This window comes from Planococcus sp. BI3, assembly GCF_056680115.1.
In genome coordinates this window covers 2,158,663-2,216,333 of record NZ_CM155266.1, presented here as the reverse complement: position 1 = coordinate 2,216,333, position 57,671 = coordinate 2,158,663, and the positions used below count along the sequence as shown (strand labels likewise).

The 57,671-nt window shown below is 46.2% G+C and carries 54 protein-coding genes and 1 other annotated feature (2 of these 55 only partly in view); of the genes, 44 read left to right on the top strand and 10 right to left on the bottom strand.

The genetic code is table 11. The features are described from left to right. Positions 1 to 1,490, top strand: the 3' portion of a protein-coding gene (gene cydC, locus AC1MEO_RS11035; protein WP_480330348.1) for a thiol reductant ABC exporter subunit CydC. 217 nt of this gene lie to the left of the window's left edge; 1,490 of the gene's 1,707 nt are visible here — the last part of the coding sequence; its start codon lies beyond the left edge, outside the window; its stop codon occupies positions 1,488 to 1,490. Positions 1,491 to 1,837: 347 nt separating this feature from the next. Here cydC and AC1MEO_RS11030 read toward each other — a convergent pair whose 3' ends face one another. Continuing rightward, entirely contained in the window at positions 1,838 to 2,068 is a 231-nt protein-coding gene (locus tag AC1MEO_RS11030; protein ID WP_480330346.1) for a hypothetical protein, read from the bottom strand. A gap of 207 nt (positions 2,069 to 2,275) precedes the next feature. On the opposite strand from AC1MEO_RS11030, the gene desA reads away from it, so the two are divergent. The 3 genes from desA to AC1MEO_RS11015 all read left to right on the top strand — a co-directional run bounded on the left by desA (position 2,276) and on the right by AC1MEO_RS11015 (position 5,178). Further along, positions 2,276 to 3,295, top strand: a complete 1,020-nt coding sequence (desA, locus tag AC1MEO_RS11025) for a Delta(5) desaturase DesA (protein WP_480330344.1) — start codon at positions 2,276 to 2,278, stop codon at positions 3,293 to 3,295. A gap of 150 nt (positions 3,296 to 3,445) precedes the next feature. Continuing rightward, positions 3,446 to 4,582: a sensor histidine kinase gene (locus AC1MEO_RS11020; protein ID WP_480330342.1), complete on the top strand. Its 1,137-nt coding sequence runs from the start codon at positions 3,446 to 3,448 to the stop codon at positions 4,580 to 4,582. Then, positions 4,579 to 5,178 (top strand): response regulator, encoded by a 600-nt coding sequence (locus AC1MEO_RS11015; protein WP_480330340.1) that lies wholly within the window; start codon positions 4,579 to 4,581, stop codon positions 5,176 to 5,178. Before AC1MEO_RS11020 ends, AC1MEO_RS11015 begins: the two co-directional genes overlap by 4 nt. Before the next feature lie 42 nt (positions 5,179 to 5,220). On the opposite strand, the gene AC1MEO_RS11010 is transcribed toward AC1MEO_RS11015, so the two are convergent. Next, positions 5,221 to 5,583, bottom strand: coding sequence for a DUF2188 domain-containing protein (locus AC1MEO_RS11010; protein ID WP_480330338.1), 363 nt, complete (start codon positions 5,581 to 5,583; stop codon positions 5,221 to 5,223). 111 nt (positions 5,584 to 5,694) lie between these two features. Between AC1MEO_RS11010 and putP the strand changes: the two genes are divergently transcribed. After that, positions 5,695 to 7,215, top strand: coding sequence for a sodium/proline symporter PutP (putP, locus tag AC1MEO_RS11005; RefSeq protein ID WP_480330336.1), 1,521 nt, complete (start codon positions 5,695 to 5,697; stop codon positions 7,213 to 7,215). A 69-nt stretch (positions 7,216 to 7,284) separates the two neighbouring features. On the opposite strand, the gene AC1MEO_RS11000 is transcribed toward putP, so the two are convergent. Beyond that, the gene (locus AC1MEO_RS11000; RefSeq protein WP_480330334.1) at positions 7,285 to 8,835 is read right to left on the bottom strand and encodes a BCCT family transporter; all 1,551 of its coding nucleotides are present in this window, start codon (positions 8,833 to 8,835) and stop codon (positions 7,285 to 7,287) included. 197 nt (positions 8,836 to 9,032) lie between these two features. On the opposite strand from AC1MEO_RS11000, the gene AC1MEO_RS10995 reads away from it, so the two are divergent. Together AC1MEO_RS10995 and hflX are read left to right on the top strand one after the other, a co-directional pair. Further along, positions 9,033 to 9,746, top strand: coding sequence for a VOC family protein (locus AC1MEO_RS10995; protein ID WP_480330332.1), 714 nt, complete (start codon positions 9,033 to 9,035; stop codon positions 9,744 to 9,746). 77 nt (positions 9,747 to 9,823) lie between these two features. Next, entirely contained in the window at positions 9,824 to 11,095 is a 1,272-nt protein-coding gene (gene hflX, locus AC1MEO_RS10990) for a GTPase HflX (protein ID WP_480330330.1), read from the top strand. 658 nt (positions 11,096 to 11,753) lie between these two features. Here hflX and AC1MEO_RS10985 read toward each other — a convergent pair. Then, positions 11,754 to 13,472, bottom strand: a complete 1,719-nt coding sequence (locus tag AC1MEO_RS10985; RefSeq protein WP_480330328.1) for an ABC transporter ATP-binding protein — start codon at positions 13,470 to 13,472, stop codon at positions 11,754 to 11,756. Between the two features lie 213 nt (positions 13,473 to 13,685). On the opposite strand from AC1MEO_RS10985, the gene AC1MEO_RS10980 reads away from it, so the two are divergent. From AC1MEO_RS10980 to AC1MEO_RS10945, 8 genes are all read left to right on the top strand, one after another. After that, on the top strand, positions 13,686 to 14,549 hold the full coding sequence (locus AC1MEO_RS10980; protein WP_480330326.1) for a DUF6612 family protein: 864 nt from the start codon (positions 13,686 to 13,688) through the stop codon (positions 14,547 to 14,549). 268 nt (positions 14,550 to 14,817) lie between these two features. Further along, positions 14,818 to 15,768: an ABC transporter permease gene (locus AC1MEO_RS10975; RefSeq protein WP_480330324.1), complete on the top strand. Its 951-nt coding sequence runs from the start codon at positions 14,818 to 14,820 to the stop codon at positions 15,766 to 15,768. Then, positions 15,761 to 16,711, top strand: a complete 951-nt coding sequence (locus AC1MEO_RS10970; RefSeq protein WP_480330322.1) for an iron chelate uptake ABC transporter family permease subunit — start codon at positions 15,761 to 15,763, stop codon at positions 16,709 to 16,711. Before AC1MEO_RS10975 ends, AC1MEO_RS10970 begins: the two co-directional genes overlap by 8 nt. Further along, the gene (locus AC1MEO_RS10965) at positions 16,708 to 17,469 is read left to right on the top strand and encodes an iron ABC transporter ATP-binding protein (RefSeq protein ID WP_480330320.1); all 762 of its coding nucleotides are present in this window, start codon (positions 16,708 to 16,710) and stop codon (positions 17,467 to 17,469) included. Before AC1MEO_RS10970 ends, AC1MEO_RS10965 begins: the two co-directional genes overlap by 4 nt. Before the next feature lie 22 nt (positions 17,470 to 17,491). Then, positions 17,492 to 18,451, top strand: a complete 960-nt coding sequence (locus AC1MEO_RS10960) for a siderophore ABC transporter substrate-binding protein (RefSeq protein ID WP_480330318.1) — start codon at positions 17,492 to 17,494, stop codon at positions 18,449 to 18,451. A 202-nt stretch (positions 18,452 to 18,653) separates the two neighbouring features. Then, the gene (locus AC1MEO_RS10955; RefSeq protein ID WP_480330316.1) at positions 18,654 to 19,721 is read left to right on the top strand and encodes an ABC transporter permease; all 1,068 of its coding nucleotides are present in this window, start codon (positions 18,654 to 18,656) and stop codon (positions 19,719 to 19,721) included. A gap of 3 nt (positions 19,722 to 19,724) precedes the next feature. After that, positions 19,725 to 20,393: an ABC transporter ATP-binding protein gene (locus tag AC1MEO_RS10950; RefSeq protein WP_480330314.1), complete on the top strand. Its 669-nt coding sequence runs from the start codon at positions 19,725 to 19,727 to the stop codon at positions 20,391 to 20,393. 96 nt (positions 20,394 to 20,489) lie between these two features. Continuing rightward, complete coding sequence (locus AC1MEO_RS10945) at positions 20,490 to 21,128, top strand: phosphatase PAP2 family protein (protein ID WP_480330312.1); 639 nt, start codon at positions 20,490 to 20,492, stop codon at positions 21,126 to 21,128. 27 nt (positions 21,129 to 21,155) lie between these two features. Here AC1MEO_RS10945 and AC1MEO_RS10940 read toward each other — a convergent pair whose 3' ends face one another. Continuing rightward, complete coding sequence (locus AC1MEO_RS10940; protein WP_480330310.1) at positions 21,156 to 22,445, bottom strand: ammonium transporter; 1,290 nt, start codon at positions 22,443 to 22,445, stop codon at positions 21,156 to 21,158. 12 nt (positions 22,446 to 22,457) lie between these two features. Further along, a complete protein-coding gene (locus tag AC1MEO_RS10935) occupies positions 22,458 to 22,799 on the bottom strand; it encodes a P-II family nitrogen regulator (protein ID WP_480330308.1) in 342 nt (113 codons plus the stop codon). A 124-nt stretch (positions 22,800 to 22,923) separates the two neighbouring features. On the opposite strand from AC1MEO_RS10935, the gene AC1MEO_RS10930 reads away from it, so the two are divergent. From AC1MEO_RS10930 to AC1MEO_RS10835, 20 genes are all read left to right on the top strand, one after another. After that, the gene (locus tag AC1MEO_RS10930; protein ID WP_480330306.1) at positions 22,924 to 23,571 is read left to right on the top strand and encodes a uracil-DNA glycosylase; all 648 of its coding nucleotides are present in this window, start codon (positions 22,924 to 22,926) and stop codon (positions 23,569 to 23,571) included. 96 nt (positions 23,572 to 23,667) lie between these two features. After that, positions 23,668 to 24,477 (top strand): zinc transporter ZupT, encoded by an 810-nt coding sequence (zupT, locus tag AC1MEO_RS10925; RefSeq protein WP_480330304.1) that lies wholly within the window; start codon positions 23,668 to 23,670, stop codon positions 24,475 to 24,477. A 54-nt stretch (positions 24,478 to 24,531) separates the two neighbouring features. Beyond that, positions 24,532 to 25,479, top strand: coding sequence for a DUF4003 family protein (locus AC1MEO_RS10920; protein WP_480330302.1), 948 nt, complete (start codon positions 24,532 to 24,534; stop codon positions 25,477 to 25,479). Between the two features lie 149 nt (positions 25,480 to 25,628). Then, complete coding sequence (locus tag AC1MEO_RS10915; RefSeq protein WP_480330300.1) at positions 25,629 to 26,846, top strand: MFS transporter; 1,218 nt, start codon at positions 25,629 to 25,631, stop codon at positions 26,844 to 26,846. Between the two features lie 144 nt (positions 26,847 to 26,990). Continuing rightward, positions 26,991 to 27,839, top strand: coding sequence for a GNAT family N-acetyltransferase (locus AC1MEO_RS10910; protein WP_480330298.1), 849 nt, complete (start codon positions 26,991 to 26,993; stop codon positions 27,837 to 27,839). Between the two features lie 87 nt (positions 27,840 to 27,926). Continuing rightward, the gene (locus AC1MEO_RS10905) at positions 27,927 to 28,895 is read left to right on the top strand and encodes an ABC transporter ATP-binding protein (RefSeq protein WP_480330296.1); all 969 of its coding nucleotides are present in this window, start codon (positions 27,927 to 27,929) and stop codon (positions 28,893 to 28,895) included. Beyond that, positions 28,892 to 29,530 carry an ABC transporter permease gene (locus AC1MEO_RS10900; protein ID WP_480330294.1) on the top strand — a complete coding sequence of 213 codons (639 nt, stop codon included), beginning with the start codon at positions 28,892 to 28,894 and terminating at the stop codon, positions 29,528 to 29,530. Before AC1MEO_RS10905 ends, AC1MEO_RS10900 begins: the two co-directional genes overlap by 4 nt. Positions 29,531 to 29,542: 12 nt before the next feature. Then, positions 29,543 to 30,445: a glycine betaine ABC transporter substrate-binding protein gene (locus AC1MEO_RS10895; RefSeq protein WP_480330292.1), complete on the top strand. Its 903-nt coding sequence runs from the start codon at positions 29,543 to 29,545 to the stop codon at positions 30,443 to 30,445. Positions 30,446 to 30,698: 253 nt separating this feature from the next. Continuing rightward, positions 30,699 to 31,847: a thiolase family protein gene (locus tag AC1MEO_RS10890; protein WP_480330290.1), complete on the top strand. Its 1,149-nt coding sequence runs from the start codon at positions 30,699 to 30,701 to the stop codon at positions 31,845 to 31,847. A 28-nt stretch (positions 31,848 to 31,875) separates the two neighbouring features. After that, positions 31,876 to 32,646, top strand: coding sequence for a 3-hydroxyacyl-CoA dehydrogenase (locus tag AC1MEO_RS10885; protein WP_480330288.1), 771 nt, complete (start codon positions 31,876 to 31,878; stop codon positions 32,644 to 32,646). Positions 32,647 to 32,660: 14 nt separating this feature from the next. Beyond that, positions 32,661 to 33,809: an acyl-CoA dehydrogenase family protein gene (locus tag AC1MEO_RS10880; RefSeq protein WP_480330286.1), complete on the top strand. Its 1,149-nt coding sequence runs from the start codon at positions 32,661 to 32,663 to the stop codon at positions 33,807 to 33,809. Further along, a complete protein-coding gene (locus tag AC1MEO_RS10875) occupies positions 33,810 to 34,793 on the top strand; it encodes a CaiB/BaiF CoA transferase family protein (protein ID WP_480330284.1) in 984 nt (327 codons plus the stop codon). It abuts the gene before it with no gap. Continuing rightward, positions 34,790 to 36,406, top strand: coding sequence for a long-chain fatty acid--CoA ligase (locus tag AC1MEO_RS10870; RefSeq protein WP_480330282.1), 1,617 nt, complete (start codon positions 34,790 to 34,792; stop codon positions 36,404 to 36,406). The genes AC1MEO_RS10875 and AC1MEO_RS10870 overlap by 4 nt, the downstream gene beginning before the upstream one ends. A 752-nt stretch (positions 36,407 to 37,158) precedes the next feature. Continuing rightward, positions 37,159 to 37,394 (top strand) — a binding site (T-box leader). 62 nt (positions 37,395 to 37,456) lie between these two features. Continuing rightward, entirely contained in the window at positions 37,457 to 38,449 is a 993-nt protein-coding gene (gene trpD / locus AC1MEO_RS10865; protein ID WP_480330280.1) for an anthranilate phosphoribosyltransferase, read from the top strand. Next, entirely contained in the window at positions 38,446 to 39,219 is a 774-nt protein-coding gene (trpC, locus tag AC1MEO_RS10860) for an indole-3-glycerol phosphate synthase TrpC (protein ID WP_480330278.1), read from the top strand. The genes trpD and trpC overlap by 4 nt, the downstream gene beginning before the upstream one ends. After that, positions 39,216 to 41,012 carry a tryptophan synthase subunit beta gene (trpB, locus tag AC1MEO_RS10855; RefSeq protein WP_480330276.1) on the top strand — a complete coding sequence of 599 codons (1,797 nt, stop codon included), beginning with the start codon at positions 39,216 to 39,218 and terminating at the stop codon, positions 41,010 to 41,012. Before trpC ends, trpB begins: the two co-directional genes overlap by 4 nt. Beyond that, positions 41,009 to 41,779 carry a tryptophan synthase subunit alpha gene (gene trpA / locus AC1MEO_RS10850; protein WP_480330274.1) on the top strand — a complete coding sequence of 257 codons (771 nt, stop codon included), beginning with the start codon at positions 41,009 to 41,011 and terminating at the stop codon, positions 41,777 to 41,779. The genes trpB and trpA overlap by 4 nt, the downstream gene beginning before the upstream one ends. 20 nt (positions 41,780 to 41,799) lie before the next feature. Then, positions 41,800 to 42,390: a DNA-3-methyladenine glycosylase gene (locus tag AC1MEO_RS10845; protein ID WP_480330272.1), complete on the top strand. Its 591-nt coding sequence runs from the start codon at positions 41,800 to 41,802 to the stop codon at positions 42,388 to 42,390. A 69-nt stretch (positions 42,391 to 42,459) separates the two neighbouring features. Then, positions 42,460 to 42,981 (top strand): type 1 glutamine amidotransferase domain-containing protein, encoded by a 522-nt coding sequence (locus tag AC1MEO_RS10840; RefSeq protein WP_480330270.1) that lies wholly within the window; start codon positions 42,460 to 42,462, stop codon positions 42,979 to 42,981. A 202-nt stretch (positions 42,982 to 43,183) separates the two neighbouring features. Beyond that, positions 43,184 to 44,479: an arsenic transporter gene (locus tag AC1MEO_RS10835; protein ID WP_480330268.1), complete on the top strand. Its 1,296-nt coding sequence runs from the start codon at positions 43,184 to 43,186 to the stop codon at positions 44,477 to 44,479. Between the two features lie 82 nt (positions 44,480 to 44,561). Here the strand turns inward: AC1MEO_RS10835 and AC1MEO_RS10830 are convergent, their stop codons facing one another. After that, a complete protein-coding gene (locus tag AC1MEO_RS10830) occupies positions 44,562 to 45,371 on the bottom strand; it encodes an N-acetyltransferase family protein (protein ID WP_480330266.1) in 810 nt (269 codons plus the stop codon). Between the two features lie 209 nt (positions 45,372 to 45,580). Between AC1MEO_RS10830 and AC1MEO_RS10825 the strand changes: the two genes are divergently transcribed. The 4 genes from AC1MEO_RS10825 to AC1MEO_RS10810 all read left to right on the top strand — a co-directional run bounded on the left by AC1MEO_RS10825 (position 45,581) and on the right by AC1MEO_RS10810 (position 50,012). Then, positions 45,581 to 46,507 carry a manganese-dependent inorganic pyrophosphatase gene (locus tag AC1MEO_RS10825; RefSeq protein WP_480330264.1) on the top strand — a complete coding sequence of 309 codons (927 nt, stop codon included), beginning with the start codon at positions 45,581 to 45,583 and terminating at the stop codon, positions 46,505 to 46,507. Between the two features lie 262 nt (positions 46,508 to 46,769). Next, positions 46,770 to 47,480, top strand: coding sequence for a DsbA family oxidoreductase (locus AC1MEO_RS10820; RefSeq protein WP_480330262.1), 711 nt, complete (start codon positions 46,770 to 46,772; stop codon positions 47,478 to 47,480). A gap of 108 nt (positions 47,481 to 47,588) precedes the next feature. After that, complete coding sequence (locus tag AC1MEO_RS10815) at positions 47,589 to 48,227, top strand: FMN-dependent NADH-azoreductase (RefSeq protein ID WP_480330260.1); 639 nt, start codon at positions 47,589 to 47,591, stop codon at positions 48,225 to 48,227. A gap of 231 nt (positions 48,228 to 48,458) precedes the next feature. Beyond that, positions 48,459 to 50,012: an FAD-dependent oxidoreductase gene (locus AC1MEO_RS10810; RefSeq protein ID WP_480330258.1), complete on the top strand. Its 1,554-nt coding sequence runs from the start codon at positions 48,459 to 48,461 to the stop codon at positions 50,010 to 50,012. A 134-nt stretch (positions 50,013 to 50,146) separates the two neighbouring features. Here AC1MEO_RS10810 and AC1MEO_RS10805 read toward each other — a convergent pair whose 3' ends face one another. Next, entirely contained in the window at positions 50,147 to 50,668 is a 522-nt protein-coding gene (locus AC1MEO_RS10805; RefSeq protein ID WP_480330256.1) for a YceI family protein, read from the bottom strand. A gap of 202 nt (positions 50,669 to 50,870) precedes the next feature. Here AC1MEO_RS10805 and murB point away from each other — a divergent pair, with 202 nt between their 5' ends. The 4 genes from murB to AC1MEO_RS10785 all read left to right on the top strand — a co-directional run bounded on the left by murB (position 50,871) and on the right by AC1MEO_RS10785 (position 55,670). Then, on the top strand, positions 50,871 to 51,782 hold the full coding sequence (gene murB, locus AC1MEO_RS10800) for a UDP-N-acetylmuramate dehydrogenase (protein ID WP_480330254.1): 912 nt from the start codon (positions 50,871 to 50,873) through the stop codon (positions 51,780 to 51,782). 140 nt (positions 51,783 to 51,922) lie between these two features. Beyond that, on the top strand, positions 51,923 to 54,289 hold the full coding sequence (locus tag AC1MEO_RS10795; RefSeq protein WP_480330252.1) for a penicillin acylase family protein: 2,367 nt from the start codon (positions 51,923 to 51,925) through the stop codon (positions 54,287 to 54,289). 264 nt (positions 54,290 to 54,553) lie between these two features. Next, positions 54,554 to 54,802: a hypothetical protein gene (locus AC1MEO_RS10790; protein WP_480330250.1), complete on the top strand. Its 249-nt coding sequence runs from the start codon at positions 54,554 to 54,556 to the stop codon at positions 54,800 to 54,802. A 445-nt stretch (positions 54,803 to 55,247) separates the two neighbouring features. After that, positions 55,248 to 55,670 (top strand): hypothetical protein, encoded by a 423-nt coding sequence (locus AC1MEO_RS10785; protein WP_480330248.1) that lies wholly within the window; start codon positions 55,248 to 55,250, stop codon positions 55,668 to 55,670. A 43-nt stretch (positions 55,671 to 55,713) separates the two neighbouring features. Here AC1MEO_RS10785 and AC1MEO_RS10780 read toward each other — a convergent pair whose 3' ends face one another. Then, a complete protein-coding gene (locus AC1MEO_RS10780) occupies positions 55,714 to 56,334 on the bottom strand; it encodes a hypothetical protein (RefSeq protein WP_480330246.1) in 621 nt (206 codons plus the stop codon). Between the two features lie 284 nt (positions 56,335 to 56,618). Between AC1MEO_RS10780 and AC1MEO_RS10775 the strand changes: the two genes are divergently transcribed. Then, positions 56,619 to 57,038, top strand: coding sequence for a YxiG family protein (locus tag AC1MEO_RS10775; protein ID WP_480330244.1), 420 nt, complete (start codon positions 56,619 to 56,621; stop codon positions 57,036 to 57,038). Between the two features lie 279 nt (positions 57,039 to 57,317). On the opposite strand, the gene AC1MEO_RS10770 is transcribed toward AC1MEO_RS10775, so the two are convergent. Next, a protein-coding gene (locus AC1MEO_RS10770; protein ID WP_480330242.1) for a hypothetical protein crosses the window boundary here: on the bottom strand, positions 57,318 to 57,671 show its 3' portion. The gene runs 6 nt beyond the window's last position; 354 of the gene's 360 nt are visible here — the last part of the coding sequence; its start codon lies beyond the right edge, outside the window — the gene reads right to left on this strand; the stop codon is at positions 57,318 to 57,320.

Genomic DNA, 57,671 nt, shown 5'->3' with positions numbered 1-57,671 from the left:
GGTACGGAGAGCGTTTGTATTCCCACCGGGCAACGTTCACCATGCTGAGCCATTTAAGAGTGTCATTTTTTGAACGCCTTGCGCCACTGGCACCTGGAATATTCAGCAAGTACCGGAGTGGAGACTTGCTGTCACGAATTGTCGGTGACGTCGAAAGCCTCCAGAACTTTCTGTTGCGCGTTTTTTATCCGCCGGTGGTTTTGAGCATTGTCTTTTTAAGCACCATCTTCTTCAGCTCATTTTTCTCAATGGGAATCGCTGTTGTTATGCTGATAGGAATGTTGTTGACGGTTGTAGTAGTTCCTGCGCTTTTTTCTGTCAGAAAACGGCGTACAGACCGGCAAGTCAGAGTCCAACGGGGGAATTTGGCTGTGGAAGCCACTGAATTTCTCTATGGTTTTCGGGATCTGAAAATTCACCAGCAGCTGGAGGCAAAAGAGCAGCAACTGAAAAACGATGCTGGCCATTACAATGAAGGTCAGCGGAAAGAGGGGCTGGAGGAAAATCTTGCCCAGTCCATCAACTCATTTGTAGCCTTGCTGGTTTCATTTTTTGTATTAGGTGTTGGAGCGTACTTTGTTGCGGCAGGCGAACTTAACGGGCTGTATTTGGCTATGCTTGTCATGATTTCCATTGCGGCTTTTGAAAATGTAGCGCCAATGGCCGCATTTCCCGCCTATTTTGAAGAAAGCCGGAAAGCCGCGGTGCGGTTAGAAGAAATCGTCGCAGAGCCGGCACCACCACGGGAAATGGATAAGCTGCCGATTGGGCCGCTTGATATCAAGCTCACCGGAGCATCTTTCAGCTATCCGGGAGAAAAGAGTTCGGCAGTTGATGATGTTTCCATTCATTTAAAACCAGGTACAAAGACAGCGATTGTCGGGCCGAGCGGTTCTGGCAAGTCGACCCTTATGCAATTGCTGCTGAATGTCTTCCCGCTTGACCGGGGACAATTGTCGATCGGTGGAAAGCCTGCCGAAACGTTTGCACAAGAAACCATTTGGCAGGAAATGAATGTAGTGCTGCAGGAGAATCACTTTTTTTATGGGACGATCCGCAGCAATCTATTAATCGCTGACCCTTCAGCAAGCGATGAGCAAATGGAGCAGGCGTTGGCCAAAGTTCAGCTGGAGCTGTTTCCGCTGGAGATGAACGTGGAGGAAAAAGGACAGAATTTGTCCGGAGGCCAAAAGCAGCGGCTGGCAATCGCACGGGCTCTCTTAAAAGGCAAATCGCTATGGCTTCTAGACGAACCGGTCTCTTCAGTCGATAGCCTGACCGGCCATGCCATTTACCAGGAATTATTCCGCCAAGGTAAAGAAAATCTGTTCGTCATCATCAGCCATGACTTAGCGGGACTAGAAAAAATGGATCAAATCATCGTGATGGAAAACGGCCGCATCGTGGAAACCGGATCCTACGAAGAACTGATGAAGAAAAAATCATATTTCCACCAACTAAAGCAAATAGAAAATAGTGTATTTGCCTAGAAAAGCGGAAGCAGCCGTTTAGCCGCGACAAGCGCTGGAGACCTTTCCGGTAATGGCGTTCTTCAGCCATTGCTGGCAAGGTTGAAGCGACTCGAGCAGCTGGCTGCTGGAGTCTGGACAAAGAAAAGCGGAAGCGCCCGTGTAGCTCTGACGGGCATAAGACAGACCAGCGAAGTGGCGCTCTTTGCCACGGCGCTGGGTTGGCTTATGACCCAAAGAGCTGGGAGCTGGACAATAAAGAAAAGCGGAAGCGCCCGAAAAAAACGCAAGCACCCCAAAAAACACAGGAAGACCCGCCACACGACTTTGTGGCGGGTCTTTCTGTGCCTGCGGCATCCTCCATCGCCTTACTTCAGCAGCAGATGTTCATCTTTTTTTGCATCCTCCAATTTCATCTGTTCCAGTTCCAAACGCATTTTCTGTGTCTCGATGACAAAATTCTCGTGCTTTAGCTTTTCGAGCTCTAACTCCGTGCTTATCATCTTATGTTTAAGCTTGGTCTGGGTTTGGAGATGCGAAGTGATGATGCCTGCAAGTGGAATTGAAAAGATCATAATGACGGCGACAAGACCGGTCATACGCCTCACTCCGTTCTGATTTTTCTGATTAATTCCAGTATACACATATCGCTTGTAATTTTAAAGAAGTGGATTTTTTGAAATACATGACAAGTGTCATATAGAAAGATAGACGTTTATGTCTTAAAGCTTCGCAGTTTTCCCTTTATGATTAGGTTAATAAGTTACCCGGACTAAAAAAGTTCGCACAAGGAGGAAGACAAAAGCATGAGCAAAGAAAAAACAGCGCAGTTACGTAAATTTATCGCTCCTTTTGAAAAAGCCGATGTTAAATCAAGTGTAAGACAATTAGTGAATACAATTCCACCTTTTATTTTGGCATGGTTCCTGGCATACCAGGCACTTGATGTCTCGATCTGGTTAACCATCGCATTATCAGTCGTAGCGGCTGCATTCGTGATCCGCACATTCATTATCTTCCATGACTGTACGCACGGTTCATTTTTCAAAAACAAGAAAGCAAATGCAATTGTCGGTACGATTACAGGCATCATGACTCTTTTCGCTTTTGAGAAGTGGAAACGCGAGCACTCGATCCACCATGCTTCAAGTGGTAATCTTGATAAGCGCGGAGTTGGCGATATCTGGGTCATGACGATTGATGAATACGTAGAAGCATCGAAATGGGAACGTTTCAAATACCGCATGTACCGCAATCCATTGGTGATGTTCGGATTTGGCCCATTATTCCTGGTCTTGATTTCAAGCCGTTTCAACCGTAAAGATGCACGTAAAAAAGAGCGTAACAATACGTATTTAATCAATATTTCCCTTGTTGTCATCTACTCACTCCTAATCTGGGCAATCGGCTGGCAGGCATTCCTGATCGTTCAGGGAACTACCATGTTTGTAGCTGGAGCACTCGGCATCTGGTTATTCTATGTCCAACACACATTTGAAGATTCGTATTTCGAAGACGAAAATGAATGGGATTATGTAAAAGCAGCTGTCGAAGGAAGTTCGTATTACCAACTTCCAAAAGTATTGCAATGGGTAACCGGCAACATCGGTTTCCACCATGTGCATCACTTGAGCCCGCGTGTTCCAAACTACAATTTGGAAAAAGCGCATGTGTCTACGCCGCCGCTTCAACAGGCAACAACGATCAATATTAAATCGAGCCTTAAATCATTGAGCTACAAATTGTATGATGCACCGAATAAAACATTCGTTACATTTGGTGATATCAAACACTTGCTTGTCAATTCGAAGACGGCTGAACAATAAAGAGAAACTTCAATCAGTGGGGTTTTTCATCCCACTGTCCGTTAAAGCGGGATAATACACAAACGGAAAAGCCATTCTTAGCGGAATGGTTTTTTCTTTTGCTTATTTTTTGCTATGATTAGACCACATAGTAATAAAGAGGAGGCCCTTATGCAAAGCTGGTATCAAATATTTCCTAAAAACCCCTGGTTAAGTCTCTATGCCTGGGTTATCTTTTGTATTTTGCCGTTCTTCTTCATCTTTCGCTCTTCCTTGCTGCCTGAAATCTTTTTCGGCATTCTGATGCTATTGCTTTTCTTTATTGCTTATAGGCTTTCATTCAACTCAAAAACAGGCTTTGTCTATGTTTGGGTGAGTTTTGAAATGGCCATCAATATCGGGATGATTTTCCTGTTCGGCTATGTCTATCTCTCGATTTTCGTCGCTTTTTTCATTGGCAATCTACGCAATAAAGTCGGCTTCTTCATTATCTACGGCCTTCATATCGGAACTACGATCGCTGCAGTCGTCTTCGGCTTTTTTGAACACAGTGAGTTGTACATCTCTCAATTGCCGTTTATTGTGCTCAGTATACTAGGCGTCATCCTACTGCCTTTCAATACATACAACCGCAACAAGCGGGAAAAATTGGAAGGGCAGCTCCAAGATGCCAATAAACGGATTTCGCAATTGGTGGTCATTGAAGAACGCGAGCGGATTGCCCGTGATCTCCATGATACCTTGGGCCAAAAGCTCTCTTTGATCGGTTTGAAAAGTGATTTGGCCGGAAAGTTGATTTACCGGAATCCAGAATCCGCTTTAAATGAAATAAATGATGTCCGGCAGACAGCCCGTACCGCTTTAAAGGAAGTGCGGGAGCTGGTATCCAATATGCGCCGCACCAAGCTGGATGAGGAACTCCTGAGAATCCAGCAGATTTTGAATGCTGCAGAAATCGATTTTGTGTTCTATGGTTCACCGCAGCTGACCAACACCCCCCTATTGGTGGAGAATGTGTTGAGCATGTGCCTGAAAGAGGCCGTGACGAACGTTGTCAAACACAGCGGCGCTTCACGCTGCAGCGTCTTGATCAAACAAAATCCGGAAGAGATTCTTGTGCAGGTCCAGGATGATGGCAAGGGATTCCCGGAAGGAAATACATCTTTGCAGGGAAACGGGCTGGCAGGAATGCGGGAACGGCTCGAATTTGTAAATGGTTCAGTGGATATTAAGGAAATGGAAGGCACCACCTTGAATATCCGGGTGCCGAATGTGATTCTCTATAGTTCAAAGGAGGCAGTCGAATGATACGGATCGTATTAGCGGAAGACCAGCGGATGATGCTTGGAGCTTTGGGGTCGTTACTGGACTTGGAAGAGGACATGGAAGTGGTCGGAAAGGCAGCCAACGGGGAAGAAGCAATTGAGCTTGTTGAAAAACTGCAGCCTGATATTTGCATCATGGATATTGAGATGCCGTTGAAGAGTGGATTGGATGCAGCGGAAATCCTTAAGGATCAGCCGTGCAAGGTGATAATCCTGACAACTTTTGCCCGTTCAGGCTATTTTGAGCGTGCCAGAAAAGCGGGGGTCAGCGGCTATTTGCTGAAGGACAGCCCGAGTGAAGACCTGGCTACTTCCATTCGGACAATCAAGGATGGGCGCCGAATCTATGCGCCGGAACTAGTGGATTTAGCTTATGCTGATGAAAATCCTTTGACCGAACGGGAGAGCCAAGTGATGGAATTGATTGCTCAAGGACGAAGCACAAAGGAAATTGCCAAGGAATTGTTCATCACAACTGGCACAGTGCGGAATTACATTTCGACGATTCTGGATAAACTGGAAGTCGGGAACCGTATCGAAGCCATTTCTCGTTTCAAGGAAAAAGGCTGGTTCAAATAAAATGCCGCTGTCGGCTGACAGCGGTATTTTACTGTGCCCAAATCATTCGTAAAGCGTATCCGACAGGAATCCGTCTTCAGTGTAAATATGGAGTTCTCCGTGATTCTTGTTGACATAACGCTTGGCTTCTCCCATCAGGCTGTCTTTGGTATCTTCGATCAGGATCGCTCTTTTGCTGTCTTTTTTCTTTAATTGCCAGCCTTCGTCATGTTTTCTGATTTCATAGATTGGGCGTTCTTCACCACCTTCCACATTTTGTTTTGCCTGTTCTAAAGCGATCGGAATTGCTCGGCCTTCTTCATAGCCATCACGAAGCAGCGCGTTGGCAATTTCAATGGCTTTGTTGCGCACAGCACTGTCTAAATTTTTGAATGAATCCGGGTAATCATCTTTGCTCCATGGCATCATCATCGCCTCCTTGCCATTCTTTTCCCCGGTTCTATCGGCTGTAAAACCGAAAATGGGACTTTTAATATGTGTCAAGAATGTTACACTGTTAAACAAGGAGGGGATAAAATGACAGATACAACCTATCAAATCATCGCTTTAGCAATTTATCTTGCGGCCATGCTGTTCATTGGCTGGTATGCTTATCGGAAAACAGCAAACTTATCCGACTACATGCTTGGTGGAAGGGGGCTTGGACCAGCAGTCGCAGCACTCAGTGCCGGTGCATCGGATATGTCCGGATGGCTATTGCTCGGCTTGCCGGGGGCAATTTACCTTGGCGGATTAGTTGAAGTATGGATCGCAATCGGATTAACAATCGGTGCCTTTTTAAATTGGTTCTTTGTTGCACCCAGGTTGCGGATTTACTCATTTGTTACCAGTGACTCTATCACGATTCCGAGTTTCCTTGAAAATCGGTTGAAAGACAAATCACGGTTATTGAGAATTGTTGCCGGTATTATCATTTTGATCTTTTTCACATTCTATGTATCATCCGGTATGGTCGCTTCTGGTTTGTTCTTCCAGAGCTCATTCGGAATGGACTATCATCTAGGGCTTGTCTTGGGCTCGATAGTTGTCGTAGCCTATACCTTGTTCGGTGGATTCCTCGCCGTCAGCTATACGGACTTTGTCCAGGGCATCATGATGGTAGTGGCGTTGATCGCGGTTCCGGCAGTAGGGATTTTTGCTACAGGCGGATTTGGCGAAACAGCTGCCAGCATCCGTGAAGTCGACCCGAATATGTTGAGCCTGGTTTCTGGAGCATCGACAATCGGCGTCATTTCGGCGGTAGCTTGGGGCCTTGGTTACTTTGGCCAGCCGCACATCATCGTCCGTTTTATGGCAATCAAAACCTTAAAAGAAGTTCGTGTAGCCCGCCGCATCGGCATGGGCTGGATGATTTTCAGCCTTCTTGGTGCAACTGCGACAGCGCTTATCGGGATTGCTTACTTCCAGCAAAACCCTTCAGCAACGTTAGTGGATCCGGAATCGGTCTTTCTTGATTTGAGCCAGATCCTGTTCCATCCATTTATTGCTGGATTTGTATTGGCAGCTGTTTTAGCAGCTGTTATGAGTACGATTTCTTCTCAGCTTTTGGTGAGTTCATCTGCGTTGATTGAAGATCTATACAAAATCGCTTTCAAAAAAGAAGCATCGGCAAAAGGCTATGTAAACTTGGGCCGGATAGCTGTAGCATTGATTGCGGTTATTGCCGCTTACCTGGCATGGGAGCAGAACAACACCATTCTCGGTTTGGTCGCTTATGCATGGGCTGGATTTGGTGCCGCTTTTGGACCAATCATCCTGTTATCGTTATTCTGGCGCAAACTGACTTCAAAAGGTGCTTTAGCCGGAATGATCGTCGGTGCTGTGACAGTCATCGTATGGGATCTGATCGGTACTGCTGCAGACGAGCCTGGCGCTACTGAAACAACGAATTTCATCGGCAGTGTCTATGAAATCATTCCAGGATTCTTCCTGTGTCTGTTGGTTACTTGGCTTGTCAGCCTTGTTACATACAAACCAGATGCACAGATTGATAAAGAATTCGACGAAACAGTTCGCTTGATCAACGAAGATAAATAATTCTCCGAACAAAAAGGCGTACAGCCCTTTCCAAATGGAAGGGCTGTACGCCTTTTGCCGGTTATCCGATTATTTATCGTTCTGTTTTTTGTTTTCTTTTTCCATGAGCTTGAATCGCTTTAAATCGGATTCGCGAATAGGTGGTGTTTCTTTACGTATGATTTTAGTGAATGACCAAAGCATAATCATCAGCAATACCGTGAACGGCAAGGCGGATATCAAAGAAGCGGTTTGGAGTGCTCCCAGTCCACCGGCATACAGCAGGACTGCTGCAATTGCAGACATCAGCACCCCCCAAACAACTTTAAAGACTGTGGGTGGATTCAGGCTTCCGTAACTGGTCATCGACGCCAGAATATATGTAGCCGAGTCGGCAGAAGTCACGAGGAAGGTAAAGATCAGCAAGATTGCAAGAATAGACATGATGGGTGTGAACGGCAGCACTTCGAAAGTCTGGAACAATGCCGATGTCAGGTCGTTATCGACTGCTTCGGCAATTGCTGTTCCCTGGTTCAAATCGTACCAAAGTGCTGTGCCGCCGAAGACGGCGATCCAGACGCAGGCAATGGCCGGGGGAATGACAAGAACTCCCACGACAAATTCGCGGATGGTCCGCCCTTTGGACACGCGTGCAACAAACGCACCGACAAACGGAGACCAGGCAGTCGACCAGGCCCAATAGAAGATGGTCCAGCCCTGAACCCATTGGCCATCTTCATAAGGCTCAAGACGCAAACTGTAGGAGATGAATTTGGTGATGTAGTCACCGGTTGCTAAAGTGAAAGTCTCCATGATAAAGACGGTCGGCCCTGCAATAAAGACGAATACCATGAGGACCAAAGCCAAACCAAGGTTCAAGTTACTTAAGTATGCAATCCCTCTTTTTAGGCCGGTGGAAGAAGAGATGGTATAGGCGATGAACATGACAACGATAATCCCCAATTGTATCGGAAAGGCGTTTTCAATGCCGAATACCGCATTTAGCCCGCCGTTCATTTGAAGCACACCCAATCCGAGGGATGTGGCAATTCCCATGACTGTCGCAATGACGGCAAGGGAATCAATCGAGTGTTTGACTAAGGGTTTACTGCCAAGTACCGGCTCAAGGGCTGTAGAGACCAATCCCGGTTTTTCTTTGCGGAACTGGAGAAATCCGATGACAAGCCCGACAATGGCAAATACCGACCACTGGCTGATGCCCCAATGGAAAAATGAGTATCCCATGGCGACTCTTGCTGCTTCCGGCGTCTGTGCTTCATTGCCGAAAGGGGTGGTGAAAAAGTGGCTCATCGGTTCAGCTACGCCCCAGAACACAAGGCCAGCTCCGAAACCGGCAGAAAATAACATGCCGACCCATGTAAAGAATGGGAATTCCGGACGGTCATTGTCGGCGCCAAGACGGATGCTCCCATATTTGGATATTGCAATGACGATGAGGAAAAGTGTAATGATAAAGATGGCGAGCAAGTAGAACCAGCCGAAATTCAAGGTGGTGAAACTGAATAGACTTCCTGCTACTTCCCCGAATTGAATGGGTGTGACCGCGCCTAAAATAACAAGTACAAGAATGACGGCGGTGGATACTATAAATACGGGATTTAGAAACAGTTTTTTATCCATCGTGACCTCCTAGAAGATTTGATATAATTACCCTACCGAATATTCAGAAAAAAAACCACCCATTTTGGTAAAAAAATCAAATTTATTGTTAGAATAATCAGAAAATAGGGCAGGAGCTTTCTTTCCTCTGTAAAAAGGGAACACAGGAAACAATGGCGAACGATATAGCATGGCATAAAAAATAAGTGGGGTGCTTTATGAAGTTGGATCACATCGTTCATTTCGTCCGTCAAAGCCCGGTTGAGGCTTCGGCATACTGGAGCCGCAAAGGGTTTCATTCGGCTGTCGGAGGCCGGCACATAAAGTGGGGAACGCATAATGCGCTGCTGTATCTGAAAGATTGCTATATTGAATGGCTGGCAGTGGAAAAAGAAGAAATTGCACAGGGCGCTGAGCATCCGTTGACGCGATTGCTGCTGCATGACCAAGCAGGTTTTGGGACGATTTGTGTACGGACTACAACGATCGATAAGGTGAATGAAGACCTGCAAGAACGCGGAATTAAAACCTCTGGAGTACTGGATGCAGAACGCCGGACTGGAGCAGGACAACTGATTAAATGGAAAATGTTGTTCATCGAAGAAGTGGTATCAGCCCGGTTGCCTTCCCCATTTTTCATTGAATGGCAGGAAACCGATGAGCAGCGCTACGGGAAGTTGCGGGAGACTGGAGCTATTCAAGCGTCAAACGAACTATTGGCAATCGACCGTTGCGTTTTTGGCGTATGGAATCCGGAAGAAACGGCCAGTGCCTGGCGGAAGATTCTCGGCGGCAGCCTGGAATTGGATAATTGCCGCATCCAATTCAGAAAAACCGATCAGCCGCAGGAACGTTTGGAAGAAGTGCATTTTGCAGATGGCGACGACCCGGTGGAATTTGAGCAGGGGCGGTACTGGCTGCCCCGTCTGTAGTGGACAGTAGAGAAACTGTGGTAAAATGGAGAGATCGAATAGGAATTTTCCTTTCCTGAAATAGGAGGACAACATAAATGGATGAATTACACGAAAAAGCGGTCATTGTCGGTGTCCAGCTTCAAAAAGATCTGCACTTTGCATACGGAATGGAAGAACTGCATAACTTAGCGGAAGCCTGCAATGTGGAAGTGGTAGGGGAGATTACGCAAAATCTGGATCGCATCAACCCTTCCCATTATGTGGGAAGCGGAAAAGTAGAGGAAATCAAAGCTTTCTATGAAGAAGCGGATGCAAATCTGGTGATCTTCAATGATGAGTTGTCCCCCTCGCAGATTCGGAATCTGGAAGAAGACCTGGAATGTAAGGTGATTGACCGGACCATGCTGATTCTGGACATTTTTTCGCGGCGCGCAAAAACGCGTGAAGCACAGGTGCAGGTGGAATTGGCGCAGCTCCAATACATGCTGCCGCGTTTAATCGGCTTGCGTGCATCGCTTGGCCGCCAGGGAGGCAGCAGCAGCGGAGGCGTAGCCAACCGTGGTGCCGGAGAGACCAAGCTCGAGCTGGATCGCCGAAAAATCGAAGACCAGATTTCGAAGCTTCATAAAGAACTGGAGCACATCAAGGACCAGCGTGTCACGCAGCGCAAGCAGCGCACCAAAAAGGGCATGCCAGTCGTATCCTTGGTCGGCTACACGAACGCCGGGAAATCGACGGTGATGAATGGCTTGCTGGCGAAGACTGGCCAGAATGAAGAAAAACAGGTATTTGAAAAAGACATGCTGTTTGCTACATTAGAGACTTCTGTCCGCCAGATCCGTCTGGAAGACAATAAAAGCTTCCTGCTGACGGATACAGTCGGTTTTGTCAGCAAATTGCCGCATCACCTGGTAAAAGCTTTCCGCTCCACATTGGAAGAAGCCCGAAATGCCGATTTGCTGCTGCACGTCGTCGATGTTTCCAATGAAGAGTATCGCTATATGATGGAAGTGACCAATTTGACCTTGCAGGCTGTTGGAGTGGAAAATGTGCCGACCTTGTATGTCTACAATAAATCGGATTTGGCAGGAGTCCGCTATCCGGCCGTAAATGGTGATGGCTTATGGATTGCTGCAAAAGAAGGCAAGGGGCTCGATGAATTGCTGGAAGTCATCAAAAAACGGATTTTCGCCGATTATGTCACTTGCCGGATGGTCATCCCATTTGACCGCGGAGACATCGTCGCTTATCTGAACGAACAAGCCACTATTCTGGAAACGGAATACGAAGAAGAAGGCACCGTGTTGAAAGTGGAAATGAGCCATGCGGATTACGACCGCTACCAAGAGTTCGTCATCGGGAAATAGAAAGTCAAAAAGAGGCTGTCCCATAAGTCTCCAAAATAAAACCGCCGGAGAAAAATCAATGATTTTTCTCCGGCGGTTTTCGCTTTGTATGCGGTTTTCCTTGAAAGCAGTTTGCGGATGCCAGCTGTTTTCAGGAGATTATGTGGAGCTTTTTTGGATTTTATTTGAAAATAAGAATTGTTTTATTCCATTAATAGAGCTTACTTTCCAAGTTGGGTAGAATACAGTCCAACTATGAAAAATACGGTCCAAACGAATGAAATACGGTCCAAACTCGCCACAATACTGTCCGCGGGCTAAAATGCTTCCGGAATGTCGGAGTGGCCGTCTTTAAAACGGCCTTGATGGACCATTTTGGTGCCCGCTAAAAATTTCAAAGCGATCGACGGCGAAACGAGTCCAGCAACCTCCCTGAATTCCCGGTTGCTGATGGTCGTTTTAACCGATGTCCGGTATTGCAGCAATGCATTGAGATGAGTGAGCAGATCACACTAGCCGCAAGTTCCGAAGCGCCCTCTGCGCCGTCAGCAATTCAACTGAAGGATCAGGCATTCAGGACAGAGTCCACCTCTACTATAAAAAAATAGTAGGACAAACCAATGCCTTGGTTCGTCCTACTAATCTTAGTATCTTTTTGTTGGTGCGATTTCTTCGGTTCTTATTGCTGAAACTGGATGCGGTGAAGATTTGCGAAGATGCCGTCAGTTTCCAGCAATTCACTATAGCCGCCCTGCTCAGCAATCCCGTCTTCTGTCACGACGATCACGCGGTCAGCATCTCGGATTGTGGCGAGACGGTGGGCGATGATCAAAGTCGTGCGATCTTCTGCCAGTTCGGCTAATGCTTCTTGAATGACGCGCTCTGTTTGGGTATCGAGTGCCGAAGTGGCTTCATCCAATATCAGGATCGGTGGATTTTTCAGGAACATGCGGGCGATAGCCAGACGCTGTTTTTGGCCGCCGGACAGTTTCAATCCACGTTCTCCGATTTGTGTATCATAGCCCTGCGGCAATTTCCGGACGAAATCCTCTAAATGCGCTTTTTTGGCTGCTGCTAAAATTTCTTCTTCGCTGGCATGCCGTTTGCCGTAAGCAATGTTCTCGCGGATGGTTCCTGTAAATAGGAAGACATCCTGTTGGACGATGCCGATCTGGGAGCGCAACGAATGCATGGTCATGTCGCGGATATCCATGCCATCGATGGAAATGCTTCCCTGCTGAATGTCATAAAAGCGGGGGATCAACGAACAAATCGTCGTTTTTCCGGCGCCTGAAGGTCCCACAAACGCAACGGTTTCCCCGGCGCGCAATTTCAGGTTGATTCCTGATAAAACAGGTTTATTGTCATCATAGCCAAAATGGACATTGTTAAATGCAATATCTCCATTCAACTTTTCAACGGCTATGGCATCTTTGCGGTCATTGATGTCGGGTGCCTGTTCAATCAACTCGCGGAAACGGCCGAAACCAGCCATGCCTTTCGGATAAAGTTCGAGCAATGCACTGATCTTGTCGATCGGTTTGATCAAGACATTCAGGAATAGCACGAAACTGACAAGTTCCCCGTACGATAATTGGCCTTGGAAATTGAGCCATGCTCCATAAACCAGTACAACTAAAGTCAAAAGTCGTGTCATCATATAGATGCTTGAATGTGTAGCTGCCATGACTTTGTAAGCAACCATCTTCGCCAGGCGGAAACGGTCGTTATCTGATTTGAAGCGTTCGATTTCAAACTCTTCATTTGTAAAAGACTGTACGACGCGTGCGCCAGAGACGCTGTCTTCCACGCGGCCGTTGACGTCAGCGATTTTCCCGTACATGCTGCCCCAGGCATGGTTCATCTTGACGTTGCAGAATGTGATGAGCCAAACCAGGAACGGAATGACGATCAGCGTGACAAGGGCCAGTTTCGGATTGATCCAGAACATGATGCCGAAAGCCCCGAAAAACGTCATGATGGCGATGAAAAAATCTTCCGGCCCGTGGTGGGCAAGTTCGCCGATGTCGAACAAATCATTGGTGACACGGCTCATGATATGGCCGGTCTTGGTATTATCAAAAAAGCGGAAAGACTGTCTTTGGACGTGGGTGAACAGCTCTTCCCTCATATCTGTTTCGATATTGATGCCCAGCTTATGCCCCAAATAGCTGACGATATACTGTAAAAATGTACTCAAGAGGAAAACTGCCAGCAACAGAAAGCTGACCGTAGTGATGGTTCCCCAATTGCCGCTTGGCAGCAGATCATCTATAAACCATTGAACAGCTACCGGAAAGGCCAGTTCCAGGATGGCCACAAAGACGGCGCTGGAAAAATCAACGATAAACAGCCGTTTGTGCGGCTTATAGTACTTAAAAAATTGTTTTAATTTCAATAAATCCACCTCGTTTTTTTCTCACCATGAAAAGTATAATCGAAAGTGAAGAAATAAACGAATGGTATTTGGGTAAACAATGAATACGAAACCTTTTTCAAGGGTTTACGTAAATAGAAGAAGACCTGAAATGAATGGACTCTTTTAAATGCCAGTCCATTGATCGGCAAAACAATAAGCAAGTTAACGCAAATCGACAGGAGGGCGAATATTTTGAAGAAATGGATCATGTTCATGAGTACAGCCACTTTAGCCATTGGCCTCTCTGCTTGCAGCGAAACAGCGGAGCCTGCATCTGGAGATGAAGCTGCAAAAGGTGAAGACAGCGATTTGACAGCTGAAGAGGTGTATATGAAATCTGTGGAGGCTTCTGAAGGCATAACGGGCCTCCATGCGGATATCGTAACCGATCAGGTCATGGCGATGCAGCCGGATGGCATGGTGATCAATATGGAAGTGGATTCCGCTATGGATATGACGACTGAACCTTTGGCGTTCCATCAGACGGCAGAAACGTCGATTGTGTCTGAGGATATCGACAATGCCAATCCAATGACTATGGAAATGTATTTTACGGACCAGGGAATGTATATGTATGAAGAAACGATGGCGACCTGGCTGAAAATGCCGGATGAAAGCATTGAAGATTTAAAAGCGCTGGCTGACCAGCAGACAGCCGATCCTTCTCAACAACTTGAAGAACTGGCGGAATTCCAGGATGATTTCACATTTGAACAAACTGCGGATGAGTATATTTTGACGCTGGATGCCTCTGGAGAGAAATTCAAGGGGTTGATGGACCAACAGCTTGATAAAACATTGGGGCAAATGGAGATCGAAGCGCAGATGTCACTCGAAGACATGACTGTCCATTCGGTAAACTACATTCTTAACATCGATAAAGAAACATTTCTGACGAACAGCGTGGCTGTAAAAATAGATATGGATATGAATATAGAAGGCGACTTGATGAATATCAAATCAGATGTAGAGGCTGATTACAGCCAGTACAATGAAATCGAAGCCATCACCATACCTGCCGATGTGCTCGAGCAGGCACAGGAAATTGCAGGGTAATCGTACGGGATAACAAAGCAATTGATCAATCAGGATGAATAGAAGAGAAAACCGAGAGCGCGCCGCAGAGGTGTGCTCTTGTTTTGTATTCTGACTATTTGACGAACTTTTGACAATTGCCTTTTATTCTTATCTAAATGAAAATTATTCTCAATTATTCATTGACTCTTTTTCTCACCGTGCTATACTGAAATCTGTACGGCAGTGATAATGATTATCACTATCGAATAATCAATAATGTTTTATTGAGGACAGATGAGGGACAGTAATGAAGAAGCGTTATTTAATACCAACATTGATCATACTGTCAATCATTTCCTTGTTTGTCGGGGTCAGCAGCATCAGCATCGTTGATTTGCTTGACTTCCAATCGGAAGAGACACAGATATTCCTGATCAGCCGTCTGCCAAGGCTGGTCGCGATTTTGCTGGCGGGTGCAGGGATGAGTATGGCAGGACTCATCATGCAGCAGTTGAGCCGCAATAAGTTCGTGTCTCCGACGACGGCAGGTACACTTGACGCCACTCGGCTTGGGATTCTGGTGTCGATGCTGATGTTCGCAAACGCATCGATGCTGGAAAAAATGGCAGTGGCTTTCGCATTTGCGCTTGCCGGTACCTTCCTTTTCATGCAAATTCTAAATCGCATCAAATTTAAAGATGCCATATTCATTCCTTTGGTCGGTTTGATGTTCGGGAACATCCTGTCTTCCATCACAACGTTTTTCGCTTACCGGGCGGATGTTATCCAGAATATGTCCGCTTGGCTGCAAGGTGACTTTTCGATGGTCATGAAGGGGAGTTATGAACTTCTCTACATCAGCGTTCCGGTCTTTGTCATCGCCTATCTGTACGCCAACCGGTTTACGGTCGCGGGTATGGGTGAAGACTTCTCTAAAAATTTGGGGATGAAATACCGGAGTGTGGTCAACATCGGATTGGTGCTCGTGGCCTTAATTACCGCGACGGTTGTTTTGACGGTAGGGGTTATCCCGTTCCTCGGGTTGATCATTCCGAACATCGTATCGATTTTCAAAGGAGATCATCTACAAAAAACATTGCCGCATACAGCGATGCTTGGAGCTATTTTCTTGCTGGTGTGCGATATCTTGGGAAGAGTGATGATTTACCCGTATGAGATTTCCATCAGCTTGATGGTCGGCGTTATCGGAAGCTTTATTTTCCTCTTCTTGTTGTTTAGGAGGAAATCGTATGCGTGACTTACATAAAATGCTCATACTAATCGCATTGGCCTTAGCGGCTTGTGGAGTTTATCTGTTCCAGGACTTGAATGGCAGTTTTGATTACGCATTGCCAAGGCGCGGTGTTAAAGTGTTTGCTATGGTTTTGACGGGAGTTGCCATTGCTTACGCAACGGTCGTCTTCCAGACAATCACCCATAACCGAATACTGACGCCGAGTATCATGGGCTTGGATTCACTGTATATGCTGCTTCAGACTGTGCTGATTTTTTTCCTCGGTTCAGATCATATTACAATCGCAAACAAGCAAGTGAATTTCTTGCTGTCGATTGCTGTCATGGTAATCTTCGCTTTGTTATTCTACCGCTTGCTCTTCAAAAAGAACGATCGGCCGATCTACTTTCTCTTGTTGGTCGGCATCATTTGCGGAACATTTTTCAGCAGTATTACAACTTTCCTGCAAGTGCTGATCGACCCCAACGAATTTTCAATCATCCAGGACCGGATGTTTGCCAGCTTCAATAATGTCAATTCGGATTTGGTGTGGACCTCACTGGTCATCATCACGCTGCTGGTTGCGTTTGCCTGGAAACAAAATTCCTCTTTGGATGTCCTGACATTGGGGCGCGATACAGCAATCAATCTTGGCGTAAACTACGACGCATTGGTAAAACAAATGCTGGTGCTGTCGGCAGTCCTAATTGCAATTGCCACGGCGCTGGTCGGACCGATTACCTTTTTCGGTTTGATTGTCGCAAACTTATCCTATCAATTTTTCACTTCATATAAACATTCGGTTTTATTGACAGGGTCTATTGTCATCAGTGTAGTCGCCTTGGTCGGCGGCCAGTGGGTAGTGGAGCGGATCTTCACTTTCAATGCGACATTGAGCGTCATCATCAATTTCATCGGTGGAATTTATTTCATCTACCTACTATTAAAGGAGAGTCGATCTAAATGATCCAAGTTCGTGAATTGACAAAACTATACGGAAAAAAACAAGTTGTGGAAAATGTCTCTGTTGATATCCAGCGCGGTCAGATTACGTCCTTTATCGGACCGAACGGTGCGGGGAAATCCACACTGCTTTCCATGGTCAGCCGCCTGTTGGATGCGGATACCGGCGAAGTGCTCATTGATTCAACCAATACCAAGAAGTTGAAATCCAATGAGTTCTCTAAACGTGTATCGATCTTGAAGCAGTCCAACTATATGAATGTCCGTTTGACGATTCGCGAACTTGTCTCTTTTGGCCGCTTTCCTTATTCAAAAGGCCGTTTGAATGACGAAGATGAAAAAATGGTCGATCAGTCTATCGACTATATGGATTTGAAGGAAATGGAAGATTCGTATCTGGATGAACTTTCAGGTGGACAGCGCCAGCGTGCATTTATCGCGATGGTCATTGCGCAGGACACGGATTACATCCTGTTGGATGAACCGTTGAACAACCTGGATATGAAGCATTCGGTCCAAATTATGAAAATTTTGCGCCGTTTGGTCGACGATCTCGGCAAAACCGTGGTCATTGTCCTTCATGACATCAACTTCGCATCTGTCTATTCTGACCGCATTGTGGCCTTGAAAAATGGCCGCGTAGTGAAAGACGGAACAACAGAAGAAATCATCCAAAGTGCAGCATTAAAAGAAATCTATGATATGGATATTCCGATTCAGCAGATGAATGATTGCCGAATTTGTGTGTATTTCAATTCTTAAAAAAAGAGGAGCTCGAAGTAGAATGAAAAAATGGTTATTGGTAGCATTTACCCTTATGATGGTGGCTTTCCTTGCAGCTTGTGGAACAGCTGAAGAAACAACAGAATCCGATACAGCAACTGCTGAGGCGGAAGAAACAGAAGAAATGACGCTTGCGCACGAACTTGGTGAAACAACTTTCGACAAGAACCCTGAAAAAGTCGTGGTATTCGATTACGGCGTCCTTGATTCAATGGACAAATTAGGTGTTGAAGCTGTTGCTGGAGTTCCGCAGGAATCTTTGCCGGCTTACCTTGATAAATACGCTGACGTTGAGAAATATGAAAACGTCGGGACGTTAAAAGAAGCTGATTTTGAAGCAATCAATGCAATGGAGCCGGATTTGATCATCATCTCTGGACGCCAGGCTGAAATGTACCCTGAATTTCAAGAAATTGCTCCAACAATTCATATGGCTGTAGATACAGAAAATTATTTGGAATCATTCAAAGGGAACATGACCACTCTTGGCGAAATCTTCGGTAAAGAAGACCAAATCGTTGAAGAACTGGCAGCAATTGATGCGCAGATCGAAGAAGTGAAAGCGACAGTAAGCGAGTCTGATGAAAAAGCATTGATTGTTCTTGCTAACGAAGGAAAAGTAAGTGCTTATGGCGCTGCTTCACGCTTCGGCATCATCCATGACGTGTTTGGCGTGAAACAAGCCGACGAAGGCATCGAAGCTTCGACTCACGGGCAAAGCATTTCGTTTGAATACATTTTGGAAACCAACCCGGACATGATGTTCGTGGTTGATCGCAACGCTGCGGTTGGAAACGACGCAAGTGCTGCAGATTCTCTTGAAAATGAATTGGTTGAAAAAACCAATGCTGCTCAAAATGATAAAATCATCTACTTGGATCCGGACTTCTGGTACTTGTCAGGTGGCGGATTGCAGTCTGTCGCTCAAATGGTGACAGATGTACAATCTGCATTTGAATAAGGAGCAATCCTCGCTGATTGTTCGTTTTACATTCATGCTGTCAGATAGAGAAAGCGAACCTGTCATGGGTTCGTCTTTTTTTGTTTAATTTTATAGGTGGAAGAGAAAAGTGGTATATAATATTTGTGCAGGTTTTGCATAATTTGTATAGTAGTATAGATAGGCATAAGAAGCAGAAAATTAAAGAGATGGAAGTGAAAGAATGTTTTTGGCGTGGAACGAAATCATAAAAAATAAATTACGCTTTACGTTGATTATCGGTGTATTGATGCTTGTGGCTTATTTGGTGTTTTTCCTATCAGGACTGGCAAACGGTCTGGCAAGTTTAAATAGGGAAGCGGTGGACAAGTGGGATGCAGATGCAATCGTCCTGACAGAGGAAGCAGATCAAAGCCTGGTCCAGTCTTCTTTTTCCATTGACACCCTTGATAACATCGAAGCTGATGAAAAGGCTGTTCTTGGACAGCTCAACGCAATTGCGCAAACTGGTGGACAAAAAGCCAACGTTTCCATTTTTGGCATCAATAATGATGAATTCATCATGCCGGAAGTGATAGAAGGCGAAAAATTTACAGGTATTAATGAAGTGATTGCCGGAGATGCACTGAAGGACGATGGCTTTAAGCTGGGAGATACACTGAGCTTGTCATCAACGGATGAAACGCTGAAAATCGTTGGATTTACAGATGAAGCGCGTTTTAATGCAGCGCCTGTTCTTTATGCCGGCCTGGAGACATTCGAGCGTGTGAAGTTCGGCGAAGAAGCAGCGGGGAATGAAAGCCAGATCAGTGGCATTGCTATACGGACTGCCGATATTTCGGCTGTTACAGATGAGGAAGACCTTGCAGTAATTGAGACGGAGACGTTCATTGAAAGCCTTCCGGGGTATACCGAACAAAGCCTGACATTGAACTTTATGATCTACTTCCTGTTCGCTATCTCATCAGTGATTGTGGCGATTTTCCTCTACGTGCTGACAGTTCAGAAAATCAGCATGTTCGGCGTCATGAAAGCGCAAGGGATTCCGAGTGCTTATCTGGCTCGCTCGGTCATTGCGCAAACATCCATTCTGGCCGCGATTGGTGTAGTTGTAGGTCTTGGATTAACGCTTCTGACAGGAGCTTTCCTCCCGAGTGCGGTACCGGTGTCGTTTGATATTCCAACGATGCTGATCTACGGAGTGGTGCTGATTGTGGTGGCTATTTTGGGCGCCGTATTCTCTGTGTTGACGATAGTGAAAATTGATCCATTAAAAGCGATTGGAGGTTGAATCATGGCGGTATTGGAAATGAACCGGGTGAAAAAAACATTCGGGACGGGACATAAGAAAGTGGATGCATTGAAAGAAACGAATTTTCGTGCAGAACAAGGAGAGCTGATTGCTGTAATTGGGCCTTCAGGTTCCGGGAAGAGCACGTTTTTAACGATTGCTGGAGGGCTGTTATCTCCGACAAATGGAGATATTCTGATCAATGACACAAACATCGCCACGTTAAATGAAAAGCAACTTTCAAAAATCCGTTTAAAGGAAATCGGTTTTATTCTGCAGGCTTCAAATTTGGTGCCATTTCTGACAGTGGAAAAGCAATTGAAGCTATTGGACAAAGTGAAAAAAGATAATATGGATAAAGAGCAGCTTGAGCAGCTTTACAAAGACCTGGGGATTGGGGATCTCCGCAGCAAATATCCGTCAGATTTGTCGGGAGGAGAACGTCAGCGGGTGGCAATCGCTAAAGCTTTGTACAGCAATCCATCCATCATTCTGGCGGATGAGCCGACAGCTTCTCTGGACTCCGACCGTGCCTATGAAGTAATGGAGTTATTGAAGGAAGAAACTAAAAACAAAAAAACAACAACGATTGTGGTGACGCACGATATTCGCCTGGTCGATTATTGTGATAAGGTGTATAAAATGGTCGATGGTGTGCTGGAGTTGCAGTAAACCGGAAGTTGGCCGAGTCCGTTTGCCGGTATGGCAGGCGGGCTTTTCATTTTGCTTATGATAAACTAGAGGTAATGATGAAAGAGGGTGGATCTCGTGAAGCGTCTTTTTTATCCGTTGGCAGTAGCGGCTTTGCTTGGTTTTTTTGCCATACTCGTAAATTACTCAAGTGAATCCATTGTTCGGATCGATCGGTCGGCTGCAGAACTATTGGGTGGCAGAACCCTGCTCGACAGCATGTCGTTTATCGCTGAACCGTGGATGATTTTTACGGTCAGCCTCCTGCTGCTCGTCTACCTTTGGCTGTTCCGGAAGGATTACCGGGGAATGCTGTTCGTCTTTTTGGCTGTGGGTGTCGGAAATGTTCTGAATCAGTTGATGAAAGAATGGTTCGAGCGTCCGCGTCCGGAATTGCCGCATAGTCTGGAGTCTTTCAGTTTCCCATCCAATCACGCGATGGTCGGCTTGTTGTACCTCTTTACGCTGGCCTATTTCCTGTCAGAGGCAAGCTCCTCGCGAACAAGGAAGACGGCAATTTGGGTTGTGGCTGTCACGTTGACTTTGTTCGTCGCATTGTCCAGGGTGGCGGGGGGAGAACATTACTTTTCTGATGTAGCTGCCGGGTTATTTGCGGGTTATGCGTGGTTTGTTGGAGTGGCTGTCTGGTATGAAATACGCGAGCGTCTGTTTCGTAAAAGAACGAGCATTGAAAAAGAAGAGGAGTTCCTGGACTGACCAGGAACTCCTCTTCTTTTTCTTTGTTCAGGAAATCGATTTTCGGGAAGCGGGTGCTTCTCCAAGCTGGTTCAACCGGTGCGCAAACGAATCGTTGCGTCCTGTCGGTGAACCATGCAGAACGTCCTGCATGGAATAAGCTTGTGAGCCATGCTCTGAAAAGTCCAAGCCTGCTTCTTCGTCTTCTGCTGTGACTCTTAGCGGTACAATGCTGCCGACGGCGAACAGCACCAATCCGGTTGAGACCGAAGCCCATGCAATTACGGCAAGGACGCCAACTGCCTGGATGCCAAGAATTTCCGCACCGCCTCCGTAAAGCAATCCACCGGTAGTATCAAACAAGCCGATTGCAAGCGTCCCCCAGATACCTGCAATACCGTGAACGGAAATAGCTCCGACCGGATCATCGACACGAATTTTAGAATCCAGCAAGCGGATAGCTTCGGTCATGACAACCCCGGCTATCAATCCAATAGCGAGAGCGCCGACAAGGGAAACGTTCGCCGCTCCTGCTGTAATGCCGACGAGGCCGGCAAGTGCGCCGTTCATCGTCAGGGAAGCATCGATGCGGCCATAGCGCAACCGTGTATATCCAGCTGTGGCAATAACTCCCGCAGAAGCTGCCAATAAGGTATTGGCGATGACCGGAGGCACTAGGGCGGGGTCGGCTGCCAAGGTACTGCCGCCATTAAACCCGAACCATCCCAGCCAAAGGATGAAAACACCTAATGCACCCAGTGGCAAACTGTGGCCTGGAATTGTATTGACGGATTTTCCGCTGTACTTGCCGAGGCGAGGGCCGATTTTCCAAGCTGCTACAAATGCGGCAACTGCACCGGTTAAATGCACCACCGTGGATCCGGCAAAATCAATAAAGCCGATCTGTGACAACCAACCGCCTCCCCATACCCAATGTCCGACAATCGGATAAATGATGGCAGTCATGGCGATGGTCAACAGGATGTATGCGGACAAGTTCATCCGTTCAGCTACAGCCCCGGAAATGATAGTTGCACATGTGGCTGCGAAAACAGCCTGGAAAACAAAAAATCCGATGTCTTCAACGCCTGTTAGCGCAAATCCTTCTGTGCCAATCAATCCGAAAGAAGAAGGGCCAAACATAAGAGCGTATCCGACGATGAAATAAAGAATCGACCCGAGTGAAACGGTGATCATGTTTTTCATTAAAATATTCAAGGTGTTTTTAGAGCGTGTAAATCCTGACTCCACCATGGCGAATCCCGCATGCATAAAAAATACTAGCATAGCCCCGAGCATCACCCATATCATATCTACTGAACTTTGAACTGCTTCCATCCAATCTCCTCCTTATCCAATCGCGACTGTGCCGCGTTCTTTTGTTCTGATTCGTATAGCTTCCTCTACCGGCAAAATGAAAATCTTACCATCTCCAACTTGTCCAGTTGAAGCGTATTCCAACAAAGCCTGAATGATATCTTCGACCTTATGGTCATCCACCACCATCTCTAATTTTAACTTTGGAGAAAATTCCATTGTGTAGGCGTTGCCGCGGAATAACCCGACTCGGCCTTCCTGCTTTCCGATTCCAGCAATTTCCGTTACACTCAAACCGTCTATTCCTTCAAGTGCCAGAGCTTGGCGAACGTCTGCGAAAACGGATGGCCGAATAATCGTTTCAATCTTTTTCATGTTTTCTCCTCCTTGATGTTAGGTTTGTTAACATATTAATCTATATTTTCTGATAATGCAAGAGTTATTTTCAATTCATGTTAGATTTCCTTACATGATAAAAATTAATAGAGGTGAATCTATAATGTATAGAATTTCAGAAGAACTAGCTGCTTTAGGAAAGCGGCGAATCGAAGGGCATTCGGTCGAAGGCTTTGTATGGGGGAGCGGTCCTAAAAATCCGGCGATTATGCTGGTGGGGGAAGCGCCAGGAGAGAGTGAAGTGGAGATCGGCATCCCTTTTACAGGAAGGGCGGGTAAAGAGTTGATGGCTTCTCTTGAGAGTATCGGTTTGGCAAGAGAAGATGTCTATATTACAAGTGCGGTTCGAAGCAGGCCTTATAAATGGGCGGCGAAAACAAAGCGCAACGGAGAAATTATTGAAAGAAAATACAACAGGACACCGAACAAAAAAGAAATTATTGCGCATGCGCCGATATTGGATACGGAGATTCGGGATGTCCGCCCTCCATTGATTGTGACACTGGGAAATATCGGTCTTCAGCGATTGGTCGGCCAGAAGGCAAAAGTCACGGAACTTCATGGAGTCTTGATGGAGACGCCGATTTTATATTGGGACGAAGAAGAAGGGGGCTTTAAAGAAACTGCTGAAGTTTATCATATTTTCCCCACTTTCCATCCGGCCAGCGTTTTTTATAATCCATCTGTCCGAGCCTTGAAAGACGCAGATTGGCGAAAGCTGAAAGAACTTTTGGGCGAGCGAAATAAATAAATAGTAGAAAGTCTTTCCTTATTAAAAAAAGTTGCACAAAGGAAACTTTCGCTGTACAATAACCATATTCACTAGAATTGGAAAGAAGGCATGTCTATGGATAGTACAGTCTTATTTGCGCTTGGATTAACTCTTTTTGCTGGCTTGGCTACCGGAATCGGCAGTCTCATCGCATTTTTTGCATCCCGTACCAATACAAAATTCCTGTCGATCTCGTTAGGTTTTTCGGCAGGAGTGATGATTTATGTTTCCTTAATTGAAATCTTTGTTAAAGCAAAAGATTCTTTGACGAATGCCCATGGCGAAAGCATGGGGTACTGGCTAACGCTGGTTGGTTTTTTCGGCGGAATGGTTTTCATGGCGGTATTGGATCGGATCCTTCCCCAACTTGGGAATCCGCATGAAGTCAAAACGGTGGAAGATATGGACGAAGGCCCAACCAACGATGAATATGCCCGGCTTCGAAAGATGGGTATGTTTACAGCCCTGGCGATTGGTATCCACAACTTTCCTGAAGGGATTGCGACATTCATGTCGGCCATGCAGGATCCGGCTCTCGGGATCGCCATCGCTATTGCAGTAGCCATCCACAATATTCCGGAGGGAATCGCTGTGTCCGTTCCAATTTATTATGCAACCGGCAGCCGGAAAAAAGCGTTTAAATACAGTTTTTTATCGGGTATTTCAGAGCCGGTCGGAGCCATCGCTGCATGGCTGTTCCTAATGCCTTTTCTCAGCGATACATTATTTGGAATCGTATTCGCAGGCGTAGCGGGTATTATGGTGTTCATCTCATTGGATGAACTATTGCCTGCTGCAAAACGCTATGACGAAGCACATCTGTCCATCTATGGATTGGTTGCCGGCATGGCGGTGATGGCTGTCAGCCTGGTATTGATCGTCTAGTATTGAAACTTTTAGCCTCCTCTTCTCGTATTAGAGAAAAAGGGGGTTTTTTCTATGGATATCAAACGTATTGAACAGACTTTCTCGGACGTGTCGAAAACAGCAGGGTGGGCAGTAGACAAGCGGATTGCGTTGGCTGTCACCAATCTATACTTATCGCATGAACAAACTTTTAATGCGAAAGCGCATGAAGCCGCAGTTGAAATCATCAAAAAGAATGAAGGCTGGACCTCGCCATTGCGCTCGCATCTGCTTCACATAGCCGCAGCTTTTATGGTGATCAAAGAAGGGGATGTGGAGAACTCGCTGGAGCTGGTCAATCAAAACCAAAAAGAATTGAATAACGCGGGATTCTGGAAAACTTCCTATACCTATTTGGGGGCTTTGCTGATGAAAAACCCGGAACAAGCAGAGCGGTCAAAGAAATTATATGAAGAGATGAAAAAGCACCATAAGTTCCTGACATCAAACGAAGACATCCCTTACGCAGTGCTATTGAGCAGTAGAGAAGGAGCGCTTGAAGAGCGAGCGGCGACAATGAATATGTATTACCGCGATTTACGCGAACAGGGATTCACCATGGGCAATGACCTCCAATGGCTGTCTCAAATCATGACTTTTGATTCTCCGGACTATGATCCGGAAATGGTGGGCAGGGTTTTGGCTATCCAGCAATTTTTTAAAGAGGAGAAAATTAAAATCCGTTTGGCGCAGTATCCGGTTCTTGGTTTTTTGGCGGTGACGCAGGTAGATGGCGAAGCATTACAGGAAATTGCAGAGAATACACGTGAATTGGAAAAAAATAAAATTTTCCGTTGGTACAAGGACATGGCTTTTTCCACAGCTGTGCAGCAAACGATGGCCGATAACATTGACGCCCAGGATATCTCTGCCATGGCTTTTTCTACATCACTGGAAACCTTGATGCAAGCACAGCAGGCAGCGATGATGGTCAGCATTAATGCGGCCGTGATTTCATCGACCAGTAATTCGTCTGGCTGAACGGGAGGCGTAAACTTTTTAGGCCTAATCCACCCGCTTTCATTTATTTGAAAAAACAGACTTTAATCCGCAGCTTGTCACTATTCTGACTACAGCGTATAGTTGTGTAAAGATGAAACTATACATGTGTCAAGACAAGGAGAATGGCGATGTCTATTGTAGCGGAGAAAAATTCGAGTTCGATTTCAAGAAATAAATTATTGTGGGTCGCGGGATTGGGGTGGCTCTTTGATGCAATGGATGTCGGAATTTTAGCGTTTGTTATCGCGGCATTGCATGTGGACTGGGGACTGACTTCCAGTCAAATGGGCTGGATCGGCAGCGTCAACTCAATTGGTATGGCGGTCGGTGCGTTCGTCTTTGGCATCTATGCGGACCGTGTGGGCAGGAAGAAGATATTCATCATCACCTTGCTGCTATTTTCAATTGCCAGCGGCCTTTCTGCCTTTACGACGACACTCGCGGCGTTTATGATCCTGCGGTTTTTTGTTGGAATGGGGCTGGGCGGAGAATTGCCAGTTGCGTCTACTTTGGTATCAGAAAGTGTGCCGGCAAAAGAGCGTGGGCGCGTCGTCGTCCTGCTGGAAAGCTTTTGGGCAGCCGGATGGCTGGTGGCTGCAATTATTTCGTATTTCATCATTCCGTCTTTCGGATGGCGCATCGCATTGCTGCTGACCGCATTGCCGGCACTTTATGCATTGTATCTTCGCATCAATCTGCCGGATTCCCCGCAGTTTTCCGCTAAAAAGGATGTACTGCGGTCGGTTTCCACAAATATTAAAGAAGTCTGGTCCAAAAAATACAGACGGCCTACTGTGATGCTGTGGATCGTCTGGTTTACAGTGGTCTTTTCGTATTATGGAATGTTCTTATGGCTGCCAAGCGTTATGGTGCTTAAAGGATTCACACTTATCCAAAGCTTCCAGTATGTCTTGATTATGACCCTGGCTCAATTGCCAGGATATTTCTCTGCAGCTTGGCTTATCGAGCGTGCCGGAAGGAAGTTTGTATTGGTCACCTATTTGATCGGAACAGCTGGCAGCGCTTTGGCGTTCGGGAATGCGGATACCATCACTTTGTTGATCGTTGCTGGGGCTTTCCTGTCTTTCTTCAACTTGGGTGCTTGGGGAGCGTTGTATGCTTACTCTCCGGAACAGTATCCAACGGTTATCCGGGGTACCGGTACGGGCATGGCTGCATCTTTTGGCCGTATCGGCGGGGTTCTTGGTCCGCTTCTGGTCGGTTCGATGTTGACGGCCGGTATCGGCATCAACATAATCTTCGGGATCTTCTGTGTCTCTATCCTTATTGGAGCCATGGCCGTGGCATTTCTTGGAACTGAGACAAAACAAATGGAATTGGAATAGAACCGAGCGCAAAAACAACGCACCCGATACGAGTTCGGGGACGTTGTTTTTTTGTTAAAGAAATGACGGATATAAGCAGGAGATTTTCCATAATATAGCTAATAATATAGGATGAGGAATTAAGACGGAAATGGACGTGGGAAAATGGAATTGCTTATCTACTCGGATTCAGCAGTTTTTTCGGAAAAAGTGTCACCCTTGCTGTACCGAAATGAAGACATTCATAGTTTGTTCCTGGGCGTGCTCGGGCAAATACAAGCAAATCAGTATGAGGATTATTTTTTGGCCCTTGCAGAAACGGAAGGTGAAATTGTAGCTGCTTGCTTGATGACGCCGCCTCACGCTCTGCAATTGGTGGTGTTTCGGGACCTTCCGGGCATTGAAGAAGAAGTTGCCGGACATTTACAGAATCTGGGGATTGAAGTCAGCGGGATTGTCGGCGAACAGGAAACATGCCGCCTCTTTGCGGAAGCTTGGATCCGCGAGACGGATGAGCAGGTGAAAGTATTAATGGACCAGGGCCTTTACCGTATTGATGCGGTCAATAAAGGGCTGAAGAAGAGCGAAGGGACCTGGTGGGTTGCCAGTAAAAAACATGCAGAAATCCTGGAGGAATGGTACAGGCTGTTTGAAGAGGAAACAGGACTTGGCCGACGCTCTACAAAGGCGGAAGCTACGCACCGGATTGCTGACTTTTTGGAAAGGAAGGAAGTCTACGTATGGGAAGTCGATGGAGTGGCTGTCTCCTGCATGAAGAAATCGCGTCCTTCCAAAAACGGCATAACGGTATCCTTTGTATTTACGCCAAAGGGTCAGCGGGGAAAAGGGTACGCACGGACGCTGGTAGCAGAAGTGACAGACGAGCTGCTGCTGGAGTATGATTTCGTAGTGCTCTATACTGATCTCAGCAATGCTACGGCCAATAAAATCTACAGGGAAATCGGCTACGAGCAGATTGCCAATCCGGTTCACCTTGTGTTTGAACAACAATAATTCGCTGGTAAAGCTTTTCAGGAGTAAAAAGGACTGCCAAAGGGTATAAAAAAGCTAGGCTGAAAAGAACAGAAGGGAGCGGAGGCTATGATTCGATTTGAAAATGTCACAAAACGCTTTCCTGATGGAACGGAAGCATTAAAAGACATATCACTCGTTCTTCCCACTCATGAATTGACTGCTATTATCGGCCCCAGTGGATGCGGCAAGACTACTTTGATGAAAATGATCAATAAATTGGAGAAACCGACTGCCGGGAGTATCTATATTGACGAAAAACCCATTAATGGAATGGATGAAGTTCAATTGCGCCGTTCTATCGGTTATGTTATTCAACGTATTGGATTGTTTCCCCATATGACCATTTCGGATAACGTGGCGTTGGTCCCGAAACTGCTGGAATGGCCAAAAGCCAAAAAAGAAGAGCGGGTGCGGGAATTGCTCGAGTTGGTCGGGTTGGATCCTGCAATCTATATGGATCGCTATCCTCTTGAATTGAGCGGAGGGCAGCAGCAGCGTGTAGGAGTAGTCCGGGCATTGGCTGGAGATCCCAATATTGTCTTAATGGATGAACCGTTTTCAGCGCTCGATCCCATCAGCCGGGAACAATTGCAGGACGAACTCCGGAATCTTCAGCAAACCATCAATAAGACCATCGTTTTCGTCACACATGATATGGATGAAGCATTGAAGATCGCAGATTCCATTATTGTCATGCGTGACGGCCAAGTCGAACAGACAGGAACACCTCAGCAACTGATCGACCAACCGGCAAACGAGTTTGTCCGCAATTTCATTGGCGTAGAACGCATCAATCAAAAGCGCACATTCGGAGAAAAGAGATTAGCGGAGTTTCTTGGCTTATTTACAAGAGATTGGTCGGGGGATGCAGAGAAGATTTCTGCAGATTCGACGATTGAAACTGCTTTTAACCAACTGGATAAAAGCGATCAGGACTATCTGGCGATCATTGAAGATGGGAAGGTCATGGCTTATGCCAATGACCGTGATTTATTGAAAGCGGCTCTTGTTAAGGAAGCGGAGGTATTGGTATGAGAAATTTCCTCGATACACTCGTCAGCCGACAGGATATGATCATCAGTGCACTTTTAGAGCATATTTATTTGTCTTTTGTAGCCGTTGCAATCGGCATTGCGATTGCACTGCCATTGGGAATTATCATCACGCGCTACCGGCGCTACGCTGAACCGATTATTGGCGTGACAGCTGTTTTCCAAACCATACCGAGTCTTGCGCTATTCGGCTTTTTGGTTCCGATTCTGGGCATTGGCTCACCGACTGCATTAATTGCGCTCATCATCTATGCCCTGTTGCCGATTCTGCGGAATACATATGCGGGGATTGTGGGTGTCGATGGCTCCACAATCGAAGCGGGGCGGGGAATGGGCATGACCCGGACGCAGATCCTGCGGCAAATTGAATTGCCGCTCGCCTTGCCATTCATCATGGCCGGGATACGGACAGCGACTGTTTTGACTGTCGGCATCGCTACGCTTGCAACATTCGTCGGGGCCGGCGGTTTAGGGGATATCATCTACCGCGGCCTGCAATCGTATAATAATGCGTTGGTTCTGGCAGGAGCCCTCCCAGTTGCGCTGCTTGCCATCGGTTTTGACCAGATATTGAAATGGATTGAAAAGAGGGCAACGCCAAAAGGCTTAAAAACATAGGAGGAAATGAGAATGAAAAAGATAGCATTTGGTATTTTATTGGCTGGAACCACAGTCATTGCGGGTTGTGGATCAGGTGGAGATGCATCAGATCCACTTGTGATTGGCGGTAAGCCATGGACAGAACAATACATTCTTCCTTATATTCTTGGGCAGTATATTGAAGCAAACTCGGAATACACAGTAGAGTACGAAGATGGCCTTGGAGAAGTGGCGATTTTGACGCCTGCTTTGGAGCAAGGAGACATCGATATGTATGTGGAATACACCGGTACCGGATTGAAGGACGTTTTGAAAGAAGAATCAGTACCGGGACAATCTTCGGAAGAAGTGTTGGAGATTGTCAGAGCGGGGTATGAAGAGGAATTGGATGCCACATGGCTTGAGCCGCTTGGATTTGAAAACGGCTATACTTTAGCATTTTCTAAAGACAGCGGTTATGACGCGGAAACTTACTCGGATTTAGCTGAAATTTCGAAGTCGGAAAATATGCGTTTTGGCGCACCGCACCCTTTCTATGAACGCCAAGGTGATGGTTTTGATGACCTAGTCGCGACTTACCCTTTTGAGTTTTCAGCTACGGAAAGTTTTGATCCAGCCATTATGTACGAAGCTGTCCAAAGCGGAGAAGTGGATGTTATTCCAGCCTTTACAACAGATAGCCGCATCGAATTATTCGATCTTGAAACAACGGAAGACGATCTTTCGTTTTTCCCGAAATACGATGCAGTTCCAGTTGTCCGAATGGAAACACTTGAAGAATACCCAGAGCTTGAGGAAGTCTTAAGTGGACTGGCTGGGCAAATCAGCGAAGAAGAAATGCTGGCCATGAATTCGCGCATTGATGTAGATCAGGAGGTCGCGAGTGATGTCGCTCGTGAGTTCCTGATTGAAAAAGGATTAATTGAAGAATAAAAAGGGATTCCGCAGCTTAGGCTGCGGAATCTTTTGGTTTAAGAAAACAAATGGCAGCTCTTTGTTGAGGCTGTATGCGCTTTTTTATTGTCCGAATGTCGGTGGTCGGTAACATGTTGCTTCCGCTTTTGGGCGCCTCCGCTTTTCTTGTAGCATTTGGCAATAGGTTCTTGTACAATGGATTTAATGAGTGAATAGTCATTCAATTCTGTAAAATGAAAGCGATTTCGCAAAATTAAAAGGGGTGAAGAGTATGAGAGAAGTTGTGATTGTAGAAGGAGTACGGTCGCCGGTAGGGCGCAGAAAAGGGCAGTTTGCCAATCAACGCCCGGATGAATTGGCGGCTTTGGTGCTGGAAGCGCTGGTGGCGCGTGCAGGAGTAGACAAAAGTGAAATAGAAGATGTTATTTTAGGTTGTGTTTCACAGGCCGGGGAGCAAGGGGGCAATATTGCGCGCACGGCTGCATTGATTGCCGGATTTCCCGATCATGTGCCTGGCGTTACCATCGATCGCCAATGTGGGTCAAGCCAGCAGGCAGTGCATTTTGGGGCGCAGGCAATTTTAGCGGGAGATATGGATATTGTCATTGCGGGCGGTGTAGAAAGTATGACGCGTGTGCCGATGTTTTCCAATATGCAAGGTGCAGAAATGAGCGGGAAACTGACGGATCAATATGAAATCATCAACCAGGGATTGTCGGCAGAACGCATCGCTGAAAAATGGGGATTTACTCGAGAACAACTTGATGCCTTTGCCGTGCAAAGCCATGAACGGGCACAAAATGCCATTCAAAAAGGATATTATGAGCGAGAAATCGTTCCGATTGAAACGCAGGATTCAGATGGTGAAAAACAAACGGTTACGGTAGATGAAGGACCGCGGCCTGGAACGACACAGGAAGTTCTCGGGGGACTGAAAACCGTCTTTGACGAGAATGGCGTAATTACTGCCGGAAACGCCAGCCAGATGAGTGACGGTGCATCTGCAGTCTTGCTGATGTCGGCAGAAAAGGCGCGGGAATTAGGTTTGAAACCGAAAGCGCGGATTCTGGCGCGTGTCGTGGTGGGCTCAGATCCGACATTGATGCTGACGGGGCCAATTGCGGCAACAAGGAAAGTGCTTGAAAAAGCAGGGCTCGAAATTGGTGATATGGACCGTTATGAAATCAATGAAGCATTTGCGCCAGTTCCGCTGGCGTGGCTGCACGATATCGGCGGAGATCCTGAAAAACTGAATGTCAACGGCGGCGCAATTGCACTTGGCCATCCGCTTGGTGCGACCGGAACCAAATTACTGGTATCGCTGCTGCATGAACTGGAGCGGACAGATGGCCGTTATGGTTTATTGGCGATTTGCGAAGGCATGGGAATGGCCAATGCCACCATCATTGAAAAACTGTAGACTGGTTTGAAGACTAAGGGGGATGACAATGGATTTTTCAAAGGTTAAAGCAGTGGTGACAGGCGGAGCGTCCGGGCTTGGAGAAGCGACAGTGCGCCGTATTGCAGAAAGTGGTGGGAAAGCGGCTATTTTCGATTTGAACGCAGAGCGGGCAAAAAAGCTGATCGAGGAATTAGGGGAAGAATCGGTCATCTACAAAGAAACCGATGTGACGGATGCGAAGCAGGTCGAACAGAATATAAGTGAAACGCTGGAGCAGTTCGGCAGTATTGATTTGATTGTCAATTGTGCAGGAATCGGTACACCCGGAAAAGTATTGTCCAAAGGCACACCAATTGGACTGGATCAGTTCGAAAAAGTCATCAAAGTGAACCTGATCGGCAGCTTTAATGTAATCCGGGTTGCCGCGGCGGCTATGCAGAAAAATGAGCCAAATGAAGAAGGGGAGCGCGGAGTCATCATTTCAACGGCATCAGTAGCCGCATACGAAGGCCAGATTGGACAAGCAGCCTATAGTGCGTCAAAAGGCGGAGTGGTATCGATGACGTTGCCGATAGCCCGCGAACTGGCAAGAGATGGAATCCGCGTCATGGCAATTGCGCCCGGCTTAATGGAGACGCCGATGGTGGAAGGGCTGCCGGATGCCGCAATTGCTTCATTGTCTGCGGCGGTGCCATTTCCGGCGCGTCTCGGAAAACCGTCTGAATACGCACAATTGGTGGAAAGCATTACAGCAAATCCGATGTTGAATGGAGAAACAATCCGACTCGACGGAGCAATCCGCATGCAGCCGAAATAAGGGGGACAAAGAGGATGGGGAAATACCGTTTTGAAGAAGAAGAACAGGTGATGTTCCGCAAGTCGTTGCGCAAATTTCTGGAGAAAGAAGCAGTCCCGAATTATGACCAATGGGAAAAAGATCGCCTTATTCCAAAATCTTTCTGGAAAAAACTTGGGGATATGGGCTTTTTAAGTCCTCAAGTCGAAGAACAGTATGGCGGTCTTGGACTTGATTTTCGTTATGCAGTTGTTATCGGAGAAGAGATGGAACGTGTGGGTGCCAGTTTGACAGGCGTTGGCCTCCACAATGATATCACCGTCCCTTATATTGAAGCTTATGGCAACGAAGAACAGAAACAGCGCTGGCTGCCAGGCTGTGTTTCAGGCGACCACATTACAGCGATTGCTATGACAGAACCAGGTGCTGGATCTGACCTGGCGAATATATCGACCACTGCCATTCGGGATGGCGACAACTATATTGTCAATGGCCAGAAAACGTTCATCACCAACGGCATCAATTCGACATTGGTGCTGGTGGTCGTGAAAACTGATCCGAAAGCAGAACCGAAGCACCGGGGAATTTCGTTATTGATGGTAGAAGAAGGGACGCCAGGCTTTGAGAAAGGGCGCAAGCTGGATAAAGTCGGCCTTCATGCACAAGACACGTCCGAACTGTATTTTGAGGATTGCGTTGTTCCGGCCGCAAATTTGATCGGCGAAGAGAACAAAGGCTTTACCTATTTGATGGAAAAACTGCAGCAGGAACGCTTGGTGGTCGCAATGGCTGCACAAGTGGCTTCAGAAGATATGCTGGAAATGACCTTGGAATATGTGAAGTCAAGAAAAGCCTTTGGCAAGCCGATTGGCTCGTTCCAGAATTCCCAATTTAAATTGGTGGAAATGGCGACGGAAATCGAATTGGGCCATTCTTTTTTGGAATCGCTCATTGAAGACCATATGGCTGGAAAAGATATTGTTTCCAAAGTGTCGATGGCGAAATTCTGGCTGACCGACACGGCCAAAAAGATTTCGGGTGAATGCATGCAATTGCATGGCGGATACGGCTATATGGAAGAATACAAGATTGCACGGCGGTACCGGGATATTCCGGTGGCTGCGATTTATGCCGGTTCCAACGAAATCATGAAAACCATCGTTGCTAAACGGATGGGCCTATAAATGAAAGAGGCGCTAAAAGGCGTGCGCATACTGGATGTCACTTATTACGTGCCAGGACCGTATGCGGGAATGCGGCTTGCTGAACTGGGTGCGGAAGTCATCAAAGTTGAACCGCCCGCGGGTGATCCGGCGCGCTATATGAGCGGAGGGCATGTCCATCGGGCCAATAATCGGGGCAAAAAAATTGTCCATATCGATTTGAAATCACCTGAAGGCCGCCTGGAAATGTTGGAATTAGTGAAAAACGCTGATGCCCTCATTGAAACATTCAGGCCGGGTGTCATGAAGAAGCTGGGGCTGGATTATAACAGTTTGAAGGATGTAAAGCCTGATTTGGTTTATTGTTCCTTATCGGGTTACGGGCAAACGGGTGAAATGGCTGGCTTGGGCAGCCACGATTTAAACTATATGGCTCTGTCCGGTGCTTTGGATCAAATGAGGGATGCATCCGGCAGGCCGATCCATCCAACAAATACATTCGCTGATTTTACCGGAGGATTGCTGGCTTCGGAACAGTTGCTGGCCGCTTTGTTGAAAAAATTCAGGACCGGACAAGGGCAGTACTTGGATATCGCCTTGGCTGGAGTGATGGCGGAATTTCTTGGTAATCATGACGTCTATCACGAAGCGGGAGTTTCGGAAAGAGGAATTCCGGAAATTGGCGGCACGCGTATCAGCTACGCCATTTATGAAACAAAAGATGGCCGCTATATGACTTTGGGGGCGCTGGAGGAAAAATTTTGGCGTGCTTTCTGTGGTTTTGCCCACCAGCCGGAATGGTTGGAGTGGGGAGACAAGCCTCTGGAAAGTCCGGAACACCAGAGAGTCGCAAAGTTTTTCAAATCGAAGGATTGGCAGGAATGGTACCGGATATCATTGCAGGTGGATGCCTGCCTGGCGCCTGTATTAAAGGCGCATGAACGGCATGAACACCCATTTTTCATTGAAAAAAACAGAACGAAAAAGGAGTCGGATGTGACATGATGGATTCGCCGTTATTATTATCATCTTTCGTAAAAAGAGCAGAGCGCTATTTTCCTGAAAAATTGATCATTTCACGGACCGGAGAAAATATGGTCCATCGCATTCCTTATAAAGAATTTGCCGTGCGCACACGTAAACTGGCCGCCGCTTTGACGAAAATCGGCATGGACCGAGGCACGAAAGTCGGAAGCTTTGCCTGGAATCATCACCGCCACCTGGAGTTGTATTTTGGTGTGCCGGGTGCCGGTGCTATCCTGCATATGATCAATATCCGCCTGTCTCCGGAACACATCGCTTATGTCATCAACCATGCCGAAGATGAAATCCTAGTGGTCGATCATGATTTATTCCCGTTGATTGAAAAGCTGGCGCCAATGCTGAAAACAGTCAAGCATTTTGTCATCATGAAAGACGGGACAGATTTGCCGGAAACGACACTTGAAAACGTCTATTCCTATGAAGAATTGCTGGCCGCTGAAGACGGCAGCTTTGAATTCCCGGAAGATCTGGACGAAAACACGCCGGCCGGCATGTGCTACACATCGGCGACTACCGGCAATCCAAAAGGTGTCGTTTATACGCACCGTGGGCTGGTACTCCATAGTTATGCGCTGGGCATGTCCGATGCCATGGGCTTGTCGGAACGTGACATTGCCTTGTCGATTGTTCCGATGTTCCATGCCAATGCATGGGGGCTGCCGTTTGCCAGTGTCTTGTTTGGCACTACGCAAGTATTGCCGGGGCCGGGCTTTGCTCCGGGCATGCTGCTGGATTTGATTGAATCCGAGAAAGTTACGTTGACTGCCGGTGTCCCAACCATTTGGATGGGCGTACTGAAAGAACTGGAAGCAAACCCGCGAAATATCGAAACGCTCCGGATGATCATCTGCGGTGGATCGGCTTCACCGAAAGGCTTGATCCGGGCGTTTGAGGAGAAATACGGTGTGCCGTTTGTGACGGGCTATGGGATGACGGAAACGGCTCCGCTTGTCAGTTTGGCCATCACCACTTCGGCCATGGCTGATATGACGATGGATGAGCGCATCGAACGCCGCTCGATGGCAGGTTTGCCGATGCCAGGACTGGAAGTACGGATCGTCAATGAAAACGGTGAAGCTCCGTGGGATGGCGAAACGATGGGTGAGCTGAATGTCAAAGGCGCCTGGATTGCCGATGAATACTATAAAGATGAACGGACCGCAGATGCCTTCAAGGATGGTTGGCTTTATACGGGTGACATCGCTGTCATCGAACCGGATGGCTACATCAAGCTGACGGACCGGACGAAAGATCTGATCAAGAGCGGTGGGGAATGGATTTCATCTGTAGATCTGGAAAACGCATTGATGACACATGAGGCAGTTTTTGAAGCGGCAGTTGTCGCCATTCCGCATGAAAAATGGATGGAGCGTCCGCTTGCCTGTGTGGTCCTGAAAGAAGGCTATGCTGAAGACGAAGCGACGAAATCAGAATTGCTGACGTATCTGGAGAGCCAGTTCGCCAAATGGTGGGTCCCGGACGATGTGGTCTTTTTGAAAGAAGTGCCGAAGACCTCGGTCGGGAAATTCCTGAAAGCGGCTTTGCGAAAAGAACTGGATGGCTATTATCAGTGATTATTAGTTAGTGGAGCGCAAGCGGCCGGGAAACTCTGGCTGCTTGCGTTTTTTCTTATTGTTGAGGGTCCGCAGGATGCGGATCATGTAAGCGTTGCGACAGGAAGTCGCGCTTTTAGCTTACGTTCCTTTAGTCGGCTGCCTTCGCTTTTCTTTGTCCAGACTCCGGCAGCCAGCCTCTCGAGTCGCTTCAACCTTTCCAGCAATGGCTGAAGAACGCCATTACCGGCAAGGCTTCCAGCGCTTGTCGAGGCTAAACGGCTGCCTTCGCATTTCTTTGTCCAGACTCCAACGGCCAGGTCCTAGGGTCATAAGCCAACCCAGTGTCCAGCTGCAAGTGCCTAGCTCTTCGGGATGTAAGCCGCTTTGGCTGTGCGGCTGAAAACACGCCGCTTCGCCAACTCGTCTTACACCTGTCAGAGCTGGACAGGCACTTTCACTTTTCATGCTGTGTGGCAAAGAGCGCCACTTCGCTGGGCTGTCTTATGCCTGTCGGACCTACATGGCCGTTTGCGCATTTCTTTGTCCAGACTCCGGCAGCCAGCCTCTCGAGTCGCTTCAGCCTTTCCGGCACTGGCTGAAGAACGCCATTACCGGCAAGGCTTCCAGCGCTTGGCGAGGCTAAACGGCTGCCTTCGCTTTTCTTTTACTTGACAGAATATACAAAACCTTTTAAGATAAGGGTCAACTTGTTGTACGAGAAGCAAGTCCTTTTGAGAGAAGAGCTTAGAGAAGACGAGAATAGAAGAGTGTATAAATCGAGGATTGAGACGAGTAGGCAGGGAAATCCATTTAGAGAGTCAGCGGCTGGTGGAAGCTGATTGGATAAACTGCGCGAATGGACTTAGGAGAGCTGGCCTGAAAGCGGAAGCGAGTAAGGGAGACGTAAGCCCTGCGTTAAAGGGAAAGGCGAAGAGCCTGTTTAAGTGAGTGCAGAAATTCATTGCATTAATGCGTGGTGGTACCGCGGTTTTAACCCGTCCCCGCAATCAGATAGCTATCTGATTGCGGGGATTTTTGTATTCAAAAACGAGACGAGGAGAGATTAGCATGAGCAGAGTAGAGAATATGAGTGAACAAATGATGTATGAAAAATCATTGGAAATTTTGAACGGCACAATAGATGAACAGCAAGTGAAAGGTTTTTTATCCGGATTGCATGAAAAAGGCGAGACGGCAGATGAATTGGTAGGATTGGTCAAAGCGATGCGTGAAAAAGCGGTGGAACTTCCCGCAATAGACGGGGAGTTGGTTGATGTTTGTGGAACCGGTGGAGACCGTTCCTACAGTTTCAACATCAGTACCTTGACAGCTTTTGTTTTGGCAGGCTGCGGCTTGACGGTCGCCAAGCATGGCAACCGCAGTGTCTCCAGCAAAACCGGCAGTTCAGACGTTTTGGAAGCACTGGGCATTTCAACAGAAACGGATGTTGCAGCGATTCCAACGATGCTTGACCAGACCGGGATTGCGCTGTTGTTCGCGCCGGCGATTCATCCGGCACTTGGAGGCCTGCGCCAAATCCGTAAAGACATTGGTACGCCGACCATCTTTAATTTAGTCGGACCTTTGGCGAATCCGCTGCCGATTACGGTTCAGATGACGGGCGTTTATCGTCGCGACATGCTGGAGCCGATGGCGGATGCTTTGATCCGGCTGGGCCGGAAAAAAGGGGCTTTGGTCCACGGAGCAGGCGGGCTGGATGAACTGTCGCTTGCCGGTACCAATGAATTGATCGTTTTTGATGAATTGGGCAAGCGGAAAATGACCATCCATCCCAATGAAGTTGGTTTGGAAGTCGCTCCTATCGAAGCAATTCGTGGGGGAGACCCTGAACGCAATGCAGAAATTTTTATGGACGTATTATCTGGAACCGATAGCCCTTATCTGGATACTGTTGCTTTGAATGCAGGAACTGTATTGTATGTCAGCGGCAAGGCTGAAACGGTGAAAGAAGGGGTGCAGCAGGCGAAAACATCACTCAAATCAGGCGAAACCGCGCGTGTCTTCGACTTGCACCGGTTAGCAGCGGGGGTATTTGTATGACGATACTGGATAAAATCATTGCCACTAAACATGAAGAAATAAAAACCTATAAACCGGTCGAGCCGGACACTATCACTTTTCCCGAAAAGACGAAACTGCTTCAGCATCTGCAGGAAAAGAACGGTGTGATATCGGAAATCAAACGGGCTTCTCCATCAAAAGGTGATATTCAGACAGAAGTGGATATTGTGGCGCAAGCCAAAAAATATGAAGCAGCAGGAGCGGCCGCAATTTCGGTCCTCACTGATGAAACTTACTTTAAGGGGTCGATTGACGACTTGCGCGAAGTGGCGCAAGCTGTTTCGATTCCTGTCTTGTGCAAAGACTTTATGATCAGTGAAATTCAGATTGACCGTGCCCAAAACGCGGGAGCGACGATCATCCTGTTGATTGTTGCAGCACTCGAAAACCAGCAGCTGAACAGCCTTTACCAGTATGCCCTATCAAAAGGACTCGAAGTTTTAGTGGAAGTCCACGATGAGCAGGAACTGCAGGCGGCACTCCAGTTGGATGCAAAATTAATCGGTGTCAATAATCGTGATTTGAAGACTTTCGACGTATCGATTGAACGAACTGCGCAACTGGCTGAAAAATTCCCCTTTGATGGGGAGCGGGTGCTGATCAGCGAAAGTGGGATGCACACAAAAGAAGACGCGAAATTCGCTTATGCCAGTGGAGCTTCTGGTATTTTAGTAGGCGAAGCGCTGATGCGATCAGAAGATCCGGGGAGCTGGATCCGACAGGCAACCAGTGAGGAGGCAGTCCAATGACCAAAGTGAAGATCTGTGGTTTGAAGGAAGAACAGCATGTCAAAGCGGCAGAGCGGGCTGATGCCATCGGTTTTGTATTTGCCCCGAGCAAACGCCAGGTGACGATTGAGCAGGCAGCTGAATTAGCTAAGCATATTCCCGTAGATACCGATAAAATCGGTGTTTTCGTCAACGCAACTTTAAAGGAAATCGAGGATACAATCGCAGGCGTTCCATTGACGATGGTTCAGTTGCACGGAGATGAACCGGATGAGCTGATCAAAGCGATTCGTGTACCGGTCATTCAGGCTTTCTCGATCCGTACGAAAGAAGATGTAGGGAAATTGAAGAAGTCTCAGGCTGATTACATATTAGTGGATGCTCCCGGTACGGATTACCGCGGAGGCAGCGGCAATGTATTTGATTGGTCCTTGTTGGACGGAGCTGATATTGATCCAGCCCGCCTGATTGTGGCGGGTGGCTTGAATCCCGGAAATGTCCACGCGGCAATCGGGCAAACCACTCCTTATATGGTGGACGTTTCAAGCGGAGTCGAAACAGACGGACGTAAAGACACGGCGAAAATACAGGAATTCATTAAACAGGTAAAGGATGATTCGATGGAACAGACAATAGAAAAAACAGGTTTTTTTGGCAAATACGGCGGACAATTCGTACCGGAAACCTTAATGAAAGCAGTCAAGGAATTGGAAGATGCTTACGAAGCGGTAAAAAAAGATCCCGAATTCTATAAAGAATACAATCATTACCTATCAGAGTATGTTGGACGCGAACAGCCGCTGACATTCGCCAAAAGGATGACAGAAGCATGGGGCGGTCCGAAAATCTATTTAAAACGGGAAGACTTGAATCATACCGGTGCCCATAAAGTGAATAATGCAATTGGCCAGGCCTTGCTTGCCATGCGCATGGGCAAACGCAAAATTGTAGCGGAAACAGGAGCGGGCCAGCATGGTGTGGCGACTGCGACGATTTGCGCGCTGTTCGACTTGGACTGTGTCATCTTCATGGGTGAAGAAGACATCAAGCGCCAACAACTGAACGTCTTCCGCATGAAGCTTCTGGGCGCGCGTGTGGAAAGTGTCACAAAGGGCAGTGCAACTTTGAAGGATGCTGTCAATGAAGCCTTGCGCTACTGGGTTTCCAATGTGGAAGATACGCATTACCTGATTGGTTCGGCTCTTGGGCCGCATCCGTTTCCAACAATGGTCCGCGATTTCCAACGTGTCATCGGCGATGAGACGAAACGTCAGATTCTGGATAAAGAAGGACGGTTGCCTGACGCTATTTTGGCATGCGTCGGCGGTGGCAGCAACGCCATCGGTATGTTCTATCCCTTCATTAAAGATAAAGACGTTCAATTGATCGGCGTTGAAGCAGCTGGGCAAGGTGTGGATACGGACAAGCACGCTGCGACTTTAACGAAAGGCACGGAAGGCGTACTTCACGGCGCGATGATGAAATTATTGCAGGATGATGCCGGGCAAGTCCAGGAAGCGCACTCGATTTCTGCGGGTCTTGATTATCCGGGAATCGGACCGGAACATGCTTATTTGGCGGATATCGGCCGCGTTGAATACCGTTCGATTACGGACGAGGAAGCGCTTGAGGCGGTCATCAGCATGTCCCGTCTGGAAGGAATCATTCCGGCACTTGAATCGGCGCATGCTATTGCGGAAGCCCAAAAGCAGGCCAAGACCATGACTGCTGATCAGATTATGGTCATTTGCGTATCAGGCCGCGGCGATAAAGATATGGCAACATATGCTGAGAAACTGGAGGGACTGTCATGAATCGTTTAGAGCAGCTGAAAAGTACAGGGAATAAAGCGTTTGTCGCTTACATCATGGCGGGAGACGGCGGCCTTGACCGCTTAAAAGAACAAGTGCAGTACCTGCAGTCGGCCGGCGTGACAGCCATTGAAATCGGCATTCCGTTTTCAGATCCAGTAGCGGATGGCCCGACGATTGAAGCGGCGGGCAACCGCGCGTTAAAACAAGGGGTTACACTTCAGAAGGTATTGGAAGAACTCCAAAGCTGGACATTTCAAGTCGAAATTCCTTTGCTGGTGATGACTTATTTAAACCCGGTGCTGAAATTTGGCGTGGAACGCTTTGCCGCTGAATGTGGAAAGGCCGGAGTTTCAGGTGTCATCATACCGGATCTTCCTTATGAACATAAAGAGCTAGTCCAGCCTCATCTCGATAAAGAAGAAATCAAGTTGATTCAACTGGTGACCTTGACGACGACCGATGTTCGGCTGGATGATATTCTCAGTGGAGCGGAAGGCTTTGTCTATGCGGTAACGGTCAAAGGCATAACGGGATCGCGCGATGAAATGTCGGAAGATGTCAAAGCCTTTATGCGCAAAGTCCGGGACAAAAGCCCGGTTCCGGTTTATGCTGGATTCGGAATTTCAAAAAGCAGCCATGTCGACATGCTGCGTGATGATGTAGATGGCTTTATTGTAGGGAGCGCCATTGTAGAGGCTTTCAATGACAATCGAATTCAGGAAATTGAACCGCTTATCCATGCAGTGACTGCCATCCATTCGGTATAATGCCGATAGGAGGAGATTTTATGTTTACACCAGTCACTGCTGAGTTTTTCCATGCTCCGACTTTGGAGCTGTCCCGTAAATTGCTTGGCCAGATTTTGGTCCATGAATTGCCGGAAGGCCTCGTTGCAGGGCGCATCGTAGAAACCGAAGCCTATATGGGTGCGGAAGATCGCGCTGCCCACAGCTTCGGCAATCGCCGAACCAAGCGAACGGAAATCATGTTCGGAAAACCCGGACTCGTTTATACCTATCAAATGCATACCCATACATTGATCAATGTCGTCAGCGGACCGGAAGATACCCCGCGGGCGATTTTGATCCGTGCAGTCGAACCGGTGGAAGGCATCGACCTGATGGCGGAACTGCGCGGCAAGCATATGCCGATGAAGAATTGGACCAGTGGACCAGGCAAGCTGACCAAGGCGATGGCCATCACGATGGATCATTACGGCCATCATTTTACAGAGAAACCACTTTATATCGCTCATGGAGATCCAGTCCATGCTGTATCGGTCGGACCGCGGGTCGGCATTGGAAATTCACTCGAAGCGGTTCATTATCCTTATCGTTTCTGGGAGTCGGAAAATCCCTTTGTTTCGAAATTTCGCTAGTTCTGTGTTTAATTTCATCTTTTCGTGGAATACTGGAAGAGAATGATTAAACAGAAGGAGTGGTAGAAAGTGGCAAAAATTGCAACGTTGATTACAGATATGTTCGAAGATGTGGAATATACAGACCCGTCAAAAGCATTTAATGATGCAGGTCACGAAGTTTTCACCATCGAAAAAGAAGCAGGCAAAGAAGTTACCGGCAAACAGGGAGAAGCGGTTGTCACCATCGATAAAGGCATTGATGATGTCAGCCCGGACGATTACGACGCTTTGTTCCTACCCGGAGGATTTTCTCCGGATCAATTGCGTGCGGATGACCGGTTTGTGAAGTTTACAAAAGCTTTCATGGATGCAAAAAAACCCGTCTTTGCCATTTGTCATGGACCTCAATTACTGATTACGGCAAAAGCATTGGAAGGCCGCAAAGCGACAGGCTATAAATCGATTCAAGTTGACATGGAATATGCGGGCGCCACAGTGGTGGACGAAGAAGTGGCGGTATGCCAGGACCAATTGGTCACCAGCCGCCAGCCGGATGACCTTCCGGCGTTCAACCGCGAATCGCTGCGTCTCCTGGAGAAATTAGCTTAATAAAGAACAGATCCCGAACTGGCAGGGCCGGTTCGGGTTTTTTCATGGGAAAAATCCGTTTAAAATCAAAGAAGTGAACAGGTTCCGAAAAAAGCTGACTGGGATTCTTAAATTTCTTCTTGAATACATAAGTATTTACTTATATAATGGAATGATTGAAGAAGGAAAAAGGCAAGTTATGAAATAGGGAGCTGTTGGAAAAGTGGATGTATTTTTAGCGAGTTTTATTTTTATTGTCACTTTGATTTTTGTTATTTGGCAGCCGAGGGGCTTGTCGATCGGCTGGTCCGCAATTGCGGGGGCAGTTGTTGCGTTGCTGTTTGGCGTTGTTGATTTCGGCGATGTCTGGGATGTAACCGGTATAGTCTGGAACGCAACATTGACATTTGTTGCATTGATCATCATTTCATTGATTCTTGATGAAATCGGCTTTTTCGAATGGGCAGCTTTACATATGGCGCGTTTTGCCAAAGGCAGTGGATTGCGGATGTTTTTCCTGGTCATCATGCTGGGGGCAGTTGTTGCCGCGTTGTTCGCCAATGACGGGGCTGCATTAATCCTGACGCCTATCGTTTTGGCGATGGTCCGGGCGTTGAAATTTAAAGACGCGATGATTTTGCCATTTATTATGGCTTGTGGGTTTATCGCCGATACGGCGTCGTTGCCTTTTGTAGTCAGCAACCTAGTTAATATTGTCTCTGCAGATTTCTTTGGCATCGGCTTTACCGAATACGCCATCCGCATGGCTGTACCGAACTTGTTCAGCATCGCGGCAAGTATGCTGGTCCTGTATCTGTATTTCCGGAAAGATATTCCGAAGCATTTTGATGACAGTGTGTTGAAAACGCCGGCTTCGGCAATAAAAGATATCAAGATTTTCCGTTTGTCGTGGGCAGTGCTGGTGATTTTGCTGATTGGTTATTTCAGCAGTGAAGCATTGAATATTCCGGTTTCCTTTATCGCTGGATCGGTCGCCATCATTTTCCTGGCGATTGCGCGTAGAAGCAAATCCGTTGAAACGATGACTGTTTTAAAAGGCGCGCCTTGGGCCATCGTCTTTTTCTCCATCGGCATGTACGTGGTGGTATATGGTTTAAGAAATGTGGGGCTGACATCTGTGCTGGCAACAGCGATCGAATGGACAGCAAGCCACGGCTTGTATGCAGCGACAATCGGAATGGGCTTTATCGCAGCGATTCTGTCGTCTGTCATGAATAATATGCCGACCGTCATGATTGATGCATTGGCCATCGCTGAAACCGATACGACCGGAGTTGTTAGAGAGGCGTTAATCTATGCCAATGTAATTGGTTCAGATTTGGGGCCGAAAATTACGCCGATCGGTTCATTGGCAACTCTATTATGGCTGCATGTGCTGAAAACCAAAGGCGTAGAAATTACATGGGGCTATTATTTCAAAATCGGTATCATCCTGACGGTTCCGACTTTGTTCATCACATTGACCGGTCTGTACCTATGGTTGACAATCTTAAACTGAATCGACAAAAAAAGGAGTATGCCACTGGCATGCTCCTTTTTGTATGGATATGAAAATATATGAGATGATCGCCTGCGTTTTTCTAATCTAAGAACTTGGCCAGGTAAATTTCGTTATGTGGCTCGTCATTAATCATCATGGATTTTTGTCGAATGCCTTCAGATTCAAATCCAGCTTTTTCATATAATTTACGGGCGGGTTCATTTTCTTCGACGACTGTCAATTCCAGACGGGTAATGCCTTTTTCCTTGGACCATTCCTCTGCCTTTTGAAGCAGGGATTTTGCGATTCCTTTGCCTTGCGCATCCTTTTGAAGACCGAGATCAATCAAGGCACGATGAGCGGCCCGTTTGGCTGCATTGCCCATAATCATCAAATAACCGACATGCTGGCCGTTGAGGATAGCGATGATGATGGTTGAATGGCCGCTTTGTTTCCATTCGATAATTTGTTTGCGGACTTTTTGTGTGGATTGGGTCCGTTCATCTTTGGCATACAGCATGAAATCGGATTCGGATTCCACTGTTTTCTGTAAAGCGGCAAGAGATCGTGCGTCTCCATGCTCTGCTGTTCGGATCAACAGGATGTCCTGGTCTTCGTCATCATGAGCCGAACCATTTCCGTTTGAAAGGTCAGCTCTCTCGAAGACAACAAAGCGATCTGGTTCAACATCGCTGACCAAATAACCAGCGTCTACCCACGCATGAAAATGTTTTGCTGGCGCTTTTGTCTTTTTCCACCAGCTTTTGTTTAAGTAAGCAGCATTGGGTAAATTTTGTCCCATAATTTGTTCGATTTCAGAAAATGTTAATTTTATTGAGGAATTCTTCGCTCCGGAGAAATAATCGGCCAGAGGAATGTATTTCTTTTCCAGTAAAATAGTCACAGGCATCTCTTCCTTCCACCTAACTTTAAATTAGTTAGTCATATTATACCATTCGCATGTGCTGAAGTACATAATGAATTTTAAAAATACAGATAATTCTATAAACTTTAACTTCTTTAGGTTTATTTTTCTGGTTTACAGAGTTTGGTTTTTTCAATTCAGCTTCTTATGATAGAATAAGCACAGGAACTAAGTTTTACAGGAGGCTATCATTCATGTCAAATGTTTTAGTATTGGGTCATAAAAATCCGGACACCGATTCAATTTGTTCGGCCATTTCATATGCATATTTGAAAAATGAAATGGGCATGGTTGCTGAACCGATCCGCTTAGGTGAAGTGAACAATGAAACTTTATTTGCTTTAGAGACTTTTAAATTTGATCAGCCAAGATTGGTGACGCATGTTGCCAAAGAAGCCGAGCAGGTGATTCTCGTGGATCACAACGAACGCCAGCAAAGTGCTGAAGACATCAATGAGGTTCAAGTGATTGAAGTAGTGGACCATCACCGCATCGCCAACTTTGAAACTACGGATCCTCTTTATTTCCGTGCGGAGCCGGTTGGCTGCACAACAACAATCATCTTTAAGCTCTTTAAAGAGAATGGTGTTGAAGTGCCAGCGAATATCGCGGGCTTGATGCTATCGGCTATTATTTCGGATTCTCTTCTATTTAAATCGCCGACTTGCACACCCCAAGACGTGGAAGCTGCCGCTGAACTGGCGAAAATCGCGGATGTGGATGTACAAAGCTATGGCCTTGATCTATTGAAAGCTGGAGCTGATTTGAGCAATAAAACATTGGAAGACCTGATTTCTTTGGATTCGAAGGAATTCGAAGCGGGCGATCACCGATTTGAAGTTGCCCAAGTCAATGCTATTGACGTGGAAGAAGTCATGGTCCGCCAAAAAGAGCTGGAAGTGTTAATGGCGAATACCATTGCCGCTAAAGATCTCGATCTTTTTGTTTTTGCTGTTACAGATATCCTCAACAACAATTCAGTCGCCATCGTTCTTGGCGAAAGATCCGGTATCATCGAAGGCGCCTTCAAATCAAGCGTTGTTGATAACCGCGTCTTGTTGCCGGGTGTGGTGTCACGCAAGAAACAGATTGTTCCTGTTATTACCGAAGCATTAAGCTGATTCCCTTTTGGGAGTCAGTTTTTTTGTGGGTTAATAATATAACACATCAGGACAGGCGCCTGCGTTTTTCCTCATGTCCAGCTCCGGCGATCAGACCTTCGGAGTCATAAGCCACGCTGGCTGTGCGGCTGAAAAGATGCCGCTTCGCCACCGCGTCTTATGCCCGTCAGGTCTAACACGATCGCCTCCGCTTTTCCTTTCACAGGCAAAAAAATTGAGCGCTGTTGTTTTCGTTGCTATAGTTAATGGCGAGGTGGATAATATGAAAATTGAAGTTTGGTCAGATTATGTATGCCCATTCTGCTATATAGGCAAACGGACTTTGGAAAAGGCATTGGCTCAATCGGGCTTTGAAAGCCAAGCGGAGATTTCGTTTAAGGCTTATCAACTAGATCCGAAAACGCCGACTGATTCTACTGTCTCGACTTATGAAAGTTTAGCGAAGAAATTAGGGCAAACTATGGAACAGGCGAAAGAAATGACTAAGGGAGTGGCGGAACATGCCCGCTCGGTTGGTTTGGAATATGACTTTGATAATATGATAGAAGCCAATACATTGGCTGCTCATCGTTTGGTGAAATGGGCCGAGACCCATGGGAAAGATGCGGAACTGACTGAACAGCTTATGCATCAGTATTTTGTGGAAGCGAAAAATGTTGGCAGTCATGATATTTTATTGATCATTGCAGAAGCAGTTGGTTTGCCACGTGATGAAGCGAAGCAAGTACTGGAATCGGATCAATTTATGGCGCAGGTTCAAGTTGATATCGCTGAAGCCGGACAGATTGGCGTGCAAGGCGTACCGTTTTTTGTGGTCAACCGCAAATATGCGCTTTCCGGTGCACAGCCTTTGGATGCGTTTGTTGAAGCATTAGAGCAGATCGCTGAAGAAGAAGGCATCCGTCCCAAGCTAAAACCGATGGGCAAAAAGAAAACCAGTTATTGTACAGGAGATTCCTGTGACGGAATATAAGATCGAGGCAGAGTAATTGACTTTTACTCTGCCTTTTCTTATGATAAGAAAGTGCTTTTAATTTGAGATAAATAATTTTAATATAATTACAAAAGGAGTTTTAACCTAATGACTAACGTTTTAGTAGTAAAAGCAAATAACCGCCCTGCATCTGAAGGGGTTTCAAGCAAGATGTACGAAGTATTCATGGACTCAATCGGCATGGGTACGGATCTTGAGATCAATACCTTCGATGTATTTAAAGAAGATATGCCATATTTCGGCCAGGATTTCTTTGATGCTATGCAAAAATCTGCACAAGCTGAAGAAATGACTGATTTGGAGCAACGCATTTTAACTGCTGCCAACAAAGCAATGGACGCATTTATGGATGCTGATGTTGTTGTGTTCGCATTCCCATTATGGAATAAAACAATTCCTGCACCGTTGCAGACGTTCATCGATTACGTTTACCGCGCAGGCGTTACGTTTAAATATACAGCTGAAGGCCCGGTTGGCCTTGTTCCTGAGAAAAAAGTCATCATCTTGAACGCTCGCGGCGGAGTTTATTCAACACCTGAAATGGCTCCTGCGGAAATGAGCGTCAACTATATCCGTTTGATCATGGACTTCTTCGGCATCACTGACATTGAAGAAGTTATCATCGAAGGACATAATATGTACCCAGACCGCGCTGAAGAAATCATTGCGGATGGCATGAAACGTGTAGAGCAATCTGCAAATTCATTGGTAAAAGTATACGCATAAGTTTTTTCATGAAGGACTGCCCTTAAAGGGTGGTCCTTTTTTGTTTTCAGGGAGTTTCGACAGTAAATGTGGCAGAGTGGACAATAAAACAGCTGGATTGGACCGTATTTCATCAATTTCGGACGGTATATCCAAATAACTGGTAAATCTCAATGAGAACGGGCTAACTTGATTAGGATTTTCCAATAGGGGTAGACATTTATTAATAAAAGCTTTTTAAGGAGGAATGGCATGGTGCAGAGTGAAAACGTGAGTCGGGTTCCAAAAGAGCAAAAGTCCTATTGGAGAGAATACAAGGATATTCCAAGCTATCCCGCTTTACAGGAGAATGAGTCGACGGATATTGCGGTTGTTGGCGGGGGGATGGTTGGCATTATCACTGCCTATCTATTGGCGAAAGCCGGCAAAAAAGTGACGTTGCTTGATGCCGGGAAATTGGTCGATGGGGTCACAGGCAATACGACTGCAAAGATTACAGCGCAACACGGCCTGTTTTATTATCCGCTGGTTAAGCTCGTGGGAGAAGAACAGGCGAAGCTTTATTACCAGGCAAATATGGATGGTTTGAAGTTCATCGAAGAAACTGCTGGTGAACTCGGCATCGATTGCGATTTCTCGCATCATGATGCCTTTGTTTATGCAACTACGGCTGTAGGAGCCAAACTGGTTGAAAAAGAGGCAGAAACCTATCGGCAACTGGGCATCGACGGTGAGCTGGCAAAAGACGAAGTCGAATTGCCTTTCCAGGTGAAGGAAGCGGTTGTCATGCGCGGCCAGGCACAGTTTCATCCGGTGAAATATCTGGCAGGCCTGGTCAAGGAGATTGAGCGGCTTGGCGGCAAAATCTACGAACAGACCCGCGCGATGAAGATTCTGAGCAAAAATGATCCCGTTATTCAAACCGAAAACCTTTCACATCTATCGTGCAATAAAGTCGTTGTTGCAACCCATTATCCGTTCAACGATTTTGATGGCATGTATTTTTCGCGGCTTTCCGTCAACCGCTCGTATGTTATTGCAGCCAAAGTGAGCGGCAAGATTCCGAATGGCATGTACATCAGCGGCGATATGCCATCCCGTTCCCTTCGCTATGCACCGGGTGAGAATGGGGAGAAGCTGTTGCTGATTGGCGGCGATGGGCACGCTACCGGCAAAAGTTCCAGCGAAACCATGGAGCATTACCACAACCTCGAGAAGTTCGGTGACGAGCATTTCGGCATCCAGGAAATTCCGTACCGCTGGTCGGCGCAGGATATGACAACGCTCGATCAGATTCCCTATATTGGGACTATCACTGCAGGCTATGACAACATCCTGGTGGCAACCGGCTTCCACAAATGGGGGATGTCGAACGGTGCATTGGCCGGCATGCTCCTGACAGACCAGATTTTGGGCAAGGAAAATCGTTACACCCCAGTATTCAGCCCAACTCGTCCTAAGATGAAGGCTGTGGACGTAGCGAGCTTTGCAAAAGACAACGCATCGGTTGCCAAGGAATTGGTCAAAGGCAAACTGAAAAGGGCTTCCAAAACAGTCGAGGATCTTGGGAAAGACGAAGGTTCATTAGTCAAAGTCGGCAAGAAAAAAGCCGGCGGTTACCGGGATGAATATGGTCAAGTGCATCTTGTTGATACCACTTGTACCCATATGGGATGCGAAGTCAATTGGAATGACGCCGAACGTTCCTGGGACTGCCCGTGCCACGGCTCCCGTTTCTCCCATACCGGAGAAGTGTTGAATGGGCCGGCTGTCAAACCGTTGAAGAAACTTGAAGAAGAATACTGAAAAGCTGAAGATGGACAATAAAGATGCAGAACTTAAGATTTCATAAACTAAAAAAGCAGTGCGAGGAATTTCCTCGCACTGCTTTTTTGGCTTTCGTGTCGGCTTGATGGAACAGCCCTTCCCGCTTTTCTCTATTATGCAGGGTTGCCTTCTAATTCCAAAGTGATTTTGATGTCTTCGCCGACCATTACGCCGCCTGTTTCAAGTGCCTGGTTCCATGTAAGGCCAAAATCTTTACGGTTTACTTTGCCTTCTACATTAAACGCCACGACTTCAACGCCCCATGGGTTTGTGCCTTTGCCGCCGTATTCTACTTCAAAAGTAGCTGGGCGCGTAACACCTTTCATCGTAAGGTCGCCAGTCAATTCATATTCGCCGTCTTTTTTGACGATGTCATTGGCTTTGAATGTGATGTGCGGGAACTGCTCAACGTCGAAGAAGTCAGCTGAACGCAAGTGGTTGTCGCGGTCTGTGTTGTTTGTGTTGATGCTTGCTACGTCGATTTTAAAGTCGATCAACGCACCTTGCAGGTCTTCTTCGTTTGCTTCTACGTGTGCTTCATAAGATGCGAAAGAGCCTTTTACTTTTGAAATCATCATGTGTTTTACGGAAAATCCGATTTCTGAGTGCGCTGTGTCTACTGTCCATTTTTTCATGTCAAATTCCTCCTAGAAATATTGTTCTAACTTCAATATAACGGCATTAAATCTCAAAGTCAATAGTTATTAATTAATAATTCTCGAATTCGAGATATTATTTTATTGGACTTTTGTCCTGAACCTTGCTATATTGCTTGTCAAATCGGTATGAAAATCGGATACTAGTAGAAGTTATAAGTTTAGAAGGGATTTGCTTTAGATGATGAAAGAACAATGGCTGACGGATCTGCGTGGGTTTTTAACCGATGATCACGTCAAAATGGATGAACCGCTACACCTTCATACATTAACTAAAATGGGTGGGCCAGCTGATATTTTTGTAACACCGACGACAGAAGATGAAACTGCATTTACAGTTAAATATGCATATAAAAATAATATACCTTTGCTGCTTCTTGGCAATGGATCAAATATGGTCGTTCGCGATGGCGGATTCCGTGGAATTGTCTTAACCTTGAAAAGTTTGCAGGCGATCCAAATAGACGGCACAAGAGTTTACGCGCAAGGCGGAGCGAACATCAAGAAAGTATCGAAAACTGTTGCAGCGAAACAACTTACCGGATTTGAGTTTGCTTGTGGAATTCCGGGTTCTATTGGTGGCGCTATGGCGATGAATGCCGGTGCTTACGGTGGAGAGATTAAAGATATCATTATACAAGCGACAGTCCTTTCGAAAGAAGGAGAAAAACTGGTTTTATCCAAAGAAGATTTGGAGCTTGGCTATCGCAAGAGCATTATCATCAAAAAAGGATTTTACGTCCTGTCAGCGGAGTTTGAATTGGAAGTCGGCAAACAAATGGTCATTGATGCGAAAATGAGTGAACTGACCTACCAGCGCGAAACGAAACAACCTTTGGAGTTTCCTTCGGCAGGAAGTGTCTTCAAACGTCCGCCCGGTAATTTCGCCGGTAAATTGATTCAGGACAGCGGTTTGCAGGGACGAGGATTTGGCGGAGCGGAAGTCTCCACTAAACACGCTGGATTTATCGTCAATAAAAACAATGCATCCGCGAATGATTATATCCAGACAATCGAGATGGTCAAAGCGACTGTCCAGGAGAAGTTTGGTATTGATTTAGAGCTTGAAGTGAAGATTGTTGGAGAAGACTAAATTAGATCAGAAAGATGTCCCTTCGCTGGACATCTTTTTTTATGGGAATGGAAGCGGCAGAGAGGTTATTTTATTTTCAAAAAAAAGGGATTTATCCTTCGTTAGTCGAATAACACCATTAAGAAAAAGGGGGCAAGACAATGGGGGAAAAAGTGAGAAACAGAAGATGGAAAAAATGGCTTTTGGCAGTGATGGGCATTCTTGTTGCAGTTGCGGCAGCGGCGCTTATTTTTGTAAACGTTTACATAGGGAAGTCTAAGCCGCTTATCGAAGGGGAAGCAGTAGTGGCGATACTGGACAGTGATGTGTCGGTCATCCGCGATGATATTGGGGTCCCGCATATACAAGCGGCTACAGATGCTGACCTTTACCGGGCACAGGGGTATGTGCAGGCCCAGGACCGCATGTTCCAAATGGATCTTTCCCGTCGTCAGGCTAGCGGCCAATTGGCGGAAGTGATCGGGGCAGATGCAGTCGACACCGATAAGTTTTTCCGGACTTTCAGTTTGCGGGATGCTGCTGAAAAGTCGTGGGATGGTTATGATGCGGAAGCCAAGCAAGTGCTGGAATGGTATGCAGAAGGCGTCAATGCCTATATGGAAGAGGCGAAGGAAAATAACAATCTGAGCTTTGAGTTTGCGTTGCTTGGATATGAGCCTTCAGAATGGACCCCTGTCGACTCACTGACAATCGGCAAGTTTATGGCGTATGACCTTGGCGGGCATTGGAATACGCTCGCAGTCCGCCACTGGGCATTAAATGAGTTTCCAGAAGACAAAGCGCGCGAGCTGTTCATTTCTTACCCTGAAATTGCCCCGGCGATTTTGGCGGCGAATAAACAGCAGCCTGTCCAAGTGGCCGGTGAATTTGATGCTTCTGTCATTCCGCCTGAATTCAACGGCAGCAACAATTGGGTGGTGTCCGGAGACAAAACGGCCAGCGGCAAACCGCTGCTTGCGGATGATCCGCATCTTGGCCTGAGCACACCATCCGTCTGGTACCAGATGCATTTGGAATCTCCAGAGCAAAATGTCAGCGGCGTCATCTTTGCCGGCATTCCGGGAATCATTTTGGGCCACAACGAAGAAATTGCCTGGGGCGTCACCAATGTAGGGCCCGACGTCCAGGATCTCTATATCGAAACACCGAATCCGGAAGATCCGACACAGTTCCGCTATGAAGGTGAATGGGAACAGGCAGAAGTAAGAGAGGAACCGATTAAAGTCAAAGACGGGGAAACCGAAGATTTCGAAGTGTTGGTGACCAGACACGGCCCTGTCGTCTCGAATGTCTTATATGATGAAGAAGAGCCAGGAGCAGTCTTTTCGATGCAATGGACGGCACTGGAGCCGACACTTGAGCTGCAGGCAGTCCTGAATTTCAATAAAGCATCGGATTGGGAAGAGTTCGAGCTGGCGCTGGAGGATTTCCAGGCACCTGCGCAGAACTTTGTTTTTGCATCCACAGATGGAACCATCGCCTATAAAGCGAATGGCCGCATCCCGATCCGCAAATCCGGAGATGGCCAGTTGCCGGTTCCGGGAGATTCAGCGGAATACGGGTGGGAAGGCTATGTGCCTTTTGATGAATTGCCGCAGGCAGTCAATCCGGAAAGCGGGTTTATTGCCACTGCGAACAATGAAGTGATTGATGATTCCTATCCGTACCACATCACCGATTTTTGGGCACAGCCATATCGCTATGAACGGATTGCGGAGGTGCTGGAAGCATCGGACGAGTTGACGGCACAGGATATGATGGACCTGCAGATGGACCAAAAGAATTTGTATGCAGCAGAATTTTTGGACGAAATGATTTCCATTGTGCAAAGTGAAACTGACGAATACGATGAAGTGCTCACGATGCTGGAGGAGTGGAATCAAGTCGATAGTGAAGATCAAGCTGCACCATTAGTTTTCCACAAATGGATAAAGCAGTTGCCGGAGACGTTATTGGCAGATGAATTTCCGGAGGATGTCTTTGATATGTTGGCAGGCAAAAATCACATTACAGATGAAATGATGCGCGATGCGTTCGCTGGAGAAGAAGGCATTTGGCTAACGGAATACGGCGGCACAGAAAAGTGGCTTGTGGATTCACTGGAGACGGTGATGGCCGAAATTAACGACGAGCAAGGCAGCGACTTGGCTGATTGGAGTTGGGGTGAACATCATCAATTGACCTTCCCGCATCCTTTGGCAGGAGCATCTCCGGTATTTGCCGAATTCCTTAACCCGGATCCCGTGCCGATTGGAGGTTCCAATATTACGGTTCAGGCAGCTGCTTCTACATCAGAAGGGAATGTCAACCACGGTGCGTCCTGGCGATTCGTGGCGGATCTCGCTGATTTATCGAGTGCCTACCACATTGTCGGACCTGGCTTAAGCGGACATTTGAAATCGGACTACTTCCATAACCAAGTGGACGATTGGGCAGAGGGCGATTTTCATGAAACCAAAATTGATGGAGAAGTAGAAGGGGCGACATTACTACTGAAGGCCGAATAAGTTCTATCCAAAAACAGTTCGTAAACGTCTAGGTAAATTCGTGAACGTCCGTAAAGTGTTTTGACACCTTTACGGACGTTCTTTTTGTCGATTTTCAGTTGCTTTTGGAGTGTTCGGAAAGGTGTACTTTTACGAACGGTTTTGGTTTTAATGCAAAATAAAAAAGATCAGGAAATATTGGGGTATTTTGGTATAATGTATAAGAAACTGGATTCATGGTTCATGTGAAGTTGACTTATAAAAATAAGTTAAAGGTGGGATAGAATGAACAAATTTGGTTTGTTATCTCTACTGATGTTTGTTATTAGTGTCACTGCATTCTTTATGATGAGAGGACCAGATGGAGATATTTATTTAACCATAATAGTATTAAGTACCCTTTCGGTTATTGGTCTGTTATTTGCAGCATTATCTAAAAAATTGCTATGGATGATTTTAGGTATTGTTGTGAATTTGATTCCATTAATAGTTGCCTTTCTACTTTTATTCGCAATGGGAATAAGTGAGCCTTAAAGAATTCAGATGAAACAAATCAAAAATTCCCTTTACACAACTAAAAATTCAAAGCATTTGAAGAGTATGGTGTATCAGGATTATTGAGTATTCGAATGTAACAAAAGTGCAGTTAAGTTACATTAAGATACTAGACGTTGTTTAGAAAGGATGAATAAATTGAAGTATTGGATATTGGTAATAATAATTGCTCTATTATGGGTGTTAGCACCAGTAATCGGCATTGATCTAAGCAACCTTTTCCCGACTATAATGGCATGGACTACTAAATTTATTCTGCCGTGGATTGCTTTATACTGGCTCATTAGATTTGTTAAAGCCCTAGAAAATAAAAAGAGAGAAATTTCCTAAAGTCTTGAATGTAACTTATTGTGAATTAAGTTACATTCAAAAGACCGTGAATTGTGAATTTCTTAATAAGCAAAGTGGGAAGGAGCGAAGCAAAATGAAGAAGGAAATGGAAGAATTAATTGTGAAATCTTTTTTTGAAAAAAAGGTACAGGAAAGAGTTCTTTATGAATTATTTACACCTAAGAAAAGGAATCATGCATTGAATCGGCTCTGTCACCAATATACAAAGATGTTAAAGGAAAAATACATGTTTGAGATTCTCCCACCCAACTCAAGTCCCAATTACATTTATGAGTTGCTAAAAAGTAACGGTGCTGCAAAGATGTGCTACTCACTGTCTTACAATGAAAAGATAGACGGAATAGAACTGCCGTTGCAAGAAGCATTGGAACATGCAGTTGGTTTTGGTTTTCCTTCCATCATTTCGTGCATTCCTGGTGAATTAGCCTATTTTGAAGCTGAACAAGGTTTTGGGTCGCCTCCAAGATATATCTTAAGGAGACCTAAAATGAATTAAAGTGATAGATTTTGAATGTAACTTAATAGCAATTAAGTTACATTCAATCTCCATTGTTTACAATCGATGTTCCAACTGGAAAATAGCTGGCCAACTTTTCAATTGTCGAGAAACAGGGTTCGTTTGTATAGAGGTTAAACCCATCCCCGTCATGCCAAATTTCGAGAACTGTCGATGCACCATTCATATCAAAGTGAGGCCATATCCAGGTCTTCTCACGTCCAAACCACCCCTTTTCTATCACAGGTTTATACACGATATTATCCCTGAAAGAAAAGGCGTAGAAGTTATTACAAGTTGCTATCCAAAAAGTTTCTTGTAAAACAAAAGTCAGTGAAGAAGGTTTTTCGATTGTGAGTTTAAAAACAGGAAAACGTTTGTTTTTCAGCCCCTCAAATCTTAATGCGTACTCAATGTTTTTACCTTTGAAAAGGCGCTCTAAATCATCTTCCATTCCACTAAACGGTTCAAATGTAAGACAGAGTGGAAATAGGGCTTTCGTACAAATGAACTCAACTAGCATTTCACATGTCGAATCAGAATTAGGATCATTAGCGGATTCTGAAGGGCCCATATCAAACTTCACAAGGTTTTGAACGTTGTCGCATAAGAACATTTCTCCATCCGAACCAATAGTTTCATGATTGATGTAGAACTTACTCATAAGTTTTACCTCCTTTACATTGAAGAATATCTCTAGTTCTTAGTATCACACTTTAATCTGGAATTTACAGTTTACATAACGTTGGTTGAATGTAACATAAGTCTAATTAAGTTACATTCAGTACCCCCATTCCATTAGCTTTTCCAAAAATCTCAACAAAGTTGAGTTTACGAGAAGAAATGATACATTCAAAAATAACTCCATAAGGCTCTAAAGCTGGAATTTCTTCAGGATAAAGATTTACATATGGTTAGATTATTTGAAGGAAAGGAGAATTGGGCTTGATGAAAAAAGGGATACAAGACCAATTAAATAATCTATGGGGAACCGTCATTACGGACGTACAAGTGGATCTGTTGAATGATAATCTTACCATTCAGCTGGAAATTCATGAAGATGGCCGTATTAATTTCCAAACGTTAAAATTTATTGATGTTTCTGCTTTTTACTACGTTAAAGACAATTTAGAAAATCGCTTTAATTTCTATGATCGAGAAAAAGTTTATTACTTGGAACTGACCACTATTGATCATGTAGAAAACAAAAAATATGATTTCCAAATTAAATCTACTAGTGATAAGGAATGGAGCGCACAATATAAAACTGACGCGAATATCGTTATCGAAATATGGGAATCAGTTTTATTTATAGAAGCCAGAAGAATTCAATTAGGGGATCAGGTTTTCGAATTGAAAAAAATATAAAATCTTTGATATTTGAAAAAGCAGCTATGCGGATTGGCAATCAAATACGACTGAGCTTGAACTTTATGGCCACTTTTTTTAGGTTTACATATCATACGTTATCGGAAGGGGAAAAGTGAGAAGAGAGCTTTTCTCTTTCTTTTCATCTGGAAAAGTGTACTTTTACAAGCACTTTTAAAAAGTTGAATTAAGCGCGTCCTTAAGTTCCAAATGGAATACTTATCTTTTAAGGCCAGGTGCTTCTTGAGCCAGTGTCTTTATCTTCGTTAAGCCAGTGCCCTAAATTGTCCGACGGCCTAATTCTTTCTGAATCATTTCAAGTTGGGCGGATCGAAGCTTGCGCTCGTATGGGTCCGTTTCGGATTCGGGCTTGGCGAGATAGTCCTCGTTATACTTGATTTCCAGGTAGAGGATGTCAGTAGTCTCCATAACGGCATGTCGGTGGGACTTTTCCACTTCTGCTTCGATTTTCCCCAATTCATATTCTGCTGGATCTCGCTGAGCAATTTCGGCTTGAATTAGCGTTATTGCCTTCAAATCCGGTGTCTTTTCATTGTTCAGTCGTGTCAGTCGCTCATACAACTTCTTATTCGTGAATTTTTTAACGCTCGCTTCACTGAATTTCGAAAATAA

Coding starts and splice junctions, on each gene's coding strand:
- AC1MEO_RS10825 (WP_480330264.1), top strand. CDS start 45,581: ATGTCAAATGTTTTAGTATTGGGTCATAAAAATCCGGACACCGATTCA.
- AC1MEO_RS10895 (WP_480330292.1), top strand. CDS start 29,543: ATGAAAAAGATAGCATTTGGTATTTTATTGGCTGGAACCACAGTCATT.
- AC1MEO_RS10820 (WP_480330262.1), top strand. CDS start 46,770: ATGAAAATTGAAGTTTGGTCAGATTATGTATGCCCATTCTGCTATATA.
- AC1MEO_RS11020 (WP_480330342.1), top strand. CDS start 3,446: ATGCAAAGCTGGTATCAAATATTTCCTAAAAACCCCTGGTTAAGTCTC.
- AC1MEO_RS10930 (WP_480330306.1), top strand. CDS start 22,924: ATGTATAGAATTTCAGAAGAACTAGCTGCTTTAGGAAAGCGGCGAATC.
- trpB (WP_480330276.1), top strand. CDS start 39,216: ATGACCAAAGTGAAGATCTGTGGTTTGAAGGAAGAACAGCATGTCAAA.
- AC1MEO_RS10915 (WP_480330300.1), top strand. CDS start 25,629: ATGTCTATTGTAGCGGAGAAAAATTCGAGTTCGATTTCAAGAAATAAA.
- AC1MEO_RS10880 (WP_480330286.1), top strand. CDS start 32,661: ATGGGGAAATACCGTTTTGAAGAAGAAGAACAGGTGATGTTCCGCAAG.
- AC1MEO_RS10785 (WP_480330248.1), top strand. CDS start 55,248: ATGAAGAAGGAAATGGAAGAATTAATTGTGAAATCTTTTTTTGAAAAA.
- AC1MEO_RS10955 (WP_480330316.1), top strand. CDS start 18,654: ATGTTTTTGGCGTGGAACGAAATCATAAAAAATAAATTACGCTTTACG.
- AC1MEO_RS11015 (WP_480330340.1), top strand. CDS start 4,579: ATGATACGGATCGTATTAGCGGAAGACCAGCGGATGATGCTTGGAGCT.
- putP (WP_480330336.1), top strand. CDS start 5,695: ATGACAGATACAACCTATCAAATCATCGCTTTAGCAATTTATCTTGCG.
- AC1MEO_RS10815 (WP_480330260.1), top strand. CDS start 47,589: ATGACTAACGTTTTAGTAGTAAAAGCAAATAACCGCCCTGCATCTGAA.
- AC1MEO_RS10920 (WP_480330302.1), top strand. CDS start 24,532: ATGGATATCAAACGTATTGAACAGACTTTCTCGGACGTGTCGAAAACA.
- AC1MEO_RS10795 (WP_480330252.1), top strand. CDS start 51,923: ATGGGGGAAAAAGTGAGAAACAGAAGATGGAAAAAATGGCTTTTGGCA.
- AC1MEO_RS10995 (WP_480330332.1), top strand. CDS start 9,033: ATGAAGTTGGATCACATCGTTCATTTCGTCCGTCAAAGCCCGGTTGAG.
- trpC (WP_480330278.1), top strand. CDS start 38,446: ATGACGATACTGGATAAAATCATTGCCACTAAACATGAAGAAATAAAA.
- trpD (WP_480330280.1), top strand. CDS start 37,457: ATGAGCAGAGTAGAGAATATGAGTGAACAAATGATGTATGAAAAATCA.
- AC1MEO_RS10830 (WP_480330266.1), bottom strand. CDS start 45,371: ATGCCTGTGACTATTTTACTGGAAAAGAAATACATTCCTCTGGCCGAT.
- AC1MEO_RS10875 (WP_480330284.1), top strand. CDS start 33,810: ATGAAAGAGGCGCTAAAAGGCGTGCGCATACTGGATGTCACTTATTAC.
- AC1MEO_RS10845 (WP_480330272.1), top strand. CDS start 41,800: ATGTTTACACCAGTCACTGCTGAGTTTTTCCATGCTCCGACTTTGGAG.
- AC1MEO_RS10870 (WP_480330282.1), top strand. CDS start 34,790: ATGATGGATTCGCCGTTATTATTATCATCTTTCGTAAAAAGAGCAGAG.
- AC1MEO_RS10965 (WP_480330320.1), top strand. CDS start 16,708: ATGATCCAAGTTCGTGAATTGACAAAACTATACGGAAAAAAACAAGTT.
- AC1MEO_RS10960 (WP_480330318.1), top strand. CDS start 17,492: ATGAAAAAATGGTTATTGGTAGCATTTACCCTTATGATGGTGGCTTTC.
- AC1MEO_RS10885 (WP_480330288.1), top strand. CDS start 31,876: ATGGATTTTTCAAAGGTTAAAGCAGTGGTGACAGGCGGAGCGTCCGGG.
- AC1MEO_RS10890 (WP_480330290.1), top strand. CDS start 30,699: ATGAGAGAAGTTGTGATTGTAGAAGGAGTACGGTCGCCGGTAGGGCGC.
- AC1MEO_RS10935 (WP_480330308.1), bottom strand. CDS start 22,799: ATGAAAAAGATTGAAACGATTATTCGGCCATCCGTTTTCGCAGACGTT.
- desA (WP_480330344.1), top strand. CDS start 2,276: ATGAGCAAAGAAAAAACAGCGCAGTTACGTAAATTTATCGCTCCTTTT.
- AC1MEO_RS10780 (WP_480330246.1), bottom strand. CDS start 56,334: ATGAGTAAGTTCTACATCAATCATGAAACTATTGGTTCGGATGGAGAA.
- AC1MEO_RS10975 (WP_480330324.1), top strand. CDS start 14,818: ATGAAGAAGCGTTATTTAATACCAACATTGATCATACTGTCAATCATT.
- AC1MEO_RS11010 (WP_480330338.1), bottom strand. CDS start 5,583: ATGCCATGGAGCAAAGATGATTACCCGGATTCATTCAAAAATTTAGAC.
- AC1MEO_RS10805 (WP_480330256.1), bottom strand. CDS start 50,668: ATGAAAAAATGGACAGTAGACACAGCGCACTCAGAAATCGGATTTTCC.
- AC1MEO_RS11030 (WP_480330346.1), bottom strand. CDS start 2,068: ATGACCGGTCTTGTCGCCGTCATTATGATCTTTTCAATTCCACTTGCA.
- AC1MEO_RS10790 (WP_480330250.1), top strand. CDS start 54,554: ATGAACAAATTTGGTTTGTTATCTCTACTGATGTTTGTTATTAGTGTC.
- AC1MEO_RS10910 (WP_480330298.1), top strand. CDS start 26,991: ATGGAATTGCTTATCTACTCGGATTCAGCAGTTTTTTCGGAAAAAGTG.
- AC1MEO_RS10775 (WP_480330244.1), top strand. CDS start 56,619: ATGAAAAAAGGGATACAAGACCAATTAAATAATCTATGGGGAACCGTC.
- AC1MEO_RS10810 (WP_480330258.1), top strand. CDS start 48,459: ATGGTGCAGAGTGAAAACGTGAGTCGGGTTCCAAAAGAGCAAAAGTCC.
- trpA (WP_480330274.1), top strand. CDS start 41,009: ATGAATCGTTTAGAGCAGCTGAAAAGTACAGGGAATAAAGCGTTTGTC.
- murB (WP_480330254.1), top strand. CDS start 50,871: ATGATGAAAGAACAATGGCTGACGGATCTGCGTGGGTTTTTAACCGAT.
- hflX (WP_480330330.1), top strand. CDS start 9,824: ATGGATGAATTACACGAAAAAGCGGTCATTGTCGGTGTCCAGCTTCAA.
- AC1MEO_RS10970 (WP_480330322.1), top strand. CDS start 15,761: ATGCGTGACTTACATAAAATGCTCATACTAATCGCATTGGCCTTAGCG.
- AC1MEO_RS11000 (WP_480330334.1), bottom strand. CDS start 8,835: ATGGATAAAAAACTGTTTCTAAATCCCGTATTTATAGTATCCACCGCC.
- AC1MEO_RS10905 (WP_480330296.1), top strand. CDS start 27,927: ATGATTCGATTTGAAAATGTCACAAAACGCTTTCCTGATGGAACGGAA.
- AC1MEO_RS10950 (WP_480330314.1), top strand. CDS start 19,725: ATGGCGGTATTGGAAATGAACCGGGTGAAAAAAACATTCGGGACGGGA.
- zupT (WP_480330304.1), top strand. CDS start 23,668: ATGGATAGTACAGTCTTATTTGCGCTTGGATTAACTCTTTTTGCTGGC.
- AC1MEO_RS10900 (WP_480330294.1), top strand. CDS start 28,892: ATGAGAAATTTCCTCGATACACTCGTCAGCCGACAGGATATGATCATC.
- AC1MEO_RS10940 (WP_480330310.1), bottom strand. CDS start 22,445: ATGGAAGCAGTTCAAAGTTCAGTAGATATGATATGGGTGATGCTCGGG.